Origin of the sequence: Paraburkholderia sp. HC6.4b (genome assembly GCF_014200875.1) — a bacterium.
GTDB lineage: Bacteria > Pseudomonadota > Gammaproteobacteria > Burkholderiales > Burkholderiaceae > Paraburkholderia > Paraburkholderia tuberum.
The window spans coordinates 87,836-144,556 of the sequence record NZ_JACHDC010000007.1 but is presented as its reverse complement, the minus strand read 5'-3'; the positions used below and the strand labels follow the sequence as shown (position 1 = coordinate 144,556).

At 64.2% G+C, this 56,721-nt stretch carries 51 protein-coding genes and 3 pseudogenes; 26 read left to right on the top strand and 28 right to left on the bottom strand.

Features of this window, described 5'->3' with window-relative positions:
* Positions 1-136 precede the first annotated feature (136 nt).
* From HDG34_RS12910 to HDG34_RS12895, 4 genes are all read right to left on the bottom strand, one after another.
* Complete coding sequence (locus HDG34_RS12910; RefSeq protein ID WP_184060537.1) at positions 137-745, bottom strand: DUF938 domain-containing protein; 609 nt, start codon at positions 743-745, stop codon at positions 137-139.
* Positions 746-801: 56 nt separating this feature from the next.
* Positions 802-1,671 carry an NAD-dependent protein deacetylase gene (locus tag HDG34_RS12905; RefSeq protein ID WP_184060535.1) on the bottom strand — a complete coding sequence of 290 codons (870 nt, stop codon included), beginning with the start codon at positions 1,669-1,671 and terminating at the stop codon, positions 802-804.
* A gap of 41 nt (positions 1,672-1,712) precedes the next feature.
* Positions 1,713-1,988, bottom strand: coding sequence for an oxidoreductase-like domain-containing protein (locus HDG34_RS12900; protein ID WP_090809369.1), 276 nt, complete (start codon positions 1,986-1,988; stop codon positions 1,713-1,715).
* 102 nt (positions 1,989-2,090) lie between these two features.
* Positions 2,091-2,855: an SDR family oxidoreductase gene (locus tag HDG34_RS12895; protein ID WP_090809366.1), complete on the bottom strand. Its 765-nt coding sequence runs from the start codon at positions 2,853-2,855 to the stop codon at positions 2,091-2,093.
* Positions 2,856-3,126: 271 nt separating this feature from the next.
* On the opposite strand from HDG34_RS12895, the gene HDG34_RS12890 reads away from it, so the two are divergent.
* A complete protein-coding gene (locus HDG34_RS12890; RefSeq protein WP_184060533.1) occupies positions 3,127-3,960 on the top strand; it encodes a polysaccharide deacetylase family protein in 834 nt (277 codons plus the stop codon).
* 35 nt (positions 3,961-3,995) lie between these two features.
* Here HDG34_RS12890 and HDG34_RS12885 read toward each other — a convergent pair whose 3' ends face one another.
* Positions 3,996-5,408: a DUF2252 domain-containing protein gene (locus tag HDG34_RS12885; protein ID WP_184060531.1), complete on the bottom strand. Its 1,413-nt coding sequence runs from the start codon at positions 5,406-5,408 to the stop codon at positions 3,996-3,998.
* Positions 5,409-5,703: 295 nt separating this feature from the next.
* Here HDG34_RS12885 and HDG34_RS12880 point away from each other — a divergent pair, with 295 nt between their 5' ends.
* Positions 5,704-6,387 (top strand): Pr6Pr family membrane protein, encoded by a 684-nt coding sequence (locus tag HDG34_RS12880; RefSeq protein ID WP_090809359.1) that lies wholly within the window; start codon positions 5,704-5,706, stop codon positions 6,385-6,387.
* A gap of 181 nt (positions 6,388-6,568) precedes the next feature.
* The gene (locus HDG34_RS12875) at positions 6,569-6,835 is read left to right on the top strand and encodes a CsbD family protein (protein WP_013091250.1); all 267 of its coding nucleotides are present in this window, start codon (positions 6,569-6,571) and stop codon (positions 6,833-6,835) included.
* 96 nt (positions 6,836-6,931) lie between these two features.
* Here the strand turns inward: HDG34_RS12875 and xth are convergent, their stop codons facing one another.
* Positions 6,932-7,741, bottom strand: coding sequence for an exodeoxyribonuclease III (xth, locus tag HDG34_RS12870; RefSeq protein ID WP_090810451.1), 810 nt, complete (start codon positions 7,739-7,741; stop codon positions 6,932-6,934).
* A gap of 112 nt (positions 7,742-7,853) precedes the next feature.
* On the opposite strand from xth, the pseudogene HDG34_RS39105 reads away from it, so the two are divergent.
* The 7 genes and pseudogenes from HDG34_RS39105 to HDG34_RS12835 form a co-directional block, all read left to right on the top strand.
* Positions 7,854-7,937, top strand: a pseudogene (locus HDG34_RS39105) (formate hydrogenlyase); the annotation flags it as partial.
* A 269-nt stretch (positions 7,938-8,206) separates the two neighbouring features.
* Positions 8,207-8,929 carry a (2Fe-2S)-binding protein gene (locus HDG34_RS12860; protein ID WP_184060527.1) on the top strand — a complete coding sequence of 241 codons (723 nt, stop codon included), beginning with the start codon at positions 8,207-8,209 and terminating at the stop codon, positions 8,927-8,929.
* Positions 8,930-8,940: 11 nt separating this feature from the next.
* Positions 8,941-9,942, top strand: coding sequence for a xanthine dehydrogenase family protein subunit M (locus tag HDG34_RS12855; RefSeq protein WP_184053681.1), 1,002 nt, complete (start codon positions 8,941-8,943; stop codon positions 9,940-9,942).
* Entirely contained in the window at positions 9,939-12,152 is a 2,214-nt protein-coding gene (locus tag HDG34_RS12850) for a xanthine dehydrogenase family protein molybdopterin-binding subunit (protein WP_184060525.1), read from the top strand. The genes HDG34_RS12855 and HDG34_RS12850 overlap by 4 nt, the downstream gene beginning before the upstream one ends.
* Before the next feature lie 131 nt (positions 12,153-12,283).
* Positions 12,284-12,871 (top strand): NTP transferase domain-containing protein, encoded by a 588-nt coding sequence (locus tag HDG34_RS12845; protein ID WP_184060523.1) that lies wholly within the window; start codon positions 12,284-12,286, stop codon positions 12,869-12,871.
* Positions 12,872-13,066: 195 nt separating this feature from the next.
* Positions 13,067-13,774, top strand: a complete 708-nt coding sequence (locus HDG34_RS12840) for a PIG-L deacetylase family protein (protein ID WP_090809333.1) — start codon at positions 13,067-13,069, stop codon at positions 13,772-13,774.
* Between the two features lie 129 nt (positions 13,775-13,903).
* The gene (locus HDG34_RS12835) at positions 13,904-14,056 is read left to right on the top strand and encodes a hypothetical protein (protein ID WP_166618176.1); all 153 of its coding nucleotides are present in this window, start codon (positions 13,904-13,906) and stop codon (positions 14,054-14,056) included.
* Positions 14,057-14,101: 45 nt separating this feature from the next.
* On the opposite strand, the gene HDG34_RS12830 is transcribed toward HDG34_RS12835, so the two are convergent.
* Genes HDG34_RS12830 through aepX form a run of 3 tightly spaced genes read right to left on the bottom strand, consistent with a single transcriptional unit; the run spans position 14,102 to position 18,083 of the window.
* Positions 14,102-15,169 carry a 2-aminoethylphosphonate aminotransferase gene (locus tag HDG34_RS12830; protein ID WP_184060521.1) on the bottom strand — a complete coding sequence of 356 codons (1,068 nt, stop codon included), beginning with the start codon at positions 15,167-15,169 and terminating at the stop codon, positions 14,102-14,104.
* Positions 15,170-15,192: 23 nt separating this feature from the next.
* Entirely contained in the window at positions 15,193-16,356 is a 1,164-nt protein-coding gene (aepY, locus tag HDG34_RS12825) for a phosphonopyruvate decarboxylase (RefSeq protein ID WP_184060519.1), read from the bottom strand.
* Positions 16,353-18,083: a phosphoenolpyruvate mutase gene (gene aepX, locus HDG34_RS12820; RefSeq protein WP_184060517.1), complete on the bottom strand. Its 1,731-nt coding sequence runs from the start codon at positions 18,081-18,083 to the stop codon at positions 16,353-16,355. The genes aepY and aepX overlap by 4 nt, the downstream gene beginning before the upstream one ends.
* A 551-nt stretch (positions 18,084-18,634) precedes the next feature.
* Here aepX and HDG34_RS12815 point away from each other — a divergent pair.
* Together HDG34_RS12815 and HDG34_RS12810 are read left to right on the top strand one after the other, a co-directional pair.
* Positions 18,635-20,176 (top strand): methyl-accepting chemotaxis protein, encoded by a 1,542-nt coding sequence (locus HDG34_RS12815; protein ID WP_184060515.1) that lies wholly within the window; start codon positions 18,635-18,637, stop codon positions 20,174-20,176.
* Positions 20,177-20,497: 321 nt separating this feature from the next.
* Complete coding sequence (locus HDG34_RS12810; RefSeq protein ID WP_184060513.1) at positions 20,498-22,237, top strand: penicillin-binding protein 2; 1,740 nt, start codon at positions 20,498-20,500, stop codon at positions 22,235-22,237.
* A 27-nt stretch (positions 22,238-22,264) separates the two neighbouring features.
* Here HDG34_RS12810 and HDG34_RS12805 read toward each other — a convergent pair whose 3' ends face one another.
* On the bottom strand, positions 22,265-23,380 hold the full coding sequence (locus tag HDG34_RS12805; protein WP_184060511.1) for a diguanylate cyclase: 1,116 nt from the start codon (positions 23,378-23,380) through the stop codon (positions 22,265-22,267).
* A 342-nt stretch (positions 23,381-23,722) separates the two neighbouring features.
* On the opposite strand from HDG34_RS12805, the gene HDG34_RS12800 reads away from it, so the two are divergent.
* Entirely contained in the window at positions 23,723-23,977 is a 255-nt protein-coding gene (locus HDG34_RS12800; RefSeq protein ID WP_090809319.1) for a DUF2866 domain-containing protein, read from the top strand.
* 16 nt (positions 23,978-23,993) lie between these two features.
* Here the strand turns inward: HDG34_RS12800 and HDG34_RS12795 are convergent, their stop codons facing one another.
* Complete coding sequence (locus tag HDG34_RS12795; protein WP_184060509.1) at positions 23,994-24,623, bottom strand: 2-hydroxychromene-2-carboxylate isomerase; 630 nt, start codon at positions 24,621-24,623, stop codon at positions 23,994-23,996.
* Between the two features lie 111 nt (positions 24,624-24,734).
* On the bottom strand, positions 24,735-25,361 hold the full coding sequence (locus HDG34_RS12790) for a LysE family translocator (RefSeq protein WP_184060507.1): 627 nt from the start codon (positions 25,359-25,361) through the stop codon (positions 24,735-24,737).
* A gap of 113 nt (positions 25,362-25,474) precedes the next feature.
* Here HDG34_RS12790 and HDG34_RS12785 point away from each other — a divergent pair, with 113 nt between their 5' ends.
* The 4 genes from HDG34_RS12785 to HDG34_RS12770 all read left to right on the top strand — a co-directional run bounded on the left by HDG34_RS12785 (position 25,475) and on the right by HDG34_RS12770 (position 28,737).
* Entirely contained in the window at positions 25,475-26,116 is a 642-nt protein-coding gene (locus HDG34_RS12785) for a YigZ family protein (RefSeq protein WP_184037247.1), read from the top strand.
* 150 nt (positions 26,117-26,266) lie between these two features.
* A complete protein-coding gene (locus HDG34_RS12780) occupies positions 26,267-26,848 on the top strand; it encodes a hypothetical protein (protein WP_184060505.1) in 582 nt (193 codons plus the stop codon).
* A gap of 97 nt (positions 26,849-26,945) precedes the next feature.
* Positions 26,946-27,566, top strand: a complete 621-nt coding sequence (locus tag HDG34_RS12775; protein ID WP_184060504.1) for a LysE family translocator — start codon at positions 26,946-26,948, stop codon at positions 27,564-27,566.
* 193 nt (positions 27,567-27,759) lie between these two features.
* Positions 27,760-28,737 carry a 2-dehydropantoate 2-reductase gene (locus HDG34_RS12770; protein WP_184060502.1) on the top strand — a complete coding sequence of 326 codons (978 nt, stop codon included), beginning with the start codon at positions 27,760-27,762 and terminating at the stop codon, positions 28,735-28,737.
* Positions 28,738-28,822: 85 nt separating this feature from the next.
* Here HDG34_RS12770 and HDG34_RS12765 read toward each other — a convergent pair whose 3' ends face one another.
* The 3 genes from HDG34_RS12765 to oxlT form a co-directional block, all read right to left on the bottom strand.
* Positions 28,823-30,274 carry an aldehyde dehydrogenase family protein gene (locus HDG34_RS12765; protein WP_184060772.1) on the bottom strand — a complete coding sequence of 484 codons (1,452 nt, stop codon included), beginning with the start codon at positions 30,272-30,274 and terminating at the stop codon, positions 28,823-28,825.
* 92 nt (positions 30,275-30,366) lie between these two features.
* The gene (locus tag HDG34_RS12760; protein WP_184060500.1) at positions 30,367-31,350 is read right to left on the bottom strand and encodes a LysR family transcriptional regulator; all 984 of its coding nucleotides are present in this window, start codon (positions 31,348-31,350) and stop codon (positions 30,367-30,369) included.
* Positions 31,351-31,380: 30 nt separating this feature from the next.
* Positions 31,381-32,730, bottom strand: a complete 1,350-nt coding sequence (gene oxlT / locus HDG34_RS12755) for an oxalate/formate MFS antiporter (protein WP_184060498.1) — start codon at positions 32,728-32,730, stop codon at positions 31,381-31,383.
* Between the two features lie 370 nt (positions 32,731-33,100).
* Here oxlT and HDG34_RS12750 point away from each other — a divergent pair, with 370 nt between their 5' ends.
* Both HDG34_RS12750 and HDG34_RS12745 read left to right on the top strand, forming a co-directional pair.
* Positions 33,101-34,048 carry a LysR family transcriptional regulator gene (locus HDG34_RS12750; protein WP_018424728.1) on the top strand — a complete coding sequence of 316 codons (948 nt, stop codon included), beginning with the start codon at positions 33,101-33,103 and terminating at the stop codon, positions 34,046-34,048.
* A gap of 96 nt (positions 34,049-34,144) precedes the next feature.
* The gene (locus HDG34_RS12745; RefSeq protein ID WP_184053738.1) at positions 34,145-34,465 is read left to right on the top strand and encodes a hypothetical protein; all 321 of its coding nucleotides are present in this window, start codon (positions 34,145-34,147) and stop codon (positions 34,463-34,465) included.
* Positions 34,466-34,555: 90 nt separating this feature from the next.
* On the opposite strand, the gene HDG34_RS12740 is transcribed toward HDG34_RS12745, so the two are convergent.
* The 6 genes from HDG34_RS12740 to HDG34_RS12715 form a co-directional block, all read right to left on the bottom strand.
* A complete protein-coding gene (locus tag HDG34_RS12740) occupies positions 34,556-35,401 on the bottom strand; it encodes an NAD(P)(+) transhydrogenase (Re/Si-specific) subunit beta (RefSeq protein WP_260321142.1) in 846 nt (281 codons plus the stop codon).
* 54 nt (positions 35,402-35,455) lie between these two features.
* Positions 35,456-36,271: a fumarylacetoacetate hydrolase family protein gene (locus HDG34_RS12735; RefSeq protein WP_184060496.1), complete on the bottom strand. Its 816-nt coding sequence runs from the start codon at positions 36,269-36,271 to the stop codon at positions 35,456-35,458.
* 9 nt (positions 36,272-36,280) lie between these two features.
* Positions 36,281-37,528, bottom strand: coding sequence for a formyl-CoA transferase (gene frc, locus HDG34_RS12730; protein ID WP_184060493.1), 1,248 nt, complete (start codon positions 37,526-37,528; stop codon positions 36,281-36,283).
* A gap of 24 nt (positions 37,529-37,552) precedes the next feature.
* Positions 37,553-39,316: a thiamine pyrophosphate-binding protein gene (locus HDG34_RS12725; protein WP_184060491.1), complete on the bottom strand. Its 1,764-nt coding sequence runs from the start codon at positions 39,314-39,316 to the stop codon at positions 37,553-37,555.
* Between the two features lie 450 nt (positions 39,317-39,766).
* Positions 39,767-40,486 carry a GntR family transcriptional regulator gene (locus HDG34_RS12720; RefSeq protein ID WP_013091210.1) on the bottom strand — a complete coding sequence of 240 codons (720 nt, stop codon included), beginning with the start codon at positions 40,484-40,486 and terminating at the stop codon, positions 39,767-39,769.
* Complete coding sequence (locus HDG34_RS12715) at positions 40,464-40,682, bottom strand: hypothetical protein (RefSeq protein WP_184010619.1); 219 nt, start codon at positions 40,680-40,682, stop codon at positions 40,464-40,466. The genes HDG34_RS12720 and HDG34_RS12715 overlap by 23 nt, the downstream gene beginning before the upstream one ends.
* 374 nt (positions 40,683-41,056) lie before the next feature.
* Between HDG34_RS12715 and shiA the strand changes: the two genes are divergently transcribed.
* From shiA to HDG34_RS12700, 3 genes are all read left to right on the top strand, one after another.
* Positions 41,057-42,376, top strand: coding sequence for a shikimate transporter (gene shiA / locus HDG34_RS12710; protein ID WP_184060489.1), 1,320 nt, complete (start codon positions 41,057-41,059; stop codon positions 42,374-42,376).
* A 414-nt stretch (positions 42,377-42,790) separates the two neighbouring features.
* On the top strand, positions 42,791-44,194 hold the full coding sequence (locus HDG34_RS12705; RefSeq protein WP_184060487.1) for an OFA family MFS transporter: 1,404 nt from the start codon (positions 42,791-42,793) through the stop codon (positions 44,192-44,194).
* Between the two features lie 10 nt (positions 44,195-44,204).
* Positions 44,205-44,333: an oxalate:formate antiporter gene (locus HDG34_RS12700; RefSeq protein WP_090809263.1), complete on the top strand. Its 129-nt coding sequence runs from the start codon at positions 44,205-44,207 to the stop codon at positions 44,331-44,333.
* A 77-nt stretch (positions 44,334-44,410) separates the two neighbouring features.
* On the opposite strand, the gene HDG34_RS12695 is transcribed toward HDG34_RS12700, so the two are convergent.
* From HDG34_RS12695 to HDG34_RS12685, 3 genes are all read right to left on the bottom strand, one after another.
* Positions 44,411-45,445 (bottom strand): SGNH/GDSL hydrolase family protein, encoded by a 1,035-nt coding sequence (locus HDG34_RS12695; protein ID WP_184060485.1) that lies wholly within the window; start codon positions 45,443-45,445, stop codon positions 44,411-44,413.
* Between the two features lie 131 nt (positions 45,446-45,576).
* On the bottom strand, positions 45,577-46,002 hold the full coding sequence (locus tag HDG34_RS12690) for a DUF3830 family protein (protein ID WP_018424716.1): 426 nt from the start codon (positions 46,000-46,002) through the stop codon (positions 45,577-45,579).
* Between the two features lie 300 nt (positions 46,003-46,302).
* Positions 46,303-47,214: an AraC family transcriptional regulator gene (locus tag HDG34_RS12685; protein ID WP_184060483.1), complete on the bottom strand. Its 912-nt coding sequence runs from the start codon at positions 47,212-47,214 to the stop codon at positions 46,303-46,305.
* A 182-nt stretch (positions 47,215-47,396) separates the two neighbouring features.
* Between HDG34_RS12685 and HDG34_RS12680 the strand changes: the two genes are divergently transcribed.
* A complete protein-coding gene (locus HDG34_RS12680; RefSeq protein ID WP_184060481.1) occupies positions 47,397-48,398 on the top strand; it encodes a LuxR family transcriptional regulator in 1,002 nt (333 codons plus the stop codon).
* Positions 48,399-48,474: 76 nt separating this feature from the next.
* On the opposite strand, the gene HDG34_RS12675 is transcribed toward HDG34_RS12680, so the two are convergent.
* The 4 genes from HDG34_RS12675 to HDG34_RS12660 form a co-directional block, all read right to left on the bottom strand.
* Entirely contained in the window at positions 48,475-49,236 is a 762-nt protein-coding gene (locus HDG34_RS12675) for an ABC transporter permease (protein ID WP_184060479.1), read from the bottom strand.
* The gene (locus HDG34_RS12670; RefSeq protein WP_090810431.1) at positions 49,233-50,159 is read right to left on the bottom strand and encodes an ABC transporter ATP-binding protein; all 927 of its coding nucleotides are present in this window, start codon (positions 50,157-50,159) and stop codon (positions 49,233-49,235) included. Before HDG34_RS12670 ends, HDG34_RS12675 begins: the two co-directional genes overlap by 4 nt.
* A gap of 256 nt (positions 50,160-50,415) precedes the next feature.
* The gene (locus HDG34_RS12665) at positions 50,416-52,110 is read right to left on the bottom strand and encodes a tannase/feruloyl esterase family alpha/beta hydrolase (protein ID WP_184060477.1); all 1,695 of its coding nucleotides are present in this window, start codon (positions 52,108-52,110) and stop codon (positions 50,416-50,418) included.
* On the bottom strand, positions 52,107-53,222 hold the full coding sequence (locus tag HDG34_RS12660) for an OpgC domain-containing protein (protein ID WP_184060475.1): 1,116 nt from the start codon (positions 53,220-53,222) through the stop codon (positions 52,107-52,109). The genes HDG34_RS12665 and HDG34_RS12660 overlap by 4 nt, the downstream gene beginning before the upstream one ends.
* A gap of 66 nt (positions 53,223-53,288) precedes the next feature.
* Here HDG34_RS12660 and HDG34_RS12655 point away from each other — a divergent pair.
* The 3 genes and pseudogenes from HDG34_RS12655 to HDG34_RS39830 all read left to right on the top strand — a co-directional run.
* Positions 53,289-53,357 (top strand): annotated as a pseudogene (locus tag HDG34_RS12655) (transposase); the annotation flags it as partial.
* Between the two features lie 127 nt (positions 53,358-53,484).
* Positions 53,485-53,563, top strand: a pseudogene (locus HDG34_RS39100) (IS6 family transposase); the annotation flags it as partial.
* Positions 53,564-54,470: 907 nt separating this feature from the next.
* Positions 54,471-56,721 (top strand): ESPR-type extended signal peptide-containing protein (locus HDG34_RS39830; protein ID WP_311735644.1); only part of this gene is annotated, 2,251 nt, incomplete at its 3' end.

The window sequence follows — 56,721 nt, the reverse complement described above, 5'->3', positions numbered from 1 at the left end:
GCTCTTGCCGTGCTCATGTTTGCGCGTGACGACAGGTATTGTGCGCGCGTCGGCGTTTGCGCGGCGGGTTCGGTTTGGGATCGCACCGAGGTTTGGCGCAAGGCGTGGACGAATGCGCGGCCCGTCGGTGCCCCCGCTACCCTGCCCGCTTCGTGAACACCAGGCTGAAGTTGTTCGCGGGCATCGCGACCACCCGTTCGCAGGTGAGCCCCGCCGTGTCGCCGAGCGCGACGACCGCTTCCATATCGCGCACGCCCCATTCGGGATCGCGGCTCTTCAACCATTGATCGAACGCTTCGTTGCTCGGCGCCGTGTGCGCGCCGCCGCGCCGGTAAGGGCCGTATAGATAGAGCACGCCGCCGTCCACGAGGCGCCGCCCGGCGCCGTCGAAAAGTGCCTGCGCCGCGCTCCACGGCGAGATGTGGATCATGTTGATGCAGACGACGGCGTCGAGCGCATCGACGCCCCAGTCCGGCTGATGCACGTCGAGCGCGAGCGGCGCGCGCAGGTTCGCGAGCCCCGCGTGCGCGGTCCACGCCGCAATCGACTCGCGCGCCTGCGCATCGGCATCGCTCGGCTGCCAGTCGAGACCGGGCAGCGCGCCGGCGAAGCAGATCGCGTGCTCACCGGTGCCGCTCGCGATTTCGAGCACGCGGCCGCTCGCCGGCAGCGCCTCGCGCAGCACGGCGAGGATCGGTTCGCGATTGCGTTCGGCGGATGGCGAATGTTGCCGGGAGTCGGTCATGGTCGGCTCTGGGTATTCCTCAGGTTTTGACGGTGATCCACGGGATCCATTCATTCTCAATCGCCAGCCAGCAGACCGGCGAGCGCGCTCAAGGTATCGCCGCACGGCGCGGCCACCTTCAGCGACAGCAGCGGATCGGCGCGCGTGCGGCCGAGGTTGATCGCCGCGATCGGCTTGCCCTGGCGCTGCGCCCACACGCAGAAGCGGTAGCCGGAATACACCATCAGCGACGAGCCGGCCACGAGCACGGCGTCGGCCGCATCGAGCGCATGCGACGCCGCTTCGACGCGCGCCTTCGGCACGTTCTCGCCGAAGAACACCACCGACGGCTTCAGCAACCCGCCGCAGTTCGTGCATGCCGGCACGCGAAAACCGCCGAGATCGTGCCACTCGAGATGCGCGTCGCCATCGGCGGCGGCTTCGGCCGTGACGTCGAGCAGAGCGGGGTTGTCGGCTTCGAGCGTCTGCTGGATCGCCGCGCGCGAGTGCTGCATGCCGCAGTCGAGACAACTGACGCCGTCGATGCCGCCATGCAGCTCGATCACGTCGCGGCTGCCCGCGCGCTGATGCAAGCCGTCGACGTTCTGCGTGACCAGCGTCGGCACGTGACCGGCCGCTTCGAGCCGCGCGAGCGCGACATGCGCGGCATTCGGCTGCGCGCGCGCGACGAGCGGCCAGCCGACCATGCTGCGCGCCCAGTAGCGCTGACGCATCGCCGGCGTGCCAAGGAACTCCTGCAGCGTGATCGGCGGCGAGCGCTTCCATGCGCCGTTGTCGTCCCGGTAGCCGGGGATGCCGGAGTCAGTGCTGATGCCCGCGCCGGTCAGCACGAACAGGCGCGGATGACGCTGCACGAAGCGGTGCAGATCGTCGAGCGTGTGCGGATCGGTGAGAGATTCGGTCGGCGTGAGCTGAAGGTCGGTCATAACGGGGACGGTGGACGATCGTGCGCGAATTCGTGCGCGAATCAGCGGCGAGGGCTCGGTTTGCCGCGCGTGGGTGTCGAGCGACGCGCGTCGGCTTGCGGTTTCGACTTCGCGCCCTGCGTGTCCGGTCGCCGCGCTGGCCGCGCCTTCTGCGCCTGCCGCTTGTGCCACGCAGCTAGCGCGAGCTCGTAGCGCTCCAGCGCTTCATCGTAGAGATCGAACACACACTGCGTGCAGCCGCTATGACAGCAGTCGTCGAGATCGGGCCGCACGGGCGGCTGTGGCGGCGGGTCGTCGCTGGGTGTGGCGCGGGGCACGGCGGCTTGCTTTGCGTGGAAAGACGGCGGAGCGCCCAGTATAAGTTGAACGCGCGCGCCCCGCTCCCCGCCCCGGCGTTGTGAGCCGGTGCTGCGCGCCGCTCAGCCGCGCCCGACGAACGGCATCTTGCTCGCCATGATCGTCATGAACTGCACGTTCGCCGACAGCGGCAGGCTCGCCATATGCAGCACCGCGTCGGCGACGTGCTGCACGTCCATCAGCGGCTCGACCGCGATCTCGCCGTTCGCTTGCGGCACGCCGCGCGCCATTCGCGCGGCCATCTCGGTCCCCGCGTTGCCAATGTCGATCTGCCCGCACACGATGTCGTATTTGCGGCCGTCGAGCGACACCGCTTTCGTGAGTCCGGTAATCGCGTGTTTGGTCGCCGTGTAAGCGGCGCTGTTCGGACGCGGCGCATGCGCGGAGATCGAGCCGTTGTTGATGATGCGGCCACCGCGCGGGTTCTGCGTCTTCATCAGGCCGAACGCCGCGCGCGTGCACAGGAACACGCCGTTCAGATTGGTATCGACGATGGAACGCCATTCGTCGATGCTCACTTCGTCGAGATCGACGGGCGAGCCGTTGCGTCCCGCGTTGTTGAACAGCAGGTCGAGCCGGCCGAAGCGCGCGCGGATCGTGTCGAAAAGCGCGGCGACGCTGTCGGCGTCGGTCACGTCGCACGCAACCGCGAGCGCGTCGCCGCGCAGCGCCCGCGCTTGCTGCGCGACCGCATCGAGCGCGGCCTGGCGGCGGCCGGCGAGCACCACGCTATAGCCGTGCTGCGCGAGCGTCAGTGCGCACGCGCGGCCGATGCCGCTGCCCGCGCCCGTCACCAGCGCCACTTTTCCGTTTCCTGTTTCCGACATCACGCATCTCCTGTTGTATTGGGTAGCGACGCGAGCTTGTTGCGGCAATCGGTCCGATCGCCATCGACACGCGCGACTCTTTTCGCCCCGCACCATACAACAGCGAATCGGCGATCGCAAACCGCGCGACGTCTTTCAGGGCGCTTTCACCGGATACGTGACCGCCGAACGGCACGTCGACGAGCGCAACAGTGGTATCGTTCGCGGCTGCGCATCGCGCAAGATTCACGGCCTTCCCGGGACGGAGGAAGGCGTACTGGAAGCAAGTTCGATGAATGAATGCCCGAACCCGCCGCGCCGTTGGCCGCGTAGCCGCAACTCCGCACTGCTGAACGGCACGATCGGCTGGCACGTGATCGTGCTGATCGGCGTGGCTGTCGCACCGGCCGCATGGCCATGGTGGCTCGCCGCGATCGTCGCGAACCACGCGCTGTTCACGATCGCCGGACTATTGCCGCGCACCACCCTGCTCGGGCCCAACTGGACCCGCCTGCCCGCGAACCCCCGCAACGCGGATGCAATCGCGCTGACCATCGACGACGGTCCCGATCCCGCCGTCACGCCGCAAGTGCTCGATCTGCTCGACGCGTTCGACGTGCGCGCGACGTTCTTCTGCATCGGCGCGAAGGTGGAGCGTTATCCGCAACTCGCGCGCGAGATCGTCGCGCGTGGGCATGGGCTCGAAAATCACTCGCAGGTGCACGTGCATACGTTTTCGGTCACGTTTCCGCGCGCGTTGACGCGCGAGATCGCCGCCGCGCAACGCACGCTCGAAACCATCAGCGGCGCGCGGCCGATGTTTTTCCGCGCGCCCGCCGGCCTGCGCAACCTCTTCCTGGAGCCGGTGCTGCGCAAGCTCGATCTGCGTCTCGCGGCCTGGACACGACGCGGCTACGATACGCGCGAGCGTGACCCTCACGTGGTTGCACGGCGGCTGCTCGATGGTCTCGCCGCGCGCGACATCCTGTTGCTGCACGATGGCAACGCCGCGCTGACGATCGAAGGCCAGCCGCTGATTCTCGCGGTGCTGCCGAGCGTGATCGAAGCGGCACACGAGCGCCATCTGCGTTTCGTCACGCTGCGCGAAGCGCGCGCCGATGCGTGACGGTGCGCGTGAAGTGACACCACGCGCACGCAGCGCTACACACGGAAATCCGCCGCCATGTCCTCGTCGGTGCGCGCTTCGAGCTTGCCGTCGCGGCACGCTTTGATGAACACGTCGTAGTCGCGCTCGACCTGATCCGCGTAGGCGCTCGCGTAGCCGCTCAGCGCTTCGCCGAACTGATCGCCGCGGCCGATGTACGCGCTGATCTCGATCGCCTGGCCGCTCGCCTTCGCATGCGCGCGCGCCATGATCCAGCCACATAGCCGCGCATAGCCGTCGAGCAGATCGCTGTCGAACAGCTCGATATTCGCGGACAGCTTCATGTCGCGCAGCTGGCGGAAATAGAAATGCCGCCCGAGCGGCCCGGTCCCCCAGCCGAGGAAGACGTCGCTCGCGGCCTGCAGCAGCCGCTGTCCTTGCACGACGCGCTCGCCCTGATGCGTGACCGCCGGCGACTTGTAGAACTGCGCGATGACCGACGGCCGCGCCTCCTTCAATTGCAGGAACAACGGCTTGCCCATGTGATCGACGAGCAGCACGACCAGACAACGCGTGCCGACGCTGCCGACGCCGACCGCCTTGAACACGACGTCGTGCCTCGTGAACTGATCCAGCAGTTCGCGCCGATCGTGCGACATCGTCTTGCGGTACTCGTCCCACACTTGCTCGACCATCTTGTCGACGTTGCCGGTCCGGTAGATTTCGGTTTCCTCGGCCGTCAACAACGTATTTGCACCGTGCACGTGAAACAGCGCGGGCGGCGCATCGTGGATGGTCCAACGATTGCCGTCGAACGAGGCCATTTTTTCGAGCAGGCTTTCATGCGTGCGGCTCGCGGCCTTCTCCATGCCGCGCCGCACCGCGCGCCGGCGCTCGGGCGTCAGTGCGATCTCGGCCATGCGGTCGAACGTGATGCGGTCGTACCACAGCTCGAGCGCGCCGAACTGCGCGTATTGCGCGACGCGATCGCGATACGGGCCGACCGCGCTCATCACCAGACTCTCGGCGGTGCCGCGGCTTAGGCGCATCTGGCGCGCGGCCACGACGAGGCTCGCGCACAGGCGTTTCAGGTCCCATTCGAACGGGCCGATCGAGACTTCATCGAAGTCGCTCAGGTCGAAGACCAGTTGCCGCTCGGGCGTTGCGAAGCCGCCGAAATTCATCAGATGGCCGTCGCCGCAGATCGGCATGGTGAGGCCGGTGTCGTGCACCTTGCTCAGATCGTGCGCCTGCAGAATCGCGCTGCCTCGAAAGAACGAGAACGGCGAGGCAGCCATGCGCCCATAGCGCAGCGGCACCAGATTCTCGACGCGCTCCGCGCTGCTCTGTTTCAGCAGCTCGATCGGATCGCGGTGCAACTCGCCGACCGCCCGGTGACTCGAGCGTTTCGAATGCTCGCGCGCGGCGCGGCCGCGCGCTTCCCGTTCGGCAATGGTGCTGGCTTTCATGCTTTCTCTCCGTTTTGCGAGTCTTGAACCGGCGCTGACAGAGACTGCTTGCCGCGCGCGGCGTCGTTAACATCGAGGGCTGCAGCCGCGATCATAACGGGTCGAAACACACGATGAATCGCCGCCTGTGAGCGCGGCGCTTGCAGCCGTGGCGGCGAGCTTGCAACCCGCTTTGCAACCCGCTTTACAGCCAGCCAGTAGCTCGCGTAGTACGCCGTAGTATTTTGCCAACGCCGGCGCGCGTGGGCGCGAAAGCCCATGCAGCCGCGCGCGCACCGCGCGTAGAATCGAGCGCATGCGCCCTACCCTCGCTCCGCAGCGCGAGCCCGAGCTGCCGCTGCATACGCCCAGTGTGTCGTCGCTGACGTTGGCGGCGGTCATTGCGCTGATCGCGTGGATGGCGATCCTCGCGCAAGCCGACCTCACGATCGATCGATCGCTCGCGCGCGGGCTCACCGTGTTCGACGCGCTCGCGCGCATGAGCAGCTACCTGACCAATCTGACGGTGCTCGCCAGTGCGCTCTGCTTCACCTGCATCGTGCTGCGGAAGCACCGCTCGCCGCTCGTGCGCTTTTTCCGGCAGCCCACGGTCGTGACCGCGGTGGTCGCGTACATCGTGTTCGTCGGCCTCGCGTACAACCTGCTGTTGCGCGGACTGTGGCCGCTGTCGCCCTACCGGCGCCTGCTCAACGAGTCGCTGCACAGCGTGCTGCCGATGCTCGCCGCGCTCTACTGGGTGCTGTTCGTGCCGCGTTTTCATCTGCGGTTGCGCCACGCTCCGCTGTGGCTCGTCTATCCGCTCGCCTATCTCGGCATCACGTTCTGGCGCGGCAGCCTGTCGGATTTTTATCCGTATCCGTTCATCGACGTCGAAACGCTCGGGCTGCGCCAGGTGCTCGTCAATGCCGCGCTGCTGTTCGGCGGTTTTCTGATGCTGCTGGCCGTGTTCGTCGGCATCAATTTCGGGCGCCGACGATGATGTTCCAGCACGTCCCGTTTGGCCGGATGCATGGCGTCCCGTCGCCGGGCGCACTTCTTGCACCCCTTTCGTCACTGACGCAGGCTCACGCCGCACTGGCACGGCTTGCGCGGCGCCCTTGTGCGAGCGCGTTGCAATTGCAGCGGGCCCGCACGTAAATATGACAACAGGAGCGATGCATATGGATACGAATTCAGCGGCAGGCGCGGTAAAGGAAGTCGCGGGCAAGGTGCAAAGCGCGGTCGGCGATGCCGTCGGCGACACCAGCGCGCAGGTGGCGGGCAAGGCGCGCGAATTGAGCGGCAAGGCGCAGCAGTTATGCGCGAATACGACGAGCCTCGTGCGCGATACGACGGCCGAAAACCCGTTCACGACGTTGGCCGTGGTTGCTCTCGCCGGGTTCGTGATGGGCGCGCTGTGGTCGCGCGGCGGTCGCGACTACGACTGAAGCAGGCACGGCGCCGGATCATAGGCGCCGATCAACAGGGCGCAGCAGTCGCGCCAAAGCGGGCGATCCGCCGCAAGCGGATCGCCCGCCGCTTCACTAGCCGCTCTTCTTCTTGCGGCCGGCGCCCATTTCCAGTTCGATCCACGTCGGCGCGTGGTCGCTGGCATGCGGTTCGCCGCGCACCCAACGGTCGACGCCCGCATCGCGCAGGCGCGGCGCGAGGTCGGCGCTCAGCAGCAGATGATCGATGCGCAGCCCCGAATTCGTATCCCAATGACGGCGGAAATAATCCCAGAACGTGTACACGCGTTCGTCGCCGAAATGCGTGCGCAGCGCATCGGTCCAGCCTTGCGCGAGCAGCCTGCGATAACGCTCGCGGCTCTCCGGCTGCAGCAGCGCGTCCTTTAGCCACGAGCGCGGGTTGTAAATGTCTTCGTCGGTCGGCACGACGTTGAAGTCCCCAGCGATCACGACCGGGTGGCCGCTCTGGTAGAGCTGCGCCGCATGCGCGATCAGATGATCGAACCACGCGAGCTTGTAGTCGAACTTGGGGCCGGGCTGCGGATTGCCGTTCGGCAGGTACAGACACACGATCAGCACGCCGCCGACCGCGGCCTCGATGTAACGGCTATGCGTGTCGTCTTCGAAACCGGGCAGACCGCGCCGACGTTCGAGCGGTGCATCGCCTTTGGCCAGAATCGCCACACCGTTCCATGCGCTCTGGCCTTGCCACACGGCGCCATAACCGGCGTCGCGCAATGCGTCGACTGGAAATGCGCTATCCACTGCCTTCAGTTCCTGCAGGCACACGACGTCAGGCGCCTCGCGCTCGAGCCATTGCAATAGCGCCGCCTGCCGCGAGCGGATACCGTTGATGTTGAACGTCGCAATGCGCAGCTTCGCCATGATCATCCCTCCCTCGCCTATTGCTCCGCGCCCGGTTGGCCCGTTCCAAATTTATCACCCGCAAAGCGGACATTTTCCATCCAGTTCAAACCTGTCGACATCCGCGGCGAAGCTACCCGTGAGTTTGACGATCCCCGGATGTCCGCCGCCGATCGATTTGCTGCGAGGCATCCTCGCAGCCTGCCGGGCGCGTTGAGCCCGGAGGTCGATTTCGCATTTTCCCCGTTGCAACGTGCAACTTTTGCCCGTGTTTGCGCGGCTCCAGCCGGGCTCCATCGCGGTCATTGCGCATATTGGCTTGCCTTTATTGCGCAGATCGGCTTTGCGCTTGCAGCGAGTTTTTAATACCGTGTTAGCTGCAACGGCATTCAAATTGCTGCGCAATAGTTTTGTTTCAACGCGATGCGTTGGACATCGACGCGTCGTCAGCCTGCATTGACCTTTCAGTGGAGTCAACAGATCGTCATGACTACGCCTACAGAATGTCAGCATTACGGGGACGCCCCCGCATCAGAGTCCACCGCCGAGCCCACCACCACGCCTTCCCAACCGTCACGACGTCGCTTCCTGCAATCTGCGGCGGCCGCCGCGACGATCGGTGCGGCGCCGCATCTGCGCGCGCAAACGCAAGCGCCGACGCCCGCCTCACCCGCGCCGCCAAGCAACCCCGTGGTGCCGCCGCGCCCCGTCACGTTGACCGTCAACGGCCGCGCGTACACGCTGCAACTCGAACCGCGCGTGACGCTGCTCGACGCGTTGCGCGAATACGCGGGACTGATGGGCACGAAGAAAGGCTGCGACCGCGGTCAATGCGGCGCCTGTACGGTGCTCGTCGACGGCCGCCGCATCAACTCGTGCCTGACGCTCGCGGTCATGCACGAAGGCGAGAACATCACGACCGTCGAAGGACTCGCGAGCAACGGCGCGTTGAGTCCGGTGCAGGCCGCGTTCATCGAACACGATGCGTTCCAGTGCGGCTACTGTACGCCCGGGCAGTTGTGCTCGGCGACCGCCCTGCTCAGCGAATTCCGCAACGGCACGGCGAGCACCGTGACCGCCGACGTGCGCGCGCGTCCCGCCGCGCTCACCGACGACGAAATCCGCGAACGCATGAGCGGCAACCTCTGCCGCTGCGGTGCGTACGTGAACATCGTCGCCGCGGTCCGCGCCGCGCACGACAACGCCTGACGGAGACCGACATGGATGCGATCTCCTACGAACGCGCCGGCGACGTCGCCAGCGCGGTGCGCGCCGCGCAACAGCCGGGCGCGGTATTCATCGGCGGCGGCACGAATCTGCTCGATCTGATGAAGGGCGGCGTCGCGCGGCCGGTGCGGCTCATCGATATCACGCACATCGGCGGCCTCGACTCGGTGACGACGCTGCCCGGCGGCGGCATCCGCATCGGCGCGCTGGTGCGCAACAGCGACGCGGCCAATCACGCGCTGGTGCGCGAGCAGTACCCGCTGCTGTCGCAAGCGCTGCTCGCGGGCGCCTCGGCGCAGTTGCGCAACATGGCGACGGTCGGCGGCAATCTGCTGCAACGCACCCGCTGCGGCTACTTCTACGACACCGCGTTCACGCAGTGCAACAAGCGCCTGCCCGGCAGCGGCTGCGCGGCGCTCGACGGCCATAACCGCGCGCATGCGATCCTCGGCGCGAGCCCGCAATGCATTGCGGTCAACCCGTCGGATATGAGCGTCGCGCTGGCCGCGCTCGATGCGCTGGTGCGCGTGAGCGGTCCCAGCGGCGAGCGCACGATCGCGTTCGCCGATTTCCATCGGCTGCCGGGCGACCGGCCCGATGTCGATACCACCTTGCAGCCCGGTGAGCTGATCACCGCGGTCGATCTGCCGCCGCCGCTGTTCAGCGCGCATTCGCACTATCTGAAGGTGCGTGATCGCGCCAGCTACGCGTTCGCGCTCGTATCGGTCGCGGCCGCGTTGCAGATGGACGGCGAGCGTGTTCAGAGCGCGCGCATCGCGCTCGGCGGCGTCGCGCACAAACCATGGCGCGCAAACGTGGCCGAGCAGATGCTGAGCGGCCAGCCGCTCAGCCAGGCCACGCTGAAGAACGCCGCCGCGGCCGCGTTGAGCGGCGCGCAGCCGCGCCACGACAACGCCTTCAAGGTGCAGCTCGCGCAGCGCGCGATCGTGCGTGCGGTCAATCAGGCAGCCGGCAACGCGGGAGGTGTCGCATGAATCTGATCGGACAACCGCTCGATCGCGTCGACGGACTGCTGAAGGTGACCGGCGACGCGCGTTATGCAGCCGAATTCCCCGGGGCGCGCCTCGCGCATGCGGTGCTCGTGACGAGCACGATCGCGGCCGGCACGATCGCGTCGATCGATGCGAGCCGCGCCGAGGCCGTGCCCGGCGTGCTGCTCGTGATGACCTACCAGAACGCGCCGCGCCTGCCGAATGGCGGCCGGCCCGCGCTCGCGCCGCCGGCCGGCCGGCATCTGTCGCTTCTGCAGGATAACGAAGTGCACTACAGCAACGAGCCGGTCGCGGTGGTCGTCGCCGATACGCTCGAACATGCGGCCGATGCCGCTCGCCAGCTGCGCATCGCCTATCAGCCGGGCGCCGCGGCGCTCGACTTCGAGCAGGCGAAGGCGCACGCGCATGCGCCGGACAAGCCGCAGGGCCGCCAGACCGACACGCAGCGCGGCAGCTTCGAAGACGGCATGCAAAGCGGCGACGTGCATATCGAAGCGACCTATACGACGCCGATCGAGCACCACAACCCGATGGAGCCCCACGCGACGATGGCGCAATGGGACGGCCCGCAGTTGACGGTCTACGACTCGACGCAGGGCGTGAGCGGCGCCGCGCAGGTGCTCGCGAAGACGTTCGCGATCCCTGTGTCCGACGTGCGCGTGATCTCGCCGCTGATCGGCGGCGGCTTCGGCTGCAAGGGCTCGTCGTGGTCGCACGTGTCGCTGTGCGCGATGGCCGCGCGGCAAACCGGGCGGCCCGTGCGGCTCGCGCTCGAACGCCCGCAGATGTTCGGCCCGGTCGGCGCGCGGCCGCGCACCGAGCAGCACTTCGTGATCGCCGCGCGGCATGACGGCACGCTGAGCGCGATGCGTCACGACAGCATTTCGAACACGTCGATGATCGAAGACTGGACCGAGACCTGCTGCATGGTCACGCGCATGCTGTACGCGGTGCCCAACCAGATAACGACGCACCGGCTCGTGCAACTCAATGTCGGCACGCCGACCTTCATGCGCGCACCCGGAGAAACCACCGGCTCGTTCGCGCTCGAATCGGCGATGGATGAACTCGCCGTCGCGCTGAAGATGGACCCGCTCGCGCTGCGCCTGAAGAACTACGCAGACAGCGATCCGCAGGAGCACAAGCCGTGGTCGGGCAAGTCGCTGCGCGAGTGCTATCAGATCGGCGCCGAGAAGTTCGGCTGGTCGCGCCGCCCGCACGCGCCACGTTCGAGGCGCGACGGCAACACGCTGATCGGCATGGGCATGGCGACCGCGACCTATCCGGCCAACCGCAGCGAGGCGTCGGCGCTTGCGCAGATTCTGCCGGACGGCACCGCGGTGGTCGCATCGGGCACGCAGGACATCGGCACCGGCACCTACACGGTGATGACCCAGGTCGCCGCCGATGCGCTCGGCTTCACGCCCGAGCAGATCCACTTCGCGCTCGGCGATTCGTCGCTGCCGCGCGCGCCGGTCTCGGGCGGCTCGCAGTCGGCGGCCAGCGTGTCGCCCGCGGTGCGCGACGCGGCGAGCCAGGCGCGCAGCCAGTTGATCGCGCTGGCGCTTGCCGATGCGGCGTCGCCCGTGCACGGCCTGCCGCTCGATGACGTCACCGTCGCAAGCGGCTGGGTCGTGAGCCGCTCGCAACCGGGCAAGCGCGATCCGGCCGCGGCGATCATCGCGCGCGCGGGCGGCAAGCCGATCGAGGCGAGCGCGACCGTGAAGCCCGGCGACGAGAAGCAGAAGTACTCGTTCCACTCGTTCGGCGCGGTGTTCGTCGAGGTCCACGTCGATGCCGAGCTCGGCACGATCCGCGTGCCGCGCGTGGTCGCGGTGTACGACGTCGGCCGCGTGCTGAACCAGAAGACCGCGCGCAGCCAGATGATGGGCGGCATCGTATGGGGCATCGGCGCGGCGCTGCAGGAGGAAAGCACGCTCGATGCGCGCTTCGGACGCTTCACGAACGCGAACCTCGCCGAGTATCACGTGCCGGTGAATGCCGATATCGGCACGCTCGACATCACCTTCATCGACCGGCCCGATCCTTATATCAACTCGCTCGGCGTGCGCGGTATCGGCGAGATCGGCATCACGGCCGTGGCGGCCGCGATCGCGAACGCGGTGTACAACGCGACCGGCGTGCGGGTGCGCGATCTGCCGATCACGCTGGACAAGGTGGTGCGGACCTGAACCGGCGGCAGTGCCGGAATTGGAGTGAAAGCGAAAGCGGCGGCCGGCTTGCATCGGGCGTGCCTTGCCGCTTGCTTCGCGCACCGTTGCATCGCACAATCGGGGACATTCCTGTCTACCGGTATCCGCCGATGGCCTACGCTTCGCTCGCCACTGGTGTGTTGCTCGCCGCCGGTCTCGGCTCGCGCTTCGATCCGCACGGGCTGCACAACAAACTGCTCGCACGTATGCCCGACGGCAAGCCGGTTGCGCATGAAGCCGCGCATCGGCTGCTGCGGGTCGTGACGCGGGTGCTCGCTGTCGTGCGGCCGGGCTCCGACGCGCTCGCCCGCGCGCTGAACGATGCCGGCTGTGATGTCGTGTTTGCGGCGAGCGCCGAGCGCGGCATGGGCGCGAGCCTCGCCGCCGGTATCGAAGCGAGCGACGACGCCGAGGGCTGGATCGTCGCGCTTGCCGATATGCCGCGCATTGCGGTTCCGACGATCGAAGCGATAGCCCGCGCGCTCGACAACGGCGCGCCGCTCGTCGCGCCGTTCTACGACGGTCAGCGCGGCCATCCGGTCGGCTTCGGCAGCGAGCATCGCGACGCGCTACTCGCGCTGGACGGCGACACCGGCGCGAAAGCGCTGCTCAGGTCACACGCGCTGACGCGCATCGACGTCGACGATCCCGGCATTCTGCGCGACGTGGACACGCCGGACGATTTGCGCACGCTCTAGCCGCCAACATCAGCCTCGCCCAGACTGGCTGCCCGCAGCCGGTCGAAATCGAGAATCTTGCCCGCAAGTTTCGCGCGCAAGCCGCGCCAATTGCGCCTAAGCTGAGGTGACGCCATTTTTTTCGCACGCGGCGCCTTGACGACCGGCAGCCTCGATGCCTCATCCGTCCCGCCTCGAATCGCCACACGCAAGCCCATGAGCGAAACCACTCCACGCCTTTTCATCGTCTCGCCCCATTTCGACGACGCCGTCTTCAGTTGCGGCGCCTTGCTCGCCGCCCATCCCGACGCCGCCGTCTGCACCGTGTTCGCCGCACCGCCCGAACACGACATGCACACGGAGTGGGACGAAAAAGCGGGCTTCGCGAACGCCCACGAAGCGGTCCGCGAACGCACGATCGAAGACAACCGCGCGCTCGAAGTGCTCGACGCGATCCCGCTGCGCATGCCGTTTCGCGACAGCCAGTACGCTGACTCGCCGTCGATCAGCCAGATGGCCGCGGCGCTGGAGGAAACGATTTACCGCACGACCGCGAACACGCTGCTGATGCCGCTTGGCCTGCATCACGACGATCACGCCCGGGTATTCGAAGCGTGCTGCGAGATCCTGCCGCGGCTAACGCATCTGGACTGGTTCGGTTACGAGGAAGCGATTCACCGGCTCACGCCGGGCGCGGTGCAGGCGCGGCTCGCCGATCTCGCGCAGCGCGGCATCGTCGCGACGCCGGCAACGCCGAGCGCGGGCCACACGATCGACGTGCAGCGCCGCGCGCATCTGAAACGCGAAGCGGTCAACGCGTACGCGAGCCAGTTGCGGGCGTTCGGCGCCGGCAACTACGACGACGTGTTCGCGACCGAGCGCTACTGGCAGCTCAGCGCCGGCCGCAAACGCGCGAAGAAATAGCAAAAAGGAGCGAGCAGGAAGCGCGGCGAGCGCCTACGCTTGAAGACAGATAGCCGACGCGGCGGCACACATCGGCGGTATCAAGCCGCTTCGGCCGGACCCGCGCATTTCAACCGCAAGGGTGACGCAATGAGCTACGACATGCACACCAGCCCGATTCCCGACCCGAACGCCGATCCGAACCGCGACCCGGAAGCCGACCCGCTCGTGCCGCCGTCGCCGGGGCATCATGCCGAGGAGCCGCAGCGGCCTGACGGGCCGCCGGACAAGGATCCGGTGTAAGGGAGCCGCGAGCGGCGCGGTCGCGGCGCGCCGCTCGGCGCAGCGTCAGCGCATCAAGTCGCTGAAGCCCTGCAGCAGGCGGTCGATATCGGCCGCGTGAATGTTGCCCATCGTCGAGATGCGGAACAGCTCCGCCGACAGCCCGCCCTGCCCTGCATAGATCACGAAGCCGCGCGCCTTCAGCGCGTCGTGCAGTTGCGGATACGCGATACCGTTGGGCAAGCGGTACGCGCGCAACACCACCGACGACTGCCCGGCCGGCAACACACTGTCGATGCCGCGCGCCGCCAGCCCAGCGCGCACCTGCTCGGCAAGCGCCGCATAGCGCGCGTGACGCGCGCGCCAGCCGCCTTCGTCGGCGAGCTCACGCAGCGCCTCGACCAGCGCGTAATACGCGTGCACCGACGGTGTAAACGGCGTGTTGCGCTGATCCTGCAAACGCGCGAGCCGCGCGAGATCGAGGTAGTACGTGCGACTCGCCGCGCGCGCGAGCGCCGCGCGCCGCACCAGCACGAACGACGCGCCCGGCACGCCATGCAGGCACTTGTTGGCGGTCGCCGCGAGCGCGTCGAGGCTCGCGTCCGCGAAATCGATCGTTTCGGCGCCGAAGCTGCTGACACCGTCCACCAGCAGACGCAGGCCGCGCTCGCGACACAAGGCGCCGAGCGCCGCGATGTCGTTCAGACGGCCCGTGGTCGTTTCATGATGAATCACCGCGACGTGCGTGAACGACTTGTCGGCGTCGAGCCGTTCGGCGATCTTCGCCAGATCGGGCGCGTCCATCCAGTCGTGCTTCAGCGTTTCGTGCGCGATGCCGTATTGCGCGGCGATCTGCGCGATACGCTCGCCGTACACACCGTTTTCGACGACCAGCAGTTTGCCGTTGTGCGGCACCAGCGCGGCCGTCATGCTTTCGACGGCGGCCGTGCCGGAGCCGGTCATCAGTACTGCCTGCCATTCGTTCGGGTCGAGCCCGTACACGTCGACGAGACGCGTGCGCGCCTCTTCCTGGAGATCGAAAAACTCGCTCTCGCGATGGCACAGATCCGTCTGCAACAGGCTGTTGCGGACACGTTCGGTGAGCGTCACCGGGCCGGGGTTGAGCAGCAGCATGGGCGCTCCTGTTGGCGTTGGGTTCAGATCGCGCCGATGTGGCGCATCAGGCGCGTCTTCACATCGGGCGGCGTAATGGTCGGGCGCGGCAGGCCGTCGGGCGTGCCGCGGCGGATCGTCAGGCGCGCGAAGCGCGGCCCGTCGAGCGGCGGCGCCGCGAACAGTTCGTCGATGATCGCAGGATCGTCGCTCTCCACCGCCGACGCGTAACCGCACGCGGCCGCCACGCCCGCGAACGACACCTGCGACGATACCGTCGCCTGGCCGCCGGTCGAGTCGTGCGCGCCGTTATCGAGCAGCACGTGCGTGAGGTTCGACGGGCCGTACGCCCCGAGCGTCGCGAACACGCCCATGCGCATCAGTGCGGCGCCGTCGCCGTCGAGCGCGACCACGCGCAGATCGGGGCGCGCGAGCGCGAGGCCGAGCGCGAACGGCGTCACGCAGCCCATCGAGCCGACCATGTATAGCTGGTTCGCGCGATCGTCGATCGCATAGAGTTCGCGGCCGCAAAAGCCGGTCGACGCGAGCACCACCGTCGAGTCGAGCGGCGTATGCGCGATCACCTTTTGCAGCGCGTCGTGGCGCGTCGCGAGTTCGTTCGCGGCGCTGTCGCGGAACCGCGCGCGAGGCTCGACCGGCGTGCGCCGCCTGGGCGCGCCGCCGTCCTTCAGTTCATACGGCGCAACGCTGCCCTTCTGCATCACGAGCGCGTACGGACGGCCGGTTGCGTCCATGTGCGCGATCGCGCGATCGAGTGCCGGACCGATCGCGTCGGCCTCGGTCGGGAACGTCTCCCACGGAATTTCCATCGTGTCGAGCATCGCCGGCGTGATCGGGCCCATCAGCGCGTGCTGCGGCTCGTCGGCAACGCCGGGCTGGCCGCGCCACGTGACGATCAGCAGTTGCGGCAGGCGGAAGGTCCACGTCAGCGACGTCAGCGGGCTTACCGCGTTGCCGAGCCCGGAGTTCTGCATCATCGTGATGCCGCGCCGGCCGTTTTTCGCGCCGAGCGTAACGCCGGCGATCAGCGCGACCGCGTCGCCCTCGTTGGCCGCCGACACGTAGTGCAGCGATTCGTCCTGGAGCACGTAGTTGATGAACGGCGTCAGATACGAGCACGGCACGCCCGCGTACCAGTCGAAACCGCGCTCGCGCGCCGCCTCGACGAACTGTGCTGCTTCGATCATTGCGTGCCTCCGTGTGCATCGTTCGCCGTCGCCCCGCCGCCGACGGCCGTCGCGAACGGCGCCTGCGCGTGCGCGAAGTCGCCCGCGCGGCGGAAATCGTCGAGATCGTTGACGCCGCGCCAGTGGCCGTGCACGTATTGCACCTCGATCGACTCGCCCGCTTCGATCAACGCGTTCAGCAGCGCGGGCATGTCGAGCGACGCGAAATCGTCGCGCGTGCGCAACTCGCGCATGACCGCCCGCAGGCGCTCGCGACCCGCGCCGCGCACGTTCAGCAGACCCACCCAGCGGCCATGCGGCACTGGGGCGACGCCCGCCGCCGACGACTGCTCCCGCCCGCTCGCGACATGCCGCAGCACGATCTTGTTGCCGAACAGACCGCGGTCATCGGCGGCCGAGCACCACGCGAAATCGCGCACGCTCGCGTTCTCCGCATCGGTTAGCGACGAATCGACGACCACGCTGAACGCGGCCTCGCTTTCCACCAGATCGCGCAGGATGTAGCTGCGAAACAGCAGGTCGCCGTACGAAATGACCGTGTCGCCGGTCAGGTGGTCGAGTGCGCACGCGAGCGAGGCAAGCTCGCCGGTCTGCGCGTGCTGCTGGTTGACCACGAGGCGGATGCCCGCGGTATCGATCGCGTCAGCGCGATAGCCGCCGACCACGGTGATGTCGTTGACGCCCTGCTTCTTGAACGCGTCGACGAGCCAGCGCAGCAGCGGTTTGCCGGCGATCGGCAGCATCACCTTCGGACGGTCCCCGGTCACCGCTTCAAGGCCTTTGCCGCGGCTCGCGGCGAGCACGACGGCCGAGCCGGCCGCGCGGCCGCTCGACAGATAGCGGTCTTCGGCCTCCGAATATTCGTCGGCGTCCTGCAAACGGAAGATTTCGTTGACGGCCGCGATGCTGTCCTCGACGTTGACGAGCGTCTCGCTCGAATGGATTTCCTTCGCGACGGCCTGCATCGCCGAGGTCGACGCGCGGATCAGATGGTTCGCCCAGATCACGGTGCTGATGCCCGCTTCGCGGAACACCTCGGTCGGCGTGCTGTAGTACTTGGTCGGCACGATCACGAGCGGCGCGCGCCCGGCCCATTCGCGCGCGAATTCGAGAATCTCGTCGGGGCGCGACAGCTTGCTGTGAATCAGGATCGCATCGGCACCAGCTTGGGCGTACGCTTGCGCGCGGCGCAGCGCTTCGTCCATGCCCCAGCCCGCGATCAGCGCCTCGACGCGTGCGACGATCGAGAAATGCTCGTCGTTCTGCGAGTCCTTGCCCGCCTTGATCTTGCCGCAGAATTCGTCGATATCGGCAAGCGGCTGCGCCTCGCCGTTGATGAAGCTGTTGGTCTTCGGAAACTGCTTGTCCTCGATGCACACGCCGGCGATGCCGCGCTGTTCGAGCTTGCGCACGAGGCGGCGCACGTTGTTGAAGTTGCCGTAGCCGGTGTCGCCGTCGAGCAGGATCGGCAGATCGCTCGCGTCGGCCATGAATTCGAGCGTATCGACCACCTGCGTCCAGCTCGCCTCGTTGTTGTCGCGCACGCCGAACTGCGCGGAGATCGCGAGGCCGGAGCCCCAGATCGCCTTGAACCCAGCTTCGCGAACGATGCGCGCGGACAGGCCGTTATGCGCCTCCATCATGAATTCGAGTTCGCTGCTGACGAGCATCTGGCGCAGGCGCGCGCTGCGGGACTGGGAAACGAAAGCGGGATCGCGTGCATTCATTCTTCGGGACTCCTGGTGGCGGGCTTATTGGCGTTCTTCCATGCCAGGCTGGCAATCGGAAAAGGGCGACTATAGCGGAATTTTTTATGACGAGTCTTTGAAGGTCTCAGCGGTCTTTCGTGGTTGCGCTTAAGTGGAAAAATGTGTTGTTTTTTGCATTCGTGACCATTTAACGGGATTTTTTGGATTTGATTGGCGTTTTGTGGGAGGTTGGTGCGAGCCTTCCTGGATTGGGCTCAGCTGATTTTACGCAGACCAGCGCCGGCATTTTTCATGTCGATTTTCTCGCGCATTTTTCAATCGCTGCGATTTACCTAAAATCGCCAGTTAATTCAGATTCCCGAATAATGCACAAAAATATTTTTCGAATTGCGCGCACGGAACGCCGCTTAAAACGCTCAATAAATTCGCCTATTAATCGGACGAATAGCGATGTCGAACAGCGGGTTTTCCCTGTCTCGATCAACGCCATTTCGCGCCGTAAACACAGCGAGCGGCATCCGACCGCAATTCAATGGACCTTACTGGCCAAAACGCCTATTCCCATCGCTATGACTCTGAACCGAAAACTGGCGTCCATGATCGCCGTTCTGTGGGTCGGCCTGATCCTGATCGGCGCGTTCGGCGCGTGGCAGAACCGCGCATCGATGATCTCGGACCGACGCGAGCAATTGCGCTCGTTGATCGAAGAGGCAAACCACGTCGTCGGCCACTACTACTCGCTCTCCCAGCAGCATGCGCTGTCCGAGGACGACGCGAAAAAGCAGGCGCTCGCGACGCTCGGCGCGATGCGCTACGGCAAGGACGGCTATTTATCGATCAACGACTCGCAGCCGGTCATGCTGATGCATCCGATCAAGCCCGAACTGATCGGCAAGAACCTCGCGCAGTTCACCGATCCGGCCGGCAATCATCTGTTCGTCGATATCGTCAACTCGGGCAATCACGACGGCGGCGGCTTCGTCGATTATTTGTGGGCCAAGCCCGGCAGCGAGCAGCCCGTCGCGAAGACCAGCTACTCGATGCACTTCGCGCCGTGGGACTGGTACCTCGTGACCGGCATGTACATGGACGACGTGCAAAGCGCGTTCTACCACAACCTGCTGCGCTGGCTCGCGATCACCGTCACGCTCGGTGCGCTCTCTACGGCCGTGATGCTGGTCGTGCTGCGCAGCATCCGCCGCTCGCTCGGCGGCGAACTCGAAGTGGCCGTCGAGCACGCCCGGTTGATGGCGCAAGGCAACCTCGCGACGCCGGTGCCGATCGAGCCGCACGACAACAGCAGCCTACTGCATGCGCTGCGCACGATGCAGGCGGGACTCGTCGACACGGTCTCGCGAGTGCGCCAGGGCACCGAGAACATCAACGTCGGCGCGACCGAAATCGCAGCGGGCAACACCGACCTGTCGCAGCGCACCGAGGAGCAGGCGGCGGCGCTCGTGCAAACCGCGTCGAGCATGGATCAGATGACGGTGAACGTGAAGCAGAACGCGGACAGCGCGACCCAGGCCGCGCAACTCGCGAGCGACGCAGCGAACGTCGCGACGCGCGGCAGCCGCGTGGTCGACGACGTGGTGCGCACGATGGGCGAGATCACCGCGAGCTCGCGGCAGATCGGCGACATCATCGGCGTGATTGACGGCATCGCGTTCCAAACCAATATCCTCGCGCTGAATGCCGCCGTCGAGGCGGCTCGCGCCGGCGAACAGGGCCGTGGCTTCGCGGTGGTCGCGGCCGAAGTGCGCAGCCTCGCGCAGCGCTCGGCGACGGCCGCCAAGGAGATCAAGGCGCTGATCGAAACCTCGACCGATACCGTCGAGACCGGCTCGTCACTGGTCGCCAACGCGGGCGCGACAATGGGCGAGATCGTGCAGTCGGTGCGGCGGGTCAACGAGATCCTCGAAGAAATCAGCCACGCGTCGCGCGAGCAGAGCGCGGGCATCGAACAGGTCAATCGCGCGGTCGGCGAGATGGATCAGGTCACGCAGCAGAATGCGGCACTGGTCGAACAGGCCGCGGCCGCCGCGCATTCGCTGAAGGACCAGGTCGCCGTGTTGCGCGACGCGATTGCGAGTTTCGCGTTGCCGGCTTGAGCTTGCCCCCCCGTGCCCGCAACGGGCGCGAAAAAAGAAGGCGCCCCACAGGCAGGGAGCGCCTATTCAACACGCCGCGTCGGAGTCGACGCATCAATCGAACGAATCAGCCGCGCGGATTTTGCAAGTCCGCGCGGCTTTTCGTGATCAAGCTTCGGCTCGGCTCGCCTTTGCTCCAGCTCGAACGCACCTCCTTTCACACTCCTCGCATTTAACTTACGTTTTATTTACAATCGGCCCGGCGACAGTCCTTGCCGCCAGGCCTCGTGGCTTTGGCGGCCTCGTTCAATCGAAAGTACGTGAGGTCCGCTGCCCGCCGCCATGATCCGCCAGAAAAAACCGCCGTCGTCCGATCCCTATGCCTTAGCCGCGAAGAACCCGCTGCTCGATGCGCGACTACCCGCGTGGCGCTCGAAGTTCGTCGTGCTGCTCGTGTTCGGCGCGTTCGCGACGCTCGCGCTCCGCGCGTTCTGGGTGCAGGTCGTGAATCAGGACTTCTACGTCGACCAAGGGCAGAAGCGCTATCAGCGCCTGCTCGAACTCGACGCGACGCGCGGCCGGATCGTCGATCGAAATGGTTCGATGCTCGCGGTCAGTCTCGCGACCTACGAAATCTGGGCCACGCCGAAGCTCGTCGACGAAAGCGCGTTCGCGCCGCTGGCAAAGCTGCTCGATCTGCCGCTCGCGGAACTGCGTCGGCGTCTGAACGGCGAGCGCAGCTTCGTGCTGCTCAAGCGCCAGGTCGATGCCGACACTGCCGGGCATCTGTCGCGCCTCGGGCTCGCCGGGATCACGCAGATCGCCGACACCAAACGCTTTTATCCCGAGGGCGAGTCGGCCGCGCACGTGGTCGGCTTCACCGACATCGAGGACAACGGCCAGGAAGGCGTCGAACTCGCCGCCAATGCGCAGTTGCAAGGCGTGCCCGGCCACCGCGAGGTGATCCGCGACCGGCTCGGCCGCGTGATCTCGGAGACGCGGCCGCTCGTGCCCGCGCGCAACGGCGCCACGATCCAGCTGACGATCGACCGGCGCATCCAGCAACTCGCATACACACAACTCAAAGCGGCGATCGCGCAGCACCGCGCCGAAGCGGGCAGCGTGGTCGTGCTCGATGCGCGCAACGGCGAGATCCTCGCGCTCGCCAACTACCCGAGCTTCGATCCGAACGACCGCACGCACCTGTCCGGCCGGCAGCTGCGCAACCGCGCGGTGATCGACACGTTCGAACCGGGTTCGACGATCAAGCCGCTGGTCGTCGCACTGTCGATCGACGAAGGCAAGGTGCGGCCGCAGAGCATCATCGATACCGCGCCCGGCTGGTATCGGATCGGCCCGGCCGTGATTCACGACACGTCGAATCATGGCGCGATGACGGTCGCCGAGGCGGTGCAGAAGTCGAGCAATATCGCGCTGGCAAAGCTCGCGCTGAATCTGCCGGCCGAGACGATCTGGACCAAGTATCGGCAATACGGGCTCGGTCTGAAGCCCGAGCTGCCCTTCCCTGGCGTGGCCGCCGGCAAGCTGCGGCCATATAAGCGCTGGCGCCCGATCGAACAGGCCACGATGGCGTATGGCTACGGGCTGTCGGTATCGCTGCTGCAAATCGCGCAGGTCTACACCGCCTATGCGGGCGACGGCGCGCTGAGGCGTGTGAGCCTGCTGCGCGAGCCGCTCGACGCGGACAGCCCCGCGTCGTTCGCCGACCGCGGCGAATCGGTCACGACGCCCGGCACCGCGCGCGCGATCCGCAACATGCTCGAAATGGCCACGGGCAACGGCGGCACCGGACGCGCCGCGACCGTGGCGGGTTATCGCGTCGGCGGCAAGACCGGCACCGCGCGCAAGCAGATCGGCGCGGGCTACGCGAAGAACCGCTACCGCGCGCTGTTCGTCGGCATGGCGCCGATGAGCGATCCGCGCCTGATCGTCGCCGTGATGATCGACGATCCGGCTGGCAAGGCGTTCTATGGCGGCACGGTCGCTGGACCGGTGTTCAGCGGCGTGATGGGCGGCGCGTTGCTGCTGCTCGGGGTACCGCCGGATGCGGCAGATGTGTGACGCGTAGTTAGTGTTAGTTGCGGTCGATCAGCCCTGCTCATCGAGCGCATCGACCTGCGCCTCGATACGATTGCGGCCGTTGCGCTTGGCCTGATACATCGCGCGATCGGCCTCGTCCATCATCGCCTGACCGAGCGACATCGCCTCGGCCGGGCTGCCGGCGACCACGCGCCCGGCCACGCCGATCGATACGGTCAATGCAATGAGCTCGCCGTGCTCGTCGCGCACGTCGAGATTCTCGACCGCACGCCGCACGCGTTCCGCGACGGTCAACGCGTCGCTGCGATCGCCTTGCAGCAGCGCGGCGAACTCCTCGCCGCCATAGCGCGCGACGGTGTCGCCAAGCCGCACCTGCTGTCGCACGCAGGCGGCCACCGCCGCGAGCGCGCGGTCGCCGCTCTGATGGCCGTGGCTATCGTTGATGCGCTTGAAACCGTCGATATCGATGAAAAGACACGCGACCGGCACGCGATAACGGGCCGCGCGCATCAACTCCTCGCGCAGCCGTTCGTCGAAATAGCGGCGATTCGCGAGGCCGGTCAGCGAATCGGTCATGCCGAGCTGCCTGAGCCGCTCGCGATGCGCGACGTTGTCGAGACTCGCGGTGACGATGCTCGCGAAGCGCTCGAGAATGTCGGTGGCCATGCCCGCGCCGAAGCGCGCGGGGTCGTCGCTGCCGAGGCATAGATAGCCGCTGACGCTCGTGCCCGCGGCGAGCGGCAGCAGGATCGCGCTGGCCGGCACGTGAGCTGGCGCGGCACCGAAGAACGCGCGGCGCGTGTCGTCGTCGAGTTCGCCAGGGCGGCCGAGCCACGGCCGATCGTCTTCGCACAAGGATTGCGCGACGAGACCGCCCTCGCGCGACGTCTTCAGCTGCGCATGATCGAGCGCGCGCAGGTTGCCCGGCTCGAGCAGTTCGAGCAGCATTGGCGCGCGCTCGTCGAGCCACAGCACCATGCTCGCGAGCGAGAACTCCCGCGGCAGATGGCTGAACAACGTATCGAGAAACGATGCGAAATCCCGCGCGCCGATCAACCGCAACTCGACGTTCTGGAAGCGGCGCAACGTGCGCTCGTTGTGCTGCACGGTGTCGACGAGCGAGCGAAGGCGCTCGGAAAGCGGGGTTTGGGCGAGATTCGTCACGGTATCAGTAAGGCGGCCCTGAAGGCGAAGCGGGGTCGACGCCCCAACTCTACTGATAACGGCCGATCCGCCGGGGTCTTGAGGGCAGGCTCGCGACGTGTCGGCCGGCCTGCCAGCGTTCATGCCCACTGTTGTCAGCTCTCGCTTGCATTCACTTGCACTCGCTTACACGCAATGAGATCCGTTTGCGTAATGATTGCGGTTCTTAAGTTTCGCTTAATTGTTCCCTGCAAGTATGTGGCACATCCCCTGTTGAGCCGCCAGAACATCGGCGGCGCTTTTTCTTGAGGGGTGCCAGAAGCGCGCCCGAAAACGGTTACGCGCACAAGAAGGAGGTAAATCATGGTTGAAGAGATGGTAGTCGAACACCTGCGTGCGATGCCCGGCCATGAATGGACTCGCCAGATTCACTCCTGCAAGGTCTCCGATCCGCTGCAACCGCCCTGGGGCCGTTCATACCGGCTCGTCGAATGGACGATGAAGCACGCGCCCGAACCGAGCCGTCGCGTCGTTCCCGCCGAAAGTACTCCGCTCGAAATCGCCCAGGCCGTGGTCTCTCACGTGCCGGGTCGGCGCTTCTGCCAGCAGGCTGATTAAGCGCTCCCGCTGACGTTCAATGACGCGCCGCGATCGCGTCGCAATGGTCCAACGCGTCCTCCAGCCTGTCATTGCCCCAGAACATCTCCCCGCCGACAAAAAACGTCGGCGCACCGAAAATCCCCTTGTTGATGGCCCGTTCGGTCTGCTCCCGCAAGCGGAGCTTGTTCGCGTCGCTTTGCGCGGCGTCGATCACGCTCTGCGCCGGTAAGCCAAGCGAGTCGAGCGCGTGACTGACGACATCGATTGAACCGATGTCGCGGTCGTCGACGAAATTCAACTGCATGATCTTGCGGCACCAGGCACCGATCCACGGCTCGTTCGCACCCAGCAGCGCGACACGCATCGCGAGAAGCGCCGCGCGCGGAAACGTGCTGGGGCGCGTGAGCGCAATGCCGTATTTGCGGCATTGACGCTCCATGTCTTTCCACACGTACGCGCCTTTTTCTTTCTGCAGTACGAAGGGCGAGTTGTCGAAACCGAGCTGGCGAAATACCGGACCGAGCAGAAACGGCCGCCAGACGATCGTCACGTTGCGCGCGGCCGCCAACGCTTCGATCCGCATCATGCTCAGATAGCTGTAGTTGCTGCCGAAGTCGAACCAGAACTCGATTGCCCGCGCCGTCGAAGTTGCGTCTTCATTCATCGCTGTCTCCTGAATCGCGCGTGCCATGGCATCGTGGCATTGCAATGCTTAACAGTCGCGTCGTTGGGTCGCTGATCCTGCTGGCGCCGTCCTGAACTCGCGCTTCCGGACTCAGCGTGTTTGCACTGCCACGCGCAGGCCGAGCGAAATGAACAGCACACCGATGAGCTTGTTCTGCCAGCGCGTCAACCACGTCAAACGCTTCACGAGTTTGCCCAGCGGCCGCATCGTCAGGACGATCAGCGTCGTATAAAGCGCGCTCATGGCAACGAAAATCAGCCCGAGTGTCGCGAACTGCAGAAACGTCGAGCCATGTTCGGGGCGCACGAATTGCGGCAGAAACGCAAGGAAAAACAGCGCGGTCTTCGGGTTCAGCACTTCGGCGGGAATCGCCTGCAAGAACGCCTTCGAACCCGACACCGGCGCGACGACCGGCAGGTGCGCACTCGCCTGCTTTTCGCGCAACGCGCGAATGCCCAGATAGACGAGATACGCGGCACCGACGAATTTCACCGCATTGAAGGCCAGCGCGGACGTCATCAGCAGCGCGGAGAGGCCAACCGCGGCGCCCAGCGTATGCACGAAATCGCCAGTTGCGATACCGAGACCGGTCAGAATGCCGGCTTTACGTCCGCCGTGCACGGTGCGCGTCAAAACTAGCAGCACGGCCGGGCCTGGAATCAGAAAGAGCCCGAGCACGACGGCAACGAACGTCCCCAACGTGGATAGGTCAGGCATGTCGTCTCCTTGCGACGCGCGGGGTCGAAATGATGGGCGCGCGTTCAGCGGACCATTGTAGACGAACCCGCGAAGCGGCCCTTGCGCCTCGCTGGCACCGACGATCCGTTACCATGACGGACATCGCGCCGCCTACCGCGTGCTTCTTTTCATCCACCGACGTTTCCGCCTTGCCCACCTATACCCTGCCCGCGCCACTGAGCGCGGAACTCGAGATTCGCAAGAGCCGCTTCATCGCGCATGCGATCCCGGTCGCCGATCGCGATGCCGCGATGGCCGAATTGCAGCGTCTGCGCGACGAACATCCTGCCGCGACGCATGTGTGCTGGGCGCTGCTGGCGGGCGGCCAGTCCGGCATGTCCGACGACGGCGAACCGTCCGGCACCGCCGGGCGGCCGATTCTCGAAGTACTGCGGCATCACGATCTGGATGGCGTGCTTGCGGCGGTCGTGCGCTATTACGGCGGTGTGAAGCTCGGCGCGGGCGGTCTGGTGCGCGCGTACACCGATGCGATCGCGTCCGCGCTGCTCGACGCGCCGCGCGTCGAGAGGATTGCCCAGGTATTGCTGGGCGTCGAAGTGAGTTATGCCGACGAAGCCAAAGTCCGTCGATGGATGGACGCCGAAGGCTATGCGCTCGTGGACAGCGCCTACGGCATGCTGGTGAAAATGACGATGCGCGTGCCCGCCAACGCACTCGACGACGCCAAGGCAACGCTGATCGATATCACGCAAGGAAAGGCGGGCTTTTTCTGAACGGCTCAGGTCCGGGCCTGACGCGGGCAATTCCGAAAACATCCGTTTGAAGGTTCGACGGTCCGGTTCGCTGCTACCATGCTGTTCTTCACCGGGATGACTCCACTGAAAAGGGCAACTCCTCTGACTTCGATCGCCGCTTTCTCCCGCATGGCTGCTGCGCGTTCGCCGTTGAGATCCGTCGTGCTCAAGGGCTGCGGCGCCATACTGCTGCCCACGCTGCTGTCCGCGTGCTCGTGGTCATGGTTCGGCCTGAACAGCAGCGCTAGCGCAACGCACACGAAAACCCACGGCACCGGCTCGCTCAGCGTCGCCCCTGCACGCGACTTCGCGTATCTGTCCGCGCGCGACGGTCATATCTCGCCGAACCGCATCGAAAATACCGGGATGACCGGGCTCGTGCTGAAGGACGACGTCAGCCTCGTGGTGCGCAATGGCGTCGCGAATAGTCTGCGAGTGGCCGGTTTTCGTATCGACGATAACAAACGCGTGCTCAGCGGCAGCATCGAAACCTTCACGGTGGACGATAGGCGCTCGCCGGCGCTGTGGACGCTGAAGATGCACTACGTGGTCATCGATGCGGCGACCCAAAAAGTCATGTACACGACCACGCGCACCGTGAAGCAGAAGTCGCCGAAATTCACCAGCAACACGATCGCGATCGAAGACACGGTCAAGCTCAGCGTCGATACATTGATTGGCGATCCAGGCTTTATCGAGGCGGTGAACTGAGCACGCGGCCAGCCGAGGCGCGGCGCGGTTTCGCTACAATCCCGGCAACGCATCGCGCGCGATGCATCGTGATCTCCCGTTCGGAATGCAAGCCGTCATGTCCCTTACCGCCTGGCTATTCTTTTTACCCGCCTGCTTCGCCATCAACCTCGCACCCGGGCCCAATAACCTGCTTTCGATCAACGTGGCCGCGCGTCATGGCTTCATGAAAGCGTTCGTCGGCGGCAGCGGCCGGCTGCTCGCCTTCGCGATGATGCTCGCACTCGCCGCGACCGGTCTCGCGGTCGTGCTGCATGCGTCCGAGTGGATCTTTCTGGCGATCAAACTCGCGGGCGCCGCTTATCTGATCTGGCTCGCGATCCAGTTGTGGCGCAGCGACGCACCCGCAATCGATACGTCGCAACCCCAGGAGGCCGCGCTCTCGCACATTGCCCGGCACGAGTTTTTCGTGGCGGCGGGCAATCCGAAGGCGATTCTGGTTTTTACCGCGTTCCTGCCGCAATTCGTCGACGTCGCGCAGCCGATACTGCCGCAATTCGCCGCGCTCGGCGCGAGCTTTCTGGTACTCGAATGGGTGGCGATTGCATTGTATTCGTGGGCCGGCATGTATCTCGGCAAATGGCTGATGCGCGCGCAGATCCGCCGCTGGTTCAATCGCTGCTGCGGGGGATTTCTCGCGGCAATCGGCGTGAGTTTTCTGCTGGTTCGGCGCGGCTGAGGTATCGAGGCTCTCCGACAGTCGAAGCAGCATTCGCATCGCGGCCTTTTCATAACGAATAACTAATACATCGATGGAGAAACTTTAACTATCGGCATTCGTCGCGCCACCTTATGCTCGAACCGTGAGCGGCCGCGAATGACTGCAATGCGGCATTGGGCGAACGGCTTTTTTATCGTCACGGAGCGACATCATGAAGATCTGCATCTTCGGAGCGGGAGCGATTGGCGGTTTAATGGGCGTGCAATTGGCACGCGCCGGCGCGGACGTCAGCTTCATTGCGCGCGGCCCGCATCTGGCCGCGATGCGTGAACACGGCGCGCGCCTCATCATGGATGGCGAAACGTTCAGCGCGCCGGTGCGCTGCACGTCCGATCCACGCGAACTCGGCGTCCAGGACTTCGTCATCGTGACGCTGAAGGCGCATTCGCTGCCTGGCGTGGTCGATTCCATGCAACCGCTACTCGGCAAGCACACGGCGATCGTTACCGGCGTCAACGGCATTCCATATTGGTACTTCTATCAGCACGGCGGGCGCTTTGCCGGCACTCGGCTGACGAGCGTCGACCCCGACGGTTCGCAATGGACCAAGCTCGGACCCGAGCGCGCGATTGGCTGCGTACTCTATCCGGCGGCGGAGATCGTCGAACCGGGGGTGATCAAACACGTGTACGGCAAGAAGTTTCCCATCGGCGAACCCAGTGGCGAGCGCACCCCGCGCATTGAGCAATTGCACGAGATCATGCAGGCGGCCGGCTTCGAAGCGCCGATTCGCGACAACATTCGCGACGAAATCTGGCTCAAGCTATGGGGTAATCTGTGCTTCAACCCGATTAGCGCATTGACGCATGCAACGCTCGATGTGCTCACGAGTGACCCAGGCACGCGCGCGGTCTCACGCACGATGATGCTCGAAGCGAAGCGAATCGCGGATCAGTTCGGCGTGCACTTTCGCGTCGATGTGGAAAGGCGTATTGATGGCGCGGGTGCGGTCGGTGCGCACAAGACATCAACGCTCGTCGATCTCGAGCACCGCAGGCCGATGGAAATCGATCCTTTATTGACCGTCGTGCAGGAAATGGGGCGACTCGTTGCCGAACCGACACCCACTATCGACGTCGTGCTCGCACTGATCAAATTGCGCGAGAAGATGGCTTTACAGGGCAATTGACCGAGTACTCGTCAATTCCCTTTCGTCTTGCAACACGACCTGAAGGATCGGACGCCATGCATCCGATCCTTTTTCGTATTGGACATTATTGATCGATCGCCACCCACACCGCCTTCGGTTCCGTGAAGTTCTCGATCGCGACATCGCCATGCTCGCGACCGAAGCCCGAATCGCCAGCACCGCCCCACGGCAAACGCACGTCCGTATAGCCGTAGGTGTTGATCCACACCGTGCCCGCCTTCAGGTCGCGCGCCACGCGATGCACGCGGCTCAAGTCAGCGCTCCACACGCCAGCCGCGAGACTGTACGACGTGCCATTGGCGATTCGGATCGCGTCCGCTTCGTCGTTGAAACGGATCACGCTCGCCACCGGCCCGAAGATTTCTTCCTGCGAAATACGCATTTCGTGCTCGACATTCGCGAACACGGTTGGCTCGACGAAAAAGCCGCGATTGCCGACGCGCGCGCCACCCGTCACGAGCGATGCACCTTCCGAGCGTCCCGTGTCGACATAGCTCAATACGGTCTTCATCTGCGCGGCCGAAATCAGCGGTCCCATCGACGTTTCGCGCAGCGACGGGTCGCCGACCTTGATCGACTTCGCGCGCGTGGCCAGACGCTCGACCACTTCGTCATACACGTCGCGATGCGCGAGTATCCGCGACCCGGCGGAGCACACTTGCCCTGTATTGAAGAACACGCCCGACGCCGCGGCTCGCACCGCATTGTCGAGATTCGCGTCGGCAAAAATCACGTTGGCCGACTTGCCGCCGAGTTCCAGCGTCACGCGTTTGAAGTTGCCCGCCGCGCCCTGCAGGATGCCTCGTCCGACCGAAGGCGAACCGGTGAACGTGACCTTGTCGATACCGGGATGCGAGACCATCGCGTCGCCCACCACGCTGCCTTTGCCGGTGACGATGTTGAGCACGCCCGGCGGCACGCCCGCTTCGAGCGCCAGCTCGCCGATGCGCAATGCGGTGAGCGGCGTGATCTCGGCGGGCTTGACGATCAGCGTGCAACCGCATGCGAGCGCGGGCGCGATCTTCCACATGCCGATCATCAGCGGAAAATTCCACGGCACGATTGCGGCGACCACGCCGACAGGTTCGCGCAACGTATAGGTCAATGCATCGGGACGCGTCGGCACCACCTGGCCGTTGATCTTGTCGCACCAGCCTGCGTAGTATTCGACGGTATCGATCGCGGCGGGCACGTCCTGACGCATCACCGCGCCAATCGGCTTGCCGCCGTCGAGACTCTCGAGCGCGGCGAGTTCTTCCATGTTCTCGCGCATCAGGCCCGCGAGACGTTGCAGGATGCGCCCGCGTTCGGCGGCCCGAATCGAATTCCATACTTTCAATGCGCCGCGCGCGGCGCGCACCGCGGCATCGACGTCGGCGGCGCTGCCTTGCGCCACCCGTGCGATCGGCTCCTCGGTCGCGGGGTTGATGTCGACGGAATATTCCCCGGTGCCTGGCGGCATGCGCTTGCCGTCGATCAGCAGATCATGGTGCCTGAGATCGGTCTGGATTTCCATCATGCAGCTCCTTGAGTAGGACGTTATGTGGTTGACTGACGGCGCATCGATCGAATGCCGCGCGCCGCGCAAGCTTTTTGGTCGGCCCCTGTCTAAGGTTCCGGCAACAGGCTTTGCCGCACGGACCGCCAGTTGAAGCTTGGCGTCGCGGCTGCGGCAGGCGCTTCGTTCGCGATCGGTGAATGATCAGTCGTCGACGCAACGAACTGCGCCCACGCAGCAGCCGCATTGGGACGAAGCGAGCGATTTCTGCGGTGCACGAGTACCGTCGTCAATGCCGTTTCGGGGACCAGCGGACGGCTCACCAACGAAGCGCCCGGCGAAGGCCAATGCGCATCGACGGGCAATACGCCGATACCCAGTCCCAATTCGACCATGCGCGCTACGGCCGCGACGTGTCCGAGTTCCTGCAACGGCCGGCGCTTCGATCCGTTCGCGGCGAGTACCGGTGCGAGCGCGGCACGCACGCCAGTATCGGCATTCAGCGTTATCAGCGGACATTCGCGCAACGCGTGCCATCCGATGCTGTCTTGCCGCGCTAGCGGATGCGCGGATGGAAGCACCGCCTGCAGTGGCGTAGTGAAAAGTACCTGAGCGTGCAGTAGAGGACTATCGACAGGTACAGTCACACAGACCGCGCCGAAATCCACCTCGCCCTGCTCGACACTGGCCAGTACGCTGCTTTGAGGCTGATCCTTGACCGATACGACCAGCTCGGGAAAAACCGACGCGCACTGCGCCAAAGCCTGCGGCACCCAGCCCGATGACAACACCGGATTACTCGCGAATAAGACGACGCCCGTGTGTCCCTCGTAAGCATCGCGCTCTTCGAGCAGCGTCAATTCGATTTCGTCGAGCAGCCGGCCAATTCTTCTCTCGAGACTCGCACCCGCATTCGTCAGTTCGACCTGGCGTGTCGTGCGATCGAACAGCTTCAATTCGACCGCGTCTTCCAGTTCACGCACGCAACGGCTCACGGCCGACTGCGTCAGATCGAACTCGCGCGCCGCGCGCGTGAAACTGCGCTCGCGCGCGACCGCGACGAATACCTTGAGTTGCTGCAGCGAAACATTCATGGCATCGGTTCCGGGCGCGCGACGCTCACGTTATTCGCCAGACTGTTCGGGCCAGTGACTCATTCGCGACGCATTGCCATTGCCATGACCCGCGACGGCCAGCGCGCCCTGAGGTTCGTTGTGCGATTCGATCCAACGCGCGCGCATCGGCTTGAGGATGAACTTCGCGGAAATGCCGGCTGCGATCGTGATGACGGCGGCAAAGACGAAGACAAGGCTCCAGCCGCCCGTCGCCGCGAGTATGGACGCGATCGGCACCAGCAACGAGGCCGTGCCCTTCGCGGTGTACAACGTGCCGGCATTGGCGGCCGCGTACTTGCTGCCGAACGTATCGGCGCAAGTCGCCGGGAAGATCGAGAAGATCTCGCCCCAGAACAGGAAGATCAGCGCGGCAAAGACCATGAACGCATACGGATTGCTGCCGAACTGCATCATGCCGAGCAACGCGAGCCCTTCGCCGATGAAGATCACGAACATCGTGTTTTCACGGCCGATCTTGTCGGAGATGAAGCCGGACAGCGGACGCGTCAAGCCGTTGAAGATATTGTCGATCGACAGCGTGAGGGTCAGCAGCGGCAACGTCGCGCCGAAGACCGTCATCGGAATGCGCGCTATGCCCCAGTCTTTCGCGATCGGGCCGATCTGCGCGGTCGCCATCAAGCCGCCCGCCGCGACCGCGACGAACGACGCGTAGATCACCCAGAACACTGGCGTTCTGATCATCTGGCGCGAGGTGAAATCGACCTTCGACACCGCGAAGCGGCTCTTGCGTACCCCTGGCTGACGCAAGATCGGCCGCGTCAGGAGCATCGCGAGCAGCAGAATGCTGACGCCTTGCACGATGCCGAAGAACAGGAACGTCTCTTCATAGCCGCGGCGCGTAATCATGTTCGCAATCGGAATCACCGTCAGCGCCGCGCCTGCGCCAAAGCCCGCAGCCGTCAAACCCGCGGCGAGACCGCGCCGGTCGGGAAACCATTTGAGCGCGTTGCCGACGCATGTTCCATACACACCGCCCGCGCCTATCCCGCCAATCACCGCCGCGAAATACAACATGCCGAGCGTAGTCGCATGCGAATTGAGAATCCACGACAAACCCGCGCATACCGCGCCGGCTGCCACCACCGGGCGCGGCCCGAATCGATCGACGAGCCAGCCCTCGAACGGCACGAGCCACGTCTCGGTCAGAATGAAGATCGAGAACGCGAGCTGGATCGACGCCTCGCTCCAGTGATGCCGCGCATGCATAGGGGCCACGAATAACGTCCACGCATATTGCAGATTCGCCACCAGCGCCATGCATACCATGCCGATGACGAGTTGCCACCATCGGTTACGCCAGGACATACGGGTCGTCGATTGCTGGGTGATATCGTTCATGAGCCTTGTCTCCACTATTTATTTAGTGCAGCCGGCTTACGCGCCGCGCTGGATGTGTCCCGCCTTATCGTTATGGCCCGAGAACTTCGCTATTCGGGAAAAATCTCAATTGACGCTTTTTTGTTTCCGCAGATCCCCGAACTCGTCTTCTATAAAATTCTTGCTTTATTCCGACCAGAACCACGCTTCAGCCGGTAAGCATTACAGGTTATTCCCCGCTATTGAGTCCGCCACACCACATATCTATGCGTTAACCCGCGTATTACAGCAGCTATTCCGCTTGTTATAAGTTTCATGCTAGGGTCATTGCTGAATTACTCATAATTAAAGTTTGTTATTATGTTGATTCACGATTCCTTATACATCGACCATGACGATGCGCAATGCAACTCTGCGGCAACTGAAGGTCTTTGAAACGGTAGCGCGTCACCTGAGTTTTTCCCGCGCCGCGGAGGAATTGCATCTGACTCAGCCGGCCGTTTCCACCCAGGTCCGGCAACTCGAGGAACATGCGGGGCTGCCTCTGTTCGAGCAACTCGGCAAGAAGATCTATCTGACGCCGGCCGGCACGGAAATGCTCCACTACAGCCGCGCGATCATGCAGCAGTTCCATGAAGTCGACGAAGCGATGAGCCAGTTGAAGGGCGTCTCCGGCGGCAAACTGAATGTTGCGGTGATTAGCGCGGGCGACTATTTCTTTCCGCGCCTTCTCGCCGAATTCACGCGTCGCTATTCGGGTGTGGATCTCAATCTTGCGGTACACAACCGCGAAGAACTGCTTCATCAACTGGCGACCAATCAGACCGACCTCGCGGTCATGGTGCGTCCGCCGCACGAAACCGACGCGACCAATGAACCGTTCGCGCCGCACCCGTACGTGATCGTCGCGGCGCCCACTCATCCGCTTGCGCACAAGCGCAATATCCGCTTCAGTCAACTCGCGAACGAAGCGTTCATCGTGCGCGAACGCGGCTCGGACACGTGGAATTCGATGGAAGAAGGTTTTGCCGGCCGGCTGTCCAATCTGAAGATTGCGATGGAGATCAAGAGCACCGAGACGATCAAGCAGGCGGTCATCGCCGGCATGGGCATCGCGTTTCTGTCCGCCCATACGATCAGCCTCGAATTGCAACTGGGTCATCTGGTCGTGCTCGACGTCGAAACCTTTCCGGTCATGCTCAATTGGTATGTCGTGCATCGGAAGAACAAGCGTCTGCCACCGGTTGCCGTCGCCTTCAAACGCTTCCTGATGGAGGAAGGCGCCAATCTGATCGAAAAGATCACCCGCGTGAAGGAACTGAGCGTGCATAAGCCGTAGGCTATGGAAAGCCAATAAAACTTTAACTATTGCAAATCGATCGCGACTTCTATGCTGCAAGCGAGTTCTTTCACTTGCGAGCCGAGGAGGCCGATCATGAACCACGCTCCGGTTGAATCCCGTATCAGTACACGCAACGCTCGCACAGCGGCGGCGGATCACGAAGACCAATCCGACGATGCGCATCTGAGCGCCTACAATGCCGCGTTCAGCGATCTTGGGCTGCGGTTTCGCTGGGACCGTGCGACTCTCGACATGCTGAAAGAGTTCAATGGCGAGTTGGCGCGAATCACCGCTTATATCGAGCGCTATCACAGCCACCTGCATCGGGCGTACGATGCCGACTTTCTCGCGCAACTGATTCTGCATAGGAAGACGCAGTACTACAGCGAATTCGCCGCGACCGTGGGCGACTAGAAGCATCGAAAAAGACTCGGGCGGCGGGATCATCGTCCCGCCGTCTTCGCTATTGGCAATCAGGTCTCCTGGCGGCGCATGCATCATTGATCAGCGCCGTGTAGTGAAATGAACCGGCCGCTCGTGCGCGCATTGGCGTGCATAGTCGCGCTGGCGGCCGTTGCCGCGTCTACCATCACGCCCATCCCGACTATCTGCAGAGGCGCTCACGCGCATCATCGCCGGCGTGACATCGCGAAGCGCCCACGTCTGCTCTTCCCCGCCATGCCACTCGATGTTCGCGAGCAGGCCCGGCTTGCCGATCGCCAGGCCATCGCTACGCGCGGCGAAGGCATACATGCGCGCTGCGCAACTGACGCGATTCGCCGCGTGAGCGGGATCGGCCGAGTACTCGCGGCTCAGCATCAGATGCACGCCCATTGCCAACGCCAGCCCCCCCGTCGCGAGCAATGCCGCGAGTCCGAATGGCTGTGCCTGTTCAGTGACGAAGCCGTAACCGAGCCATCCGCACAAAAATAGCGCAAACAGATTGACGACGTGATGTCCCGGCCGCGCGACGGCCTCGAGTTGCAATGCGCCGCGCAGCTTGCAGAACGCAATCGCCGAGATCGCAAAGAGCAGCGCGCCGATCAACACGGCTGCAAACAGTTCGATGCGTTCGCTGTTCTCGCGCGCCGCTGCCAACAGGTAGCGCGTAAAGCCTGTCGACGCGACCGCCAAACCGATCCCGCTGCCAAGCAATGCAAGCATCCGGGGCCTGCGTGTCAGATCGCGTTCGCGCACGCATGAATGCCGCTGCGCCGAACGTCGGCCGAACTGTCGTCGCGAGAGCGCGGCCAACGCCACCATCAGCACCGCAATCAACGCCGCGGCGACAGTCACGGCGAGCAGCAACAACAGGTCCATCCACACGGCACTCCCACAGGCTTGCGGCATGCGTGATCCTCCGTGATGCGATGAAAAGGCAAGAGCCGCGAGGTCCGGCCCTCGTCAACCGACGTTCGCGGTATCGCCCGATCGCGGTGGCTCGTCGCGCTGCGCCGCGCTCAAGGTATTGGTCAGCGTGCCTATCCCATCGATCGTGATCGAGACCGTTGCACCGTCCTTGATCGACCCCACGCCCACCGAGGTGCCGCACGCAATCACGTCGCCGGGTTCGAGCGTCAGATCCTGCGATATCAGACTCACCTGCTCGGCCGGCGAAAAGACCATATCGGCGAGCGGATAGTTCTGACGCTCGGCGCCGTCGAGCGTGGTCAGGAGGCGCGCCGCCCGCCAGTCGAAACCGGAGACGATGGCCGGACCCAGGCAACAGAAGGTATCGAAGCTCTTCGCGCGACACCACTGCGGAAAATGCGGATTCTCGTTAAGCAGATCGGCGGCGGTGACGTCGTTGACGAGCGTGTAGCCGAAGATCGCCGCCTCCGCCTGTTGCGCATCCACATCGCGGCAACGCTGGCCGATCACGATGCCGAGTTCGCCTTCGTAGACGATCTTGCCCGCGTAGTGACGCGGCCGGCGGATCGGCTCGCCCGCGCCGATCACCGACGCCGCCGGCTTCAGCAGAAACAGCGGATGCGTGGGCACGGGTTTGTCGAGCTTCGCCGCGAGCGCGTGATAGTTATTCCAGAGCGCGACGATCTTGCCGGGCGAGCACGGCGCCAACGGCGTCAATGCGCGCAGCGACAGTACCGCGCCGGTCGGCACCGGATGCGCGAGACTTTCGTACTCGTGCAGATAGGCGCCTTCGACACGGCCGAACACGATGCCGCCGTCGCCCGACATGAACCGCATCCACGTCTGCATGCCTCGCTCCTAGATTGCGCCCGCCGTGCGCAGCGCCGTGATCTGCTCGGCCGAATAACCGAGCTCGGCCATCACTTCATCGGTATGTTCGCCAAGCAGCGGCGAGCGTTCGACGTCGGTCGGGCTGTCGGACAGCTTGATGGGATTGCCCACTGTCAGATACTTGCCGCGCTTCGGATGATCGACTTCGACGATCGTGCCGGTTTTGCGCAGCGATGGCTCCTCGGCAATTTCCTTCATCGACAGGATCGGGCCGCACGGAATGTCGTATTCGTTCAGGATCTGCATCGCCTCGAACTTGGACTTCGTCATCGTCCAGCGTTCGATTTCGGCGAAGATCTCCTTCAATCTCGGCAGGCGCGCGGGCGCCGTCGCGTAGTCGGGGTCCGTGGCCCACTCCTCCTTGCCGATCACGTTGCAGATCTTCGCCCACACGGGCGCCTGCGTGATGAAGTAGATATAGGCGTTGGGGTCGGTCTCCCACCCTTTGCATTTCAGAATCCAACCCGGCTGGCCGCCGCCCGACGCATTGCCCGCGCGCGGCACCGCTTCGCCGAACGTGCCGTTCGGATATTGCGGATACTCCTTCATCACGCCGGTACGGTCGAGCCGCTGCTGGTCTCGCAGTTTGACGCGGCACAGATTGAGCACGCCGTCCTGCATGGCCGCGAGCACGCGCTGGCCGCGTCCGGTATGCGTGCGTTGATAGAGCGCAGTGACAATGCCGAGCGCGAGATGCAGCCCCGTGCCGCTGTCGCCGATCTGCGCGCCGGTCACGACCGGCGGGCCGTCGTCGAAGCCGGTGGTCGACGCAGCGCCGCCCGCGCATTGCGCGACGTTTTCATAGACTTTGCAGTCCTCGTAAGGACCGGGACCGAAGCCCTTCACCGAGGCGACGATCATGCGCGAATTCAATTCCTGAATCCGCTCCCACGTAAAGCCCATCCGGTCGAGCGCGCCCGGTGCGAAGTTTTCGACCAGTACGTCGCATTTCTGGATCAGCGCTTCGAGCACCTGCTTGCCTTCCGGATGCTTGGTGTCGATCGTGACCGAGCGCTTGTTGTGATTGAGCATCGTGAAGTACAGGCTATCCACGTCGGGAATATCGCGCAGTTGCTCGCGCGTGATGTCGCCCGCGCCTGCCCGTTCTACCTTGATCACGTCCGCGCCGAACCATGCGAGCAATTGCGTGCAGGTCGGCCCCGATTGCACATGCGTGAAATCGAGGATGCGCACACCGTCGAGTGCCTTGGCCATGTCGTATCTCCTGAACGATGAGGGTTATTTGTACATGGTCTGGTTCTTCGTGCCCGGTGCGTACTCGCGCGGGTCGACCCAGATGTTGACCACCGCCGAGCGGCCGGTGCGATGAATCGCTTCGCGCGCACGCTGTAGCGCGCTCGCGATCTGCGCGGGATCGCGCACTTCCTCGCCATAGCCGCCGAGCATTTCGGCGAATTTGCTGAACGGCACGTCGCCGAGCAGATTGCCGACGTTGCCGCGTTCTTCGCCGTATTTGGCAAGCTGGCCGTAGCGGATCTGGTTCATCGCCGAGTTGTTGCCGATCACCGCGAGATACGGTGCGCCGAAGCGGTTCGCGGTTTCCATGTCGAACGCGGTCATGCCGAACGAGCCGTCGCCGTAATAGCAGAGCACTTCCTTGTGCGGGTGCGCGAGCTTCGCCGCCAGCGCGAAGCCGGTGCCGACGCCGAGCGAGCCGAGCGCGCCGGGGTCCATCCACTGACCGGGGCGGCGCGGGCGCACCGCTTGCGCGGAGATCGTCACGACGTCGCCGCCGTCGCCGATATAGACGGTGTCGTCGGACAGGAACTCGTTGAGTTCGTACGCGACGCGATACGGATGAATCGGCGTGCTGTTCGAGCGGAACAGCGGCATCAGTTTTTCGGTTGCGCTCGCTTCGGCGTCGCGCAACTGCGCCATCCATTTGCGGCGCGCCTGACGCTTGTCGTCCTTGATACGACCGCTCGCGGCCTGCAGCACCGCGGCGAGAATCGCGCCCGGATCGCCGACCAGACCCAGATCGATATCGCGATTCTTGCCGACGGTTCGATAGTCCATATCGATCTGCACCAGCGTCAATTCCTTGCTGATGCGTCGGCCGTAACCCATGCGGAAATCGAACGGCGTGCCGACCACGATCAGCACGTCGGCATTCGCAAACGCCTGCGAACGCGTGCGATCGAAATGATGCGGATCGCCCGGCGGCAGCACCCCGCGGCTCGCGCCATTGAAATAGCCGGGAATCTCGATGCCGCGCAGCAGCGCGATCGCTTCCTCGTGACCGCGCGCGGTCCACACCTGCTGGCCGTACAGGATCGCGGGGCGTTCCGCATCGACGAGAATGTCCGCCAGTTTCTCGATGTCGCGCGGGTCACCGATCGATTTCGTCGACGCGCGATAGCGGCCCGGCCGCGGCACGATCGCGCGCGACACGTCGACTTCGCGGTCGAGCACGTCGCGCGGAATTTCCAGGTAGGCGGGACCGGGCGCGCCGTTGAAGCATTCGCGCGCGGCCATCGAGATCATGTCCGCGACGCGCTCGGTGCTCGACACGCTCGCGGCGAACTTCGTGATCGGCGCCATGATGTCGACGTGCGGCAGGTCCTGCAGCGAGCCCATCTTGTGCTGCGTCAGCGCGCCCTGCCCGCCGATGTGCAGGATCGGGCTTTCCGAGCGGAACGCGGTCGCGATGCCGGTTACGGCGTTCGTGCAGCCGGGGCCGGCGGTCGTCACCACGCAGCCGAGCTTGCCGGTCTGGCGCGCGTAGCCGTCGGCCGCGTGTGCGGCGACCTGCTCGTGGCGCACGTCGATGATGCGGATGCCTTCGTCGACGCAGCCGTCGTAGATATCGATGATGTGGCCGCCGCACAGCGTGAAGATCGTGTCGACCCCCTCGTTTTTCAGCGCCTTTGCGACCAGATGGCCGCCCGACACGACGCCCGCGTCGCGGGTCTTCTGCTTGAGCGTGTCGTCGGCGGTCGTGGTGGCCGTGGCCGGACTCAGGGATGAAACAACTGCAGACATGGTCATCTCCTCATCAATCGGATGTGCAACGGTTATCGACGGACGCGTCCGCTTCGATATACGTCCGGTTGCACCGACGTCTCACGGCTTCGAAGATACCGTATGTGATATATCACATTCCTTCAAGGCCAATTTCGAGACATAGACGGCGCGAAGTTTGTGCTGTTCGAGCTTGTCTGCCGCAGCTTTGCGCCGAATCTACAAGGCTCTGCGGCAGTCATTTCAAGGGAAAACACCAAGTCGTGCGTTACACCGGTCATTGTTGATATATCACATACCATATTTTCAAGACCGTCAAGCAAGGTTTATCCCGCAGCGCGGCGGCGACCTCGTTTTGTTTGCCGCCGCGCGACCTGCGGATCGCTCGAAGTGCGCGCACGCAAAAAAGCCCGCGGTGCTTGCACACGCGGGCTTTTCGCAATCAGCAGCCAGGCAGCGTCTACGCCGCCATCAATCGAGGAAATCGCAATTGGCTTCGACGAACGCCGCGAGATCGAGCGAATGCTGGCGCGTGAGCCGCTCGGCGAGTTCGGTATCGCGCTTTTCGAGCGCCTCGATGATGCGCAGATGATCGACGATAGAGCGCGCGGCCCGGTCGCTCTGCGAGATGGTCATGCGCCGGATCGCGCGCACGTGGATGAAGATGTTCTTGATCGTGTCGAGAATGATCTGCGACTTCGACAACTCGACGATCGCCTGATGAAACGCGATGTTCGCGTCCGAATACTCGGCGATATGCTCGGCCGGCGTCGTGTCGCGGAAATTGTCGAACATATGGCGCAAGCGGCCGATTTCCTCGTCGGTCGCATGCAGCGTGGCGAGCCGCGCGGCCATGCTTTCGAGCGCGGCCCACATCTGGATCATCTCGACGATTTCGCGTTTGCTCTTGCGCACGATGTAGATGCCACGCCGCGGCACCATGCGCAGGAAGCCTTCCTGCTCGAGCAGCGTCATCGCTTCGCGCACCGGCGTGCGGCTCACGCCGAGCGATTCGCTGAGCACGCGCTCGTCGAGACGGATTTCTTCGCGATTCTGGTAGATATCCGCGTCGGCGATTGCCTGACGCAGCATCGCATAGGCCTGATCGCGCAAGCTCGCACTCGCGCCGATTGGCTGCAACGACAGGGTCAACGGAGTGGCCACTGTTTCAGTTGGAAGTTCTGACGACATTCATCGCCTCTGCTTGAACACGCGCGCGATTCGGCGCCGCCGTTTTGCCGCGCTGCTCGCCCAGACCCACGAAGCGGCCATGTTGCGATGCAGGTGCAGCGACCGATTCGGGAATCCAATCGGTCAGCAGAACGGTGGCGGCACAGCCCAATCCAACGACGGCCATGGCGAACAGCGCAAGAGGCACGAATTCCACGTGTAACTCCGGATGATTGAGAAGATTGATCCCTCAATCATATGCTGCAACGCCGCATTTTTCAATATTCGGTATGTAGTATATCAATGACTGTTGTTTTTAAGATTACTTTCACGTTAGCACGCCGCGCGCTGCGTGGGTTCGCCCACATCATTCCCCGCGACGGTTCTGCGTGGCGCTCGGTGTAAACACGCAAAACGCGCGCTATTCGCGCAGCCGCGAGCGATGATCGCGCATTTTCTCCATCACGCGGATTGTGAATTCCGGGTCGCGTCATTAACCTTCCGGACATTCCCTGCGCGGATCGATCGCGTCGAAAGCCTTGCCCGGGCGGCGCGATCGATTAAAGCACATATCACATTGAAGGAGACTCGATGAGCACCACCCACCCGCAGGCCACAGTGGCCAATCACCGCAATGCGCGCAGTCGGGCTCGCAAGGCCGCGCTCGGCAGCTTTATCGGCGCCGTGGTCGACTGGTACGACTTCCTGTTGTACGGCATCGTCGCCGCGCTCGTGTTCAACGCCGAGTTCTTCCCGAACGTCGGCCCGGCGATGGGCACGCTTGCCGCGTTCGCGACCTTCGGCGTCGGCTTTCTGTTCCGGCCGCTCGGCGGCTTCGTGTTCGGCCATTACGGCGACCGGCTCGGACGCAAGCGCATGCTCGTGCTCACCGTGATGATGATGGGTCTGTCGACAGCCGCGATCGGTCTGCTGCCGGCGTTCTCGACGATCGGCTGGTTGGCGCCGGTGCTGCTCGTCACGCTGCGCGCAATCCAGGGCTTTGCGGTCGGCGGCGAATGGGGCGGCGCGGCGTTGATGGCCGTCGAAAGCGCGCCCGAGAAAAAGAAGGCCTTCTACAGCAGCGGCGTGCAGGTCGGCTACGGCGTCGGGCTCGTGCTGTCGACGGGACTCGTCGCGCTGATCAGCCGCTCGATGGACAACGCCGCGTTCCTCAGCTGGGGCTGGCGTCTGCCGTTTCTGTTCAGCGTCGTACTGGTGCTGATCGCGCTCTGGATCCGCTCGAGCATGGAGGAATCTCAGGAGTTCGTCGAGAAAGTCGGCCAGCATGGCGAGCGCCGTGTGCGCCTGCCGATCGTCGAAGCGCTGCTGCGCCATCCGAAAGCCTTCCTGCTGATCATCGCGCTGCGGCTCGCCGAGCTGTTCACGATGTACATCGTGACCGCGTTCGCACTGAGCTACTCGACCACGAACCTGCACATGCCGCGCGAGTTTTTCCTGACGATCGGCTTCGTCGTCGGCGCGCTCAGCTGCGTGACGATTCCGTGCTTCGCGTGGCTCGCGGATCGCTTCGGCCGCCGTCGCATCTATATGATCGGCGCGCTGGTCGGCGTGTTCAGCGCGGTGCCGTTCTTCCTCGCGCTCGAAGCGCGTTCGATAGTATGGATCGTCGTGTTCGCGGTGATGCTTGCCAACATCGCGCACGACATGGTCGTCAGCGTCCAGCAGCCGATGTTCACCGAGCTGTTCGGCACCGAGTACCGCTATAGCGGCGCGGGTGTCGGCTATCAGGTGGCGAGCGTGGTCGGCGGCGGATTCACGCCGTTCATCGCGGTCGCGCTGGTCAGCTTCGCGGGCGGCTCGTGGCACCCGGTGGCCGCGTATCTGGCGATCGGCTGTCTGATTTCGGTACTCGTTGCAGCACGCATGAAGACCGGGCGCAGGATCGATTGACACCGGCGGAACTCGCCGTCGATACACGACGGGCCGGCGCGGCGAAGAAGCCGCGCCGGCCCGTTTCTTTTTGTGCCGCGCGTCGTGCGCGGCTCGCTTATTGGCGAATTTGCATAGTGGCTCTAGTCGGAAGTACGGAGCAACCGGCTCTGAGCGTCCCACGATTTGCACGATCGCGTGAAGAATACCCGCCTTTCACCAGGTTCACACCTTATGTCCGCCCGATTCATATTGCGAAGCCATCGTCCACGTCCTATTGTCGAGCCAGGCACGATTTTGGGTACGTGGATCCAGGTCGTATGAAATAAAAGTACATATAGCGATGACGCGACGGCGTGCGAAAGTTACACTCCGCCGCCTCAAGGTATATGCACGAAGCGCCGATAAACAGAACAACTGTAAGGAGACCCACTTATGAGTAGCATCAGCGAGCCGGGCGGCCAACGAGGCTCAGCCCCATTTTTTTCCAAACGGGCCACCGTCGCACAGCCCGGCTTTTCGCGCTGGATGGTGCCCCCCGCGGCGCTCGCCGTGCATCTGTGCATCGGTCAGGCCTATGCGTTCTCGGTATTCAACGGACCGCTGACCAAAGTGATCGGCATCACCCAGTCCGCGCCCGATGACTGGTCGCTGACCGCGCTCGGCTGGATCTTTTCGCTCGCGATCGTGTTCCTCGGTTTGTCGGCGGCATTCGCGGGCAAATGGCTCGAACACGTCGGTCCGCGCCGCACCATGTTCACGGCAGCATGCTGTTTCGGCGGCGGGTTCCTGGTGTCCGCGCTCGGCGTCTATCTGCATCAGATCGTGCTGCTATATCTCGGTTACGGCGTGATCGGCGGGATCGGGCTGGGGCTCGGTTATGTGTCTCCGGTGTCGACGCTGATCCGCTGGTTCCCGGACCGCCGCGGCATGGCGACCGGCATGGCGATCATGGGCTTCGGTGGCGGCGCGATGATCGCGGCGCCGTTGTCGGTCGCGCTGATGAACCACTTTCATAGCGCAACGAGCGTGGGCGTCGCGGAGACCTTCGTCGTGCTCGGCATCGTCTACTTCATCTCGATGACGGTCGGCGCGCTCGCGATCCGCGTGCCGCCCGCCGACTGGAAGCCGGCCGGCTGGACGCCGCCCGAAGTCACGCAGCACCGGCTGATCTCGCGCAACCACGTGCATATCGATCAGGCGTTGAAAACACCGCAGTTCTATCTGATCTGGTTCGTGCTGTTCCTGAACGTGACGGCCGGGATCGGCGTTCTCGGCCAGGCCTCGGTGATGATCCAGGAGAGCTTCAAGAACACCGTGACGGCGTCGGCTGCGGCCGGCTTCGTCGGATTGCTGTCGCTGTTCAACATGGGTGGACGTTTCGTGTGGTCGTCGGCATCGGACTGGATCGGTCGCAAGAACACCTACGCCATCTTCTTCGTGCTCGGCGCGGTGCTCTACTACTTCGTGCCCAGCTTTGCCGCGAACGGACAGATCGCGCTGTTCGTGCTGACGTACTGCATCATCCTGTCCATGTACGGCGGCGGCTTCGCGACGGTGCCGGCCTATCTCGCCGACATGTTCGGTACGGCGTTCGTCGGCGGCATTCATGGACGGCTCCTGACCGCGTGGGCGGCAGCGGGTGTAGCGGGTCCGGTGCTCGTCAATTACATCCGCGCATATGAAGTCGCGAACGGTGTCGCCAAAGCGGACGCGTACACGATGACCGTGCACATCATGGCCGTGCTGCTCGTGATCGGCTTTATCTGCAACCTGCTGGTCAAGCGTGTGGATGAGAAGCACCACATGACCGATGCACAAGTCGCCAAGGGCGCGTGAGGAGATCCGTATGTCGACCGTTCAAACCGTACATCCGACCAACAAGGTGATGCTCGCGGTGTTCTGGGTGTATGTGATGATTCCGCTTGCCTGGGGGGTGATCAATACGCTGACGCAGGCGATGAAGTTGTTCAAGTGATGACCATCTGATGGGGTGCGCACCCCGGCCTGGTTCAGGGGCGGGGTGCCGATAGCGCGCCCCGCCGTAGTCTCCCCTCACCGCCCCAACCCACTATGCGCGATCTGCTGCTCGACGAACTGCGCAAACAACGCATGCATATGCGTCGTCGGATGCAAATCATCGGCGAACATGTAAGTCTGATCCGCATTGGCGCTCACATAGGTCGCCGGCGAACATAGCAGCGCGGTGTCATCGGGCGTTTTCTTCGGATCGCAGGCCTGCCCCGTATTCGACACGGTAAAACCGTTCGCCTGAAAGCTTCCGATGACCTGATTCGTCCACGTGTACGAATCGACCTCGATCACTTTCGACTGCAGCCCATCGGTTTGCAACGCGGCGTTCAACGTAGCGTTGAAAAGCTGCGACAACTGCGTGAGGTTCGCGCCACCATCGGCCGAAGCGAGCCCCTTCGGCGACAGCCCGATATTCGGCAGATTGATCACCACCACATGCGCGCCGCCGTTCTGCACGATCTGCCCGACGAGCTGGGCGAGCGTCGTGGCCGCCGCCTGCACGATCGGCGCCGCGGCGGGCAGGTTGCCGGCGCGGAGCACATCGTTCGCGCCCACCCACACGAGCACGAGCTGATTGGCGTTGAAGCTGCCGTGAGCGCTCAGATAGCTCGACAGTTGCTGATTGACAGGCATTTCGACGTTGCCGATGACGTCGCTCAGATAGTCGTACTGGTTCGCCGGCGTCGCCACCGTCGAGCCCCCTTCCGCGTAACCGAGGCCGCTCTGCGCACTCAGCTTATGCGTGAAATCGATCGTGAACGCGGCGCTGAGCGTATCGCCGTAGTATTGCGCGACCTGCTGGGACCACACCTCGCCGGGGTTGGTCGTGAAACGCCCGCCTCCCACCGCGCTCGCGAGCGGCGCATAAGTCCCGACGTCCGACAGGCTGTCGCCGAACGACACGACCTGCAGCTTGACGCCGCCAGCCGGCTCGGCCGCCGCGCTGCCGCCGCTACTCGACCCGCCGCTGCCGTCACCGCCCCCGCCGCAAGCCGAAAGCACCACGATCGACATGGCAAAAACTACAGCGCGGACCTTGTCATTTATGCCTCGCATTTGCTCCTCCTCGCCGGGCGGGCCAGCGGTGTCGAGTGCCTCACGTGCGTGGTCGGTGCCGGATCGATACCTGACCGCACGCGGCTCTTCAAACAAGCATCGCGTATGCCCAGCAAGGAAATGCGGCTCGCTCAAAGCCTCTCGAACACCACCTCCTGCGCGCCTTCCCACAGCACCTTCGTGCCGAGCTCGCGCAGTTTTTCCTTGCCTTCGACGATCGTCAGAAAATGATTGCCCGCGAGTTGCCCCATCTTGCTCGCGAAGCAGCATGAGCCATATGCGAGGATGATCTCGGTCTCGCTATAGCCGCCCGGATAGAACAGGATGTCGCCGACCGATGGATGGCTCGTGTGATTCTCGAAGCCGACCGCGACGCCGTCGTTCTCGAGCTTGAATTCGCCGAGCGGCACCCAGCAGCCCTCACCGCTCCAGCGCACATGGATCAGCTTCTGCCGGTACGGCAGCAGCTTCAGGAAGGCGGCCACGGTCTGCGGCGCATCGGGATGGGTTTCGGCGATGAAGGCGTGGCCGCAGGCGGTCATCTTGAGTCGGGTCATGGCGCGTTATCCGGTATGTGGGGTTCAAAAGCGGTTCGATTCTGTCGTCCGATGCAAGGTTTCGACAGATACAGTTGTCGGCGCTGCGGTCAGTCCAGTTAGACCACGTCCGATCGCGGGCGGCCGGCCGAACCGCGAAGCCTTGCTCCACGTGCCATGCCAGTTTGCACCGCGCGCCGCCACGAAAGTTCGTAGTTTGCAAGCCGCGCAATGCAAAGCACACTGCGCAAGTGCGTGATTCCGACTGTAGAAAGGCGAGCCGTTACGGCGTGCGCAGGCAAGCATCAGCCGGCGTGCATCTCAAGCGCGCAGCCGGTAGGCGAGCGGCGTCGCACCATAGCCACGCTTGAACTGCACGGAGAAATGACCGGCATTCTCGAAGCCAACTTCGAGCGCGATTTGCAGCACGGTTCGATCCGTGGCGCGCAGCAGCCTCGCCGCTTCCTCGAGCCGCAAGCGCGTCACGAACTGATGCGGCGTCTCCCCGGTCTCGCGGCGAAACACCCGGGCAAAATGAAAACTGCTTAGGCCGGCCTGCTCGGCCAGTTCGGCGATCGCCAGATCTTCGGCGAGATTGGTGCGGATGTACTCGGTCACTCGGCGAATCCGGCGCGGCACCAGCCGTTCGGGCCGCGTCGCGCCGCCGCGCCGCGCGTCGTTGCCGCTCGAATAGTGCTGCAACAGGTGCGCGGCGAGCGCGTGAGCCAGCGTATCGACATACAGACGCGAATCGGCCGGATCGCGGGCGGCGCGATGCAGCGCGGCAAGCATCGCGGCGATCAGCGGATCGTTGAAGCGCATCGCGTCGCCGAGCGACAGTTCACGCGACGCGTCGAGCCCCATCTGTTGCGCGACGCTGTCGATCAAATCGCGCTCGATGTGCACGTGCAACGTAGACAACGGCTCGTCGCTGATCGAATGCCAGCGCCACGAGATCGGCGTGGGCGGCACGAACCACAGGTCGTTCACGCGCATATCGGCGCTTTCCCAAGCTCCGCCGAGGTTGCGTTCGAGATGCTCGGCGCCGCTCGCGAGCGTCATCAGCGTGAAGTCGCGCAAACCGGGCGCTTCGAGCAGGTCTTGCCGCACCGGCTCGAGATACGAGCGCAGCACCAGATGCCGCCACTCGCGATCCACGCTCGACACGAGTCGCTGGCCGGCCATGTAGCGGTCGTAGGCGAGCGTCGTCGTGAGCTTGGGAATTCGTGCCATCACATCCCCTCGAAGGAGGTGCCGTATGGAAGGAGAAACGCCGCCGTACCCGTATTGCCGGTCCACTGTCAGCGCAAGATCACAAAAATGATAGCAAGGAACCGGCTACCGACATTTCACGAAATCGCTAATCATTGAGGTTGTCGTCTTTCACGCGTTTAGAACGCCGGAGCTACCGTTTCATGGAACATGAATGCGATACGCTGCCGCAATGGCTGACCGGCTCGCCGCAAGGCGAAGCCGGGCACGCGTCGGCAGCACACCCGAGAGCGGCATCCGCCCAACCGGCTTACCCGGCCGGCGCGCGGCACGCCGCGCAATCAGCCCACGCGGCTGAAGCAGTGAAGATGTCTCCCCGCGCCGCGAATGGTGCGGGTCGCAGTGGCTTTCTGACTCTGTTCACCGAGGAAGAAATCGGCACGCCGTCGCCCGCGGCGGGGCGGGCCGCGCCGCTGATCGGTCCGCTCGGACGGTTCGGCAGCGCGCAGGACCGCATGGAGTTCGTGCGTCGGCGCATCAGGCAATTGGGCTTCGACTCGTTCAGCTATACCGCCACGCGCACGTCTTCGCATCACAAGACGATGTTCGTGTTGACGAGCTACGAGTCGCAGGCATGGCTCACGCGCTATTTCCGCGAGCGCTATTTCGAGCTCGATCCGCGCGTCGCGCTCGCGTCGCCGACCGGCATGCCGTTTCTGTGGAATACCGCCGACCTGCGCGCCGACCTGCCGCGCGCGCAGCTGCGCAGCGAGCGGCTCGGCGCGCTGATCGACATGCTGGAGGCGACCGGCCGCAAGAGCGGCATTCTCACGCAGATGCCGCTGCCGGAGCCGGAGCTGAGCGCGAGCCTGTGCTTCAATTCGGAGATCGGCAACCCGCGCTGGATGACCGAATCGATCGTCGCGGAAACGCTGATGTTCGCGCACTCGATTCATGAGTTCATCTGGATGCACGCGAAAAGCGTGATCGGCATCGCGCCCGCGCAGCAGCAGCGCGTCGCGCTGAGCACGCTGCAGCACGCGGTGCTGAAGGCGGTCGTGCAGGGGCAGCGCGACAAGGAAATCGCGTATTTCCTCGGGCTGTCGCCGCATAACGTCGACTATCATCTGCGGCGCTTGCGGCAGCTGTTCAACGTGCGCAACCGCGTGCAGTTGATCAATGTCGCGCAGGCGTATCTGTTGTAGTCGGCGTCTGCGCGTATCGATGAAGAGGGCGCGACGGCTTTTCGCTGTCGCGCCCTCTGCTAATCGCGCGGTCTTATCAGCTTTTCAAGCGATAGCCGGTCCTGAAGATCCAGCCGACGATCACGAGGAACACCGCGAGGAACAGCAGTGTCATGCCGAGACTCAGGCCGACGCCGACGTCGCCCAACTCGTAGAAGCTCCAGCGAAATCCGCTGACCAGATAAACGATCGGATTGAACAGCGTGACGGCGTGCCAGAACGGCGGCAGCATGTCCACCGAATAGAAGGCGCCGCCGAGAAACGTGAGCGGCGTGACGATCAGGAGCGGCACCAGTTGCAGCTTCTCGAAGCTGTCCGCCCAGATGCCGATGATGAAGCCGAGCAGACTGAACGTGACGGCCGTCAGCACGAGAAACAGCACCATCCATAATGGATGCATGATCTGCAACGGCACGAACAGCGCGGCGGTCGCGAGAATGATGAGCCCGAGCAGGATCGACTTGGTGGCCGCCGCGCCCACATAGCTGACGACGATCTCCAGATACGATACGGGCGCCGACAGCAGCTCGTAGATCGTGCCCGTGAAACGCGGGAAGTAAATCCCGAACGACGCGTTCGCGATGCTTTGCGACAGCAGCGACAACATGATCAGACCCGGCACGATGAACGCGCCGTAGCTGATGCCCTCCACTTCCTTGATACGCGAGCCGATCGCCGAGCCGAACACGACGAAGTACAGCGACGTGGAAATCACCGGCGCGATGATGCTTTGCATCAGCGTGCGCCACGTGCGCGCCATTTCGAACTTGTAGATCGCGCGCATTGCGTAGATGTTCATGGGTTCCCCCGCAGCAGACTGACGAAAATGTCTTCGAGCGAACTCTGCGTGGTGTGCAGGTCCTTGAAGCGGATACCGGCGTCGTCGAGCGATTTCAGCAGCGCGATGATGTCGGTGCGCCCGCCCTCGCCTTCATAGGTGTAGGTCAGTTCGTTGCCGCCGTTCGCGACCGCGAGCCCGTAGCCGGCGAGCGAAGCCGGCACCGTGTCGAGGGGGCTCTCCAGTTGCAGCGTCAACTGCTTCGTGCCGAGCTTGCGCATCAGCTCGGTCTTCTCTTCGACCAGCATGATTTCGCCCGCGTTGATCACGCCGATGCGGTCGGCCATCTCCTCGGCTTCGTCGATGTAATGCGTGGTCAGGATGATCGTCACGCCGCTCGCCGCGAGCGAGCGCACGAGCTTCCACATGTCGCGCCGCAGCTCGACGTCGACGCCGGCGGTCGGCTCGTCGAGAAACAGCACGCGCGGCTCGTGCGACAGCGCCTTCGCGATCAACACGCGCCGCTTCATGCCGCCCGACAGCGTGATGATCTTGTTGTCGCGCTTCTCCCATAGCGACAGGTCGCGCAGCACTTTCTCGATGTAAGCGGGGTTCTTCGGCTTGCCGAACAGGCCGCGGCTGAACGACACGGTGGCCCAGACGGTTTCGAACGCGTCCGTGGTCAACTCCTGCGGCACGAGGCCGATCAGCGAGCGGGCCGCGCGATAGTTGGAGCCGATGTCGTGGCCGTCCACCGTCACGCCGCCTTCGCTCGCGTTGACGATGCCGCAGACGATGCTGATCAGCGTGGTCTTGCCCGCGCCGTTCGGCCCGAGCAGCGCGAAGATTTCTCCACGGTGGATCGCCAGATTGATGTTCTTCAGTGCCTGAAAACCGCTGGCATAGGTTTTCGACAGATTCGTGACCGAAACGATTGGCTGCATGGACTCGATGATGGCCGACACCGCTGTTGAATGACAGGAAACGGCGCGAAGGAACGCGCCGCATCCGCAATGTAATGGAAAGTGCGAAAGCGTGCAGCGCACGCGAGCGGACGAACAGATCGTGCGGTTGCGGCGCTACGTGCGCGAAAAGGCGCTGGCGCTCGGGCTGTCGGCTCGTCGGGCGTGGGCCCCGGCTCGGTCCGCACGCTTTGTTGCGCGGCTCGCCGGTCAAACAGGCGCTGCGACGACTCAGACCTCAGGGCTGCGCACAGACAAAACTACTCGCCAGATTTACATTGCCTCGGCCGAGATAGCGCGGAAACCCGGGATAGCGGCACAGCGGCCGCGAGCGTCCATTCGTCGCCGCGGCGAGATCTGTGGCCATCAGCGTTTCGGGCGCGATGCCGCGCGTGACCCACGCGTCGAGCGCGCCGAGCAGATCGACCGATGGAATGAACACGCCGTTGCCATGCTGAAACCCCGGCACCATGTACAGCCGCATGAAGCGATCGACCTCGTCCTTGCCGAAACGCGCGACTAGCGCGTCGTGATATGCGATCGTCTGGTTCGGGCTGATCACTTCGTCGGCGAGACCCTGCAGCGTGATCAGCTTGCCGCCGTGCGCGATGTAACGCGACAGGTCGGGGTTCATCGCGCCGATCGTGCCCGACAGCGCGATCAGTTGCGCGCGATATTTGCCGGGGCGTTGCGGATCGAACGTCAACGAATCGAAGTCCGCGTCGCGCGCGACGAAGTAGCGCAGATAGCCGTCGCCTTGCGCGAACAGATAACCGTTCGCATAGAACGTCGGTACCGGTTGACGCCGCGGCTGATGCGCGAGCCCGAGCGCGCCGGTCAGTTGCGTGCCCTGGAACACGTTGTAGCCGCGATAGCCGCTCACCTCCCACGCGAGCCGATACGGCAGCGACAGCCCGTCGCGCATCGCCAGCAAGGTGGCCAGTTGCGCGTCGGTCAGACACGCATCGTCAGATGAAAGGCGCAGCGCGCAACGCAGCGAATCGACAATTTGCGCTTCGTGCGCGCGACATGCTTCGACGTCGCTGACGATGCCGTCGGCCATGCCGTCGAGCCGGTCGCACACCTCGAGCGTGCGTTGATAGACGCGTTCGAGCAGCGCCGGCGGCACGAAGCCGCCCGGCGTACCGTACTCGGCCTGGCCGAGCTTCACGCCGATCAGCCGCACGCCGGAAAAATTCAGCGCGGGCGCATTGGCGATCACGCCGTCGTAGTCGTCGGGGAAGCGCTGCATCACCGTGTAGCCTTCGCGGCCCCCCGTCGAGCCGCCGGCAAAATACATGCGCTGCGGCGGCCTGCCGTACGCGTGCGCGATCAACGCGAGCGCGACGTCATGGGTTTTCTTCAGATGCGCGTAGCCGAAGTTCGTCACCGCTTCATCGACGAGACCAAACTCCGCGAGCGACGAATCGCCGACATGGCCCGAGTCGTCACCGAACGTCGCGTAGCCTTGCGCGAGGGGCGCGCGATCCGGCGAGAACGGCATCACGCCGGTGCCGCTGACAACCACGCCGTTGTACCCGCCGCCGCCGATCTGCAACGCACGGCCATTCCAGCGACTCGGCAGATTCAGATCGAAGCGGATGTCGGGCGTTGTCCGATTCAGCGCCTTGATGCGGCCCGTGATGCGGCAATACTCGCCGCCTTGCTGATTGCCCGGCGCGGTCGCACCGATCATCGCCGCGCTTTCGATCAGCGCGCCGGCCGTCGGCATCTCGATCAATTCGGGCGACAGCACCGCGCCCGCGAACTCCGCGCAGTGCATCTCGAACGGTGTCTCTTTGGCCTGCGCGGCCGTGCGATGCATCGCGAGCCACGCGAGCACGACGACGCTCATCACGGTTGCGAGTCCAACGAGCTTGCGCGTCGTGCGCATCGTGGTCGTGATGCGCACGCGGCGCTCGCGTCGTGTCATCCGCAACCCGCGCCATTCGCCTGTGCGCCCGACTGCTGCCCTTTCCAGCCGCTCCAGCCGCGCGCGATCATCAGCAGCGCGCCGATCGCCGCGAGGTCGCCGCCGAGCCCGACCAGCACCGCGCGAAAACCGTGAAACGTGTGCGGTGTCGCCGTGTCGATGATCAACGACACCAGCGTGCCGGTCACGAAGCACACGAGTCCGGTGCGCCCCACCGTCACGACGGCGGGCAGCCGCCTCGCTAGCCACGCGATACTGCCCATCCGCACGAACTGGGCGGCGAGCCACGCGATGACGATGAAATTGATCACACGTTCCACTGAAAGATTCTGCTTGTGCGTGCCGGACAAAGGCTGCGTCAGCACGAAAAGTTTGACCATCGCGAAGCCAAGCACCGCGACCACCGCGACGCGCGTGAGCCACTGCGCGGTATAGCTCGCATGAAAACGTTCGCTGATCGGCTGCACGCGGCACAGCATACCAAGCATGAACATCAGTTGCCACGCAAACGGATTAAAAGCCCAGTCGGCGACAGCGTCAATGCTGAATAACGTGGCGAGCGGCCGCGCGACGGCCCACACCGCGACGCTCACCGCGAGCGCGAGCGATGCAGAGCGGCGCGCGAGCGGCACCATCACGGGCACGCATAGCGCGAACAGCATGTACATCGGCAGCACGCTGGACAGATACGGTTGCCGGCGCAACAGCGCGATATCGAATGCATGACGCCATGGCTGCAACGCGAACGGCGGCCAGCCGGTCATTTCTACCATCGGCCGATTCAGATCGAGCAGCGCGAGAATCGCGCCGGACACGAGCGTCAGCATCGCCGTCAACAGATACGCGCGATAGATCTCCCCGCAGCGTTTGAGGAAGCGCAGCTGCGCCGCGTGTTCGCCGCGATGCGCAAGCACCGTCGTATACGCCGCCGCCGATGCATAGCCGCCGAGAAACACGAACACCTCGGCCGAATCGCACAACGCGTACGCGTGCAGCATCAGATGCGATAGCGTGCTGCCGGGAATGTGATCGAGCACGATGACGATCAGCACGATACCGCGAAAGAAATCGACTTCGACCGATCGTCCACGGCCACGGCCTGGGGTTTCCATTCGTCTTCTCGAAGAATGCGCGCTGGCGGCACGCAAGAACGTCAATGGCCACGCATCAGCGGGTGCGATCCTGAACGCACGCAGGCTTTCTTATCGAGCTTCGGTCCGATCCGTCAGCACTTCGCGCTCAAGCGAAGGCCGGCATGACCAGCCGGATGGCGGGCTGTTCGCTAAAGGGATCGGTGGCTGGCGGAAACCATGTCGCACTCCTGTCCTCACCTAACCGCTTGACCACAGTTGGGGCTCTGCGGCGTGCACGGCAGAAGTATTTGTGACGTTGCGCGGCGAGCCTTACCTGCTGTGGCGCGCTGTTGATCAACACGGGACTGAACTCAATATCTTCATGGAGGATGGCGGCTCTCAGCGTTCTTTCCCGCTCGAGAAACTCCAGCTGCAGGCGAGTCTGCCGGAGAGCGAAATCGGTATAGCGATCCTCGACGTAGTCCGTGACCGTCGATTTCAGCACAACGCCGGTCAACAGCACCAGGACAAACGAGACCGCGACGCCCGCGCCCATGACGAGCGTCCGCTGATAGCGGTTCAGCCTGCTCGGCTCATCAACGCGTGAGTCGCGGTTGAGCGTGTGAACCACGCGTCCATGCCTGCTGGAATCTGTGCTCTGTGATGGCATGGCGGATCTGAATCAGGGACGCAAGGAATGATTTCCGCATCATACGGCGATTCCGACTCGTTGCGTGTTTGATGTCGATTGAGCCGCCTGTGGCGGGCGGCGTTGCGGTTTGCGCCTGTCCCCGCCTTCACTTCTGGTCGTCGCCTGTTACGTGAAGCTCGACTGAAACCCGTTCGGCGCGCGGTTGCACTCGTCAGCGCAAGCATTGGCGACGGGCATCGCTGAACTGTTGACAGTTGATGAAACACATAGGGCACCCTTTCCACTATCTGCCGTCCCGTCAAGATTTCTGACCTTGCCACGCTCTCCGCGTTAGCAGGCAGTGCCGCCATCTCAAGCGCTGCAGCGCTCAAATACCGGCCCGCGCCGATTCGGACCGGTCCTATTTTTATCCAATCTCAAAAATATAGACTGAACCCAGTTACAGAGATTTAGCAAAGGCCTGCCCCAGATTGACTCGGCAGAAATCTGGCCGATTCTTACTGCGGCCATGAGCTTTCTGGATCGTCATCGCCCCCGTTTTTGCAGCTGATATCGAACAGCAAGAAATGGCAACGGCGATTTGGCATTAGTTCGCATACCTCAGTTCTTTTTCAAACTTTAAAAGGAATCATGTCATGAACAAGTCCTATGTCAGCATCTGGAGTGAAGCCCTTGGGTCGTGGGTGGCTGCATCCGAGCACACTGCACGTCGCGGCAAGCGCAGCAAGTCACGCTGCGTGATGGGTAGCATCGGCGTAGCCTTGGGTGTGATTGCCGGCTACAGTGGGAATGCTGCTGCTAAAGTTGCGAACCCTATTGGCGCCTATGGCAACATTGCTATTGACAATTCGACCAGCACCGCCGTCGCTGCTTCTGCCAGCACTCCTGGATCGATAGCGATTGGTGCTGGTGCAAACGCTAAAGGCGACGTTAATTATGACGGTAGCTCGGCCATTGCCATCGGCGATTCAGCCGAGGCGAGCGGGGGTGGCACGATTGCGCTCGGCGAAATGGCCGTTGTCAACGGTGATCGCTCGGCAGCTTTCGGCCCAGCTTCAACCGTGAGTGCCTCAGATTCTGTGGCGCTCGGTTTCGGGAGCACGGTCACCGCGACCAATAGCGTAGCTTTGGGCGTGAATTCGGTGGCCGACCGGGCGAATACGGTGTCGGTAGGCACGTCCACCGGCCAACGCCAGATTGTGAACCTGGCTGCAGGTACCCAAAGTACGGATGCCGTCAATCTGAGCCAGCTCGGCGGAGTGGTGAATGTGCTAGGCGGTGGGGCGGCGATCGAGTCGGACGGCACGATCAGCGCGCCGAGCTACAGCGTGGGCGGTACGACGGTCAACAACGTGGGTGATGCGTTTGCCAACATCGACGAAAGCGTGCGCCGCAACGCCACATTGATGGATAACCTCAACGATGGCCTAGTGATGATCCACAACATCGCGCTCGACAACAGCAAGGACATCGCGATCAACAAAGCCGACATCACGAAGATGAGTGGCGACATCACGAACGTCACCAACAGCCTGAACGACGGCACGATCGGTCTGGTGCAGCACGACGCAGCGACCCGGAACATAACGGTGGCCAGGGATCTGGACGGCACGACGGTGGATTTCGGTGGCACTGAGGGCGCGCGCACGCTGAGCGGCGTGAAGGCCGGTGCGCTGAGCGACACCAGCACCGAAGCGGTGAACGGTTCGCAGCTGTACGCCACGAACCAGCAGGTGGACCAGAACACCAACTTGATCACCAGCCTGGACGACCAGGTGACGAATATCGGTGGCCAGGTCACCGACGTGTACGAGAAGGGCACGAAGTACTTCCACGCGAACTCGACGGGTGAGGATTCGTCGGCAGTGGGTCAGGATTCGGTGGCGATCGGTATGGGCGCGGTGTCGAACAACACGAATGATGTGGCGCTGGGCGCCTCTGCCACGGCCAGCGGGGGAAACTCGACTGCAATCGGTAATCACGCTCAGGCGGCAGCCGCCTACGCCACTGCGCTTGGTCAGGCGGCTGCTGCAAGCGGGTTCGTCGCAACTGCGATCGGTTCGTCCGCTGAGGCGGCAGGCGACCACGCCACTGCGGTTGGTGCAATGGCTGATGCGGCAGGCGCCTCAGCCACTGCGATCGGTACGTCCGCTCAGGCGGCAGGCGGCTGGGCCATTGCGATCGGTTCGCACGCTCAGGCGGCAGGCATAGATGCTATTGCGCTTGGTGCGTACGCTGCTACGACCGTGGATAGGGCAACGGCACTGGGCGCCGATGCTTCTGCAACGGAGAAGGGCTCGGTAGCGCTGGGCGCAGGCTCGACGACGTCTGCGGCGGTGGGCACCAGTGGAGCGACCATCGGCGGGACGGATTATGCGTTCGCCGGTGCGAACCCGGCGAGCACGGTGAGCGTGGGCAGCGCAGGTAACGAGCGCACGATCACGAACGTGGCCGCAGGCCGCCTGAGCGCGACGAGCACGGACGCGGTGAACGGTTCACAGTTGCACGCGACCAACCTGAGCGTGACGGCCAACGCGACGAACATCGCGGCCAACACGGCTGCGATCACCAGCATCGACGGCCGCGTGACCAACGTGGAAGGCTCGGTCACGAACCTGACGCAGCAGCTGGACGGCGGTAGCGTCGGCCTGGTGCAGCAGGACGCGACCAGCAAGACCATCACGGTGGCCAGGGACCTGGACGGCACGACGGTGGATTTCGGTGGCACTGAGGGCGCGCGCACGCTGAGCGGCGTGAAGGCCGGTGCGCTGAGCGACACCAGCACCGAAACGGTGAACGGTTCGCAGCTGCACGCGACCAACCAGAACGTGACGGCCAACACGGCCAGCATTGCGGCCAACACGACGGCGATCACCACCATCGACG

Excerpts from the sequence above, each read along its gene's own strand:
- HDG34_RS12895 (WP_090809366.1), bottom strand. The coding sequence starts at position 2,855 with ATGTCGGAAACAGGAAACGGAAAAGTGGCGCTGGTGACGGGCGCGGGC.
- HDG34_RS12840 (WP_090809333.1), top strand. The coding sequence starts at position 13,067 with ATGAGCGAAACCACTCCACGCCTTTTCATCGTCTCGCCCCATTTCGAC.
- HDG34_RS12725 (WP_184060491.1), bottom strand. The coding sequence starts at position 39,316 with ATGTCTGCAGTTGTTTCATCCCTGAGTCCGGCCACGGCCACCACGACC.
- HDG34_RS12830 (WP_184060521.1), bottom strand. The coding sequence starts at position 15,169 with ATGCTGCTGCTCAACCCCGGCCCGGTGACGCTCACCGAACGTGTCCGC.
- HDG34_RS12785 (WP_184037247.1), top strand. The coding sequence starts at position 25,475 with ATGACGGACATCGCGCCGCCTACCGCGTGCTTCTTTTCATCCACCGAC.
- HDG34_RS12875 (WP_013091250.1), top strand. The coding sequence starts at position 6,569 with ATGGATACGAATTCAGCGGCAGGCGCGGTAAAGGAAGTCGCGGGCAAG.
- HDG34_RS12880 (WP_090809359.1), top strand. The coding sequence starts at position 5,704 with ATGCGCCCTACCCTCGCTCCGCAGCGCGAGCCCGAGCTGCCGCTGCAT.
- HDG34_RS12740 (WP_260321142.1), bottom strand. The coding sequence starts at position 35,401 with ATGCCGCAAGCCTGTGGGAGTGCCGTGTGGATGGACCTGTTGTTGCTG.
- HDG34_RS12705 (WP_184060487.1), top strand. The coding sequence starts at position 42,791 with ATGAGTAGCATCAGCGAGCCGGGCGGCCAACGAGGCTCAGCCCCATTT.
- HDG34_RS12680 (WP_184060481.1), top strand. The coding sequence starts at position 47,397 with ATGGAACATGAATGCGATACGCTGCCGCAATGGCTGACCGGCTCGCCG.
- HDG34_RS12720 (WP_013091210.1), bottom strand. The coding sequence starts at position 40,486 with ATGTCGTCAGAACTTCCAACTGAAACAGTGGCCACTCCGTTGACCCTG.
- oxlT (WP_184060498.1), bottom strand. The coding sequence starts at position 32,730 with ATGAACGATATCACCCAGCAATCGACGACCCGTATGTCCTGGCGTAAC.
- HDG34_RS12685 (WP_184060483.1), bottom strand. The coding sequence starts at position 47,214 with ATGGCACGAATTCCCAAGCTCACGACGACGCTCGCCTACGACCGCTAC.
- HDG34_RS12690 (WP_018424716.1), bottom strand. The coding sequence starts at position 46,002 with ATGACCCGACTCAAGATGACCGCCTGCGGCCACGCCTTCATCGCCGAA.
- HDG34_RS12890 (WP_184060533.1), top strand. The coding sequence starts at position 3,127 with ATGAATGAATGCCCGAACCCGCCGCGCCGTTGGCCGCGTAGCCGCAAC.
- HDG34_RS12780 (WP_184060505.1), top strand. The coding sequence starts at position 26,267 with ATGGCTGCTGCGCGTTCGCCGTTGAGATCCGTCGTGCTCAAGGGCTGC.
- HDG34_RS12790 (WP_184060507.1), bottom strand. The coding sequence starts at position 25,361 with ATGCCTGACCTATCCACGTTGGGGACGTTCGTTGCCGTCGTGCTCGGG.
- HDG34_RS12810 (WP_184060513.1), top strand. The coding sequence starts at position 20,498 with ATGATCCGCCAGAAAAAACCGCCGTCGTCCGATCCCTATGCCTTAGCC.
- HDG34_RS12795 (WP_184060509.1), bottom strand. The coding sequence starts at position 24,623 with ATGAATGAAGACGCAACTTCGACGGCGCGGGCAATCGAGTTCTGGTTC.
- HDG34_RS12850 (WP_184060525.1), top strand. The coding sequence starts at position 9,939 with ATGAATCTGATCGGACAACCGCTCGATCGCGTCGACGGACTGCTGAAG.
- HDG34_RS12665 (WP_184060477.1), bottom strand. The coding sequence starts at position 52,110 with ATGACACGACGCGAGCGCCGCGTGCGCATCACGACCACGATGCGCACG.
- HDG34_RS12815 (WP_184060515.1), top strand. The coding sequence starts at position 18,635 with ATGACTCTGAACCGAAAACTGGCGTCCATGATCGCCGTTCTGTGGGTC.
- HDG34_RS12775 (WP_184060504.1), top strand. The coding sequence starts at position 26,946 with ATGTCCCTTACCGCCTGGCTATTCTTTTTACCCGCCTGCTTCGCCATC.
- HDG34_RS12905 (WP_184060535.1), bottom strand. The coding sequence starts at position 1,671 with ATGACCGACCTTCAGCTCACGCCGACCGAATCTCTCACCGATCCGCAC.
- shiA (WP_184060489.1), top strand. The coding sequence starts at position 41,057 with ATGAGCACCACCCACCCGCAGGCCACAGTGGCCAATCACCGCAATGCG.
- HDG34_RS12670 (WP_090810431.1), bottom strand. The coding sequence starts at position 50,159 with ATGCAGCCAATCGTTTCGGTCACGAATCTGTCGAAAACCTATGCCAGC.
- xth (WP_090810451.1), bottom strand. The coding sequence starts at position 7,741 with ATGGCGAAGCTGCGCATTGCGACGTTCAACATCAACGGTATCCGCTCG.
- HDG34_RS12855 (WP_184053681.1), top strand. The coding sequence starts at position 8,941 with ATGGATGCGATCTCCTACGAACGCGCCGGCGACGTCGCCAGCGCGGTG.
- HDG34_RS12845 (WP_184060523.1), top strand. The coding sequence starts at position 12,284 with ATGGCCTACGCTTCGCTCGCCACTGGTGTGTTGCTCGCCGCCGGTCTC.
- HDG34_RS12735 (WP_184060496.1), bottom strand. The coding sequence starts at position 36,271 with ATGCAGACGTGGATGCGGTTCATGTCGGGCGACGGCGGCATCGTGTTC.
- HDG34_RS12745 (WP_184053738.1), top strand. The coding sequence starts at position 34,145 with ATGAACCACGCTCCGGTTGAATCCCGTATCAGTACACGCAACGCTCGC.
- HDG34_RS12910 (WP_184060537.1), bottom strand. The coding sequence starts at position 745 with ATGACCGACTCCCGGCAACATTCGCCATCCGCCGAACGCAATCGCGAA.
- frc (WP_184060493.1), bottom strand. The coding sequence starts at position 37,528 with ATGGCCAAGGCACTCGACGGTGTGCGCATCCTCGATTTCACGCATGTG.
- HDG34_RS12700 (WP_090809263.1), top strand. The coding sequence starts at position 44,205 with ATGTCGACCGTTCAAACCGTACATCCGACCAACAAGGTGATGCTCGCG.
- HDG34_RS12765 (WP_184060772.1), bottom strand. The coding sequence starts at position 30,274 with ATGGAAATCCAGACCGATCTCAGGCACCATGATCTGCTGATCGACGGC.
- aepY (WP_184060519.1), bottom strand. The coding sequence starts at position 16,356 with ATGATCGAAGCAGCACAGTTCGTCGAGGCGGCGCGCGAGCGCGGTTTC.
- HDG34_RS12835 (WP_166618176.1), top strand. The coding sequence starts at position 13,904 with ATGAGCTACGACATGCACACCAGCCCGATTCCCGACCCGAACGCCGAT.
- HDG34_RS12695 (WP_184060485.1), bottom strand. The coding sequence starts at position 45,445 with ATGCGAGGCATAAATGACAAGGTCCGCGCTGTAGTTTTTGCCATGTCG.
- aepX (WP_184060517.1), bottom strand. The coding sequence starts at position 18,083 with ATGAATGCACGCGATCCCGCTTTCGTTTCCCAGTCCCGCAGCGCGCGC.
- HDG34_RS12660 (WP_184060475.1), bottom strand. The coding sequence starts at position 53,222 with ATGGAAACCCCAGGCCGTGGCCGTGGACGATCGGTCGAAGTCGATTTC.
- HDG34_RS12770 (WP_184060502.1), top strand. The coding sequence starts at position 27,760 with ATGAAGATCTGCATCTTCGGAGCGGGAGCGATTGGCGGTTTAATGGGC.
- HDG34_RS12760 (WP_184060500.1), bottom strand. The coding sequence starts at position 31,350 with ATGAATGTTTCGCTGCAGCAACTCAAGGTATTCGTCGCGGTCGCGCGC.
- HDG34_RS12885 (WP_184060531.1), bottom strand. The coding sequence starts at position 5,408 with ATGAAAGCCAGCACCATTGCCGAACGGGAAGCGCGCGGCCGCGCCGCG.
- HDG34_RS12800 (WP_090809319.1), top strand. The coding sequence starts at position 23,723 with ATGGTTGAAGAGATGGTAGTCGAACACCTGCGTGCGATGCCCGGCCAT.
- HDG34_RS12750 (WP_018424728.1), top strand. The coding sequence starts at position 33,101 with ATGACGATGCGCAATGCAACTCTGCGGCAACTGAAGGTCTTTGAAACG.
- HDG34_RS12860 (WP_184060527.1), top strand. The coding sequence starts at position 8,207 with ATGACTACGCCTACAGAATGTCAGCATTACGGGGACGCCCCCGCATCA.
- HDG34_RS12675 (WP_184060479.1), bottom strand. The coding sequence starts at position 49,236 with ATGAACATCTACGCAATGCGCGCGATCTACAAGTTCGAAATGGCGCGC.